Annotated in this window: 37 protein-coding genes and 1 tRNA gene (2 of these 38 cut by a window edge); 20 read left to right on the forward strand and 18 right to left on the reverse strand. The window is 37.4% G+C overall.

Annotated features, from left to right (window positions below; genetic code table 11):
* Window positions 1–252: the 5' portion of a hypothetical protein gene (locus XM47_RS19015; protein WP_149865428.1), read on the reverse strand. Its footprint begins 42 nt before the window's first position; only the first 252 of its 294 coding nucleotides appear in the window; its start codon is at window positions 250–252; the stop codon falls past the left edge of the window.
* A 420-nt stretch (window positions 253–672) separates the two neighbouring features.
* On the reverse strand, window positions 673–1,752 hold the full coding sequence (locus tag XM47_RS02285) for a glycoside hydrolase family 43 protein (RefSeq protein WP_048689222.1): 1,080 nt from the start codon (window positions 1,750–1,752) through the stop codon (window positions 673–675).
* A gap of 257 nt (window positions 1,753–2,009) precedes the next feature.
* On the opposite strand from XM47_RS02285, the gene XM47_RS02290 reads away from it, so the two are divergent.
* From XM47_RS02290 to XM47_RS02300, 3 genes are read left to right on the forward strand one after another with little or no spacing between them, the layout of a single operon-like run.
* Window positions 2,010–3,464 (forward strand): energy transducer TonB, encoded by a 1,455-nt coding sequence (locus XM47_RS02290; RefSeq protein WP_048688959.1) that lies wholly within the window; start codon window positions 2,010–2,012, stop codon window positions 3,462–3,464.
* Window positions 3,454–4,032 (forward strand): hypothetical protein, encoded by a 579-nt coding sequence (locus XM47_RS02295; protein ID WP_048688962.1) that lies wholly within the window; start codon window positions 3,454–3,456, stop codon window positions 4,030–4,032. Before XM47_RS02290 ends, XM47_RS02295 begins: the two co-directional genes overlap by 11 nt.
* Before the next feature lie 6 nt (window positions 4,033–4,038).
* Window positions 4,039–6,033: an alpha/beta hydrolase family protein gene (locus XM47_RS02300; protein ID WP_048688965.1), complete on the forward strand. Its 1,995-nt coding sequence runs from the start codon at window positions 4,039–4,041 to the stop codon at window positions 6,031–6,033.
* 88 nt (window positions 6,034–6,121) lie between these two features.
* Here the strand turns inward: XM47_RS02300 and XM47_RS02305 are convergent, their stop codons facing one another.
* Entirely contained in the window at window positions 6,122–7,297 is a 1,176-nt protein-coding gene (locus tag XM47_RS02305; RefSeq protein ID WP_048688968.1) for a sugar efflux transporter, read from the reverse strand.
* 191 nt (window positions 7,298–7,488) lie between these two features.
* On the opposite strand from XM47_RS02305, the gene XM47_RS02310 reads away from it, so the two are divergent.
* The 9 genes from XM47_RS02310 (at window position 7,489) to XM47_RS02350 (ending at window position 18,036) form a co-directional block, all read left to right on the forward strand.
* Window positions 7,489–8,787, forward strand: coding sequence for a family 16 glycosylhydrolase (locus tag XM47_RS02310; protein ID WP_149865429.1), 1,299 nt, complete (start codon window positions 7,489–7,491; stop codon window positions 8,785–8,787).
* Window positions 8,788–8,801: 14 nt separating this feature from the next.
* On the forward strand, window positions 8,802–10,499 hold the full coding sequence (locus XM47_RS02315) for a sodium:solute symporter family protein (RefSeq protein WP_048688971.1): 1,698 nt from the start codon (window positions 8,802–8,804) through the stop codon (window positions 10,497–10,499).
* Window positions 10,486–11,721: a glycoside hydrolase family 117 protein gene (locus tag XM47_RS02320; RefSeq protein ID WP_048688975.1), complete on the forward strand. Its 1,236-nt coding sequence runs from the start codon at window positions 10,486–10,488 to the stop codon at window positions 11,719–11,721. Before XM47_RS02315 ends, XM47_RS02320 begins: the two co-directional genes overlap by 14 nt.
* Window positions 11,715–14,000: an FAD-dependent oxidoreductase gene (locus tag XM47_RS02325; RefSeq protein ID WP_048688977.1), complete on the forward strand. Its 2,286-nt coding sequence runs from the start codon at window positions 11,715–11,717 to the stop codon at window positions 13,998–14,000. The genes XM47_RS02320 and XM47_RS02325 overlap by 7 nt, the downstream gene beginning before the upstream one ends.
* Window positions 14,001–14,004: 4 nt before the next feature.
* Window positions 14,005–14,559, forward strand: a complete 555-nt coding sequence (locus tag XM47_RS02330) for an RNA polymerase sigma factor (RefSeq protein ID WP_048688981.1) — start codon at window positions 14,005–14,007, stop codon at window positions 14,557–14,559.
* The gene (locus XM47_RS02335; protein ID WP_048688984.1) at window positions 14,559–16,118 is read left to right on the forward strand and encodes a LamG-like jellyroll fold domain-containing protein; all 1,560 of its coding nucleotides are present in this window, start codon (window positions 14,559–14,561) and stop codon (window positions 16,116–16,118) included. The genes XM47_RS02330 and XM47_RS02335 overlap by 1 nt, the downstream gene beginning before the upstream one ends.
* Before the next feature lie 126 nt (window positions 16,119–16,244).
* Window positions 16,245–16,838, forward strand: a complete 594-nt coding sequence (locus tag XM47_RS02340; protein WP_048688987.1) for a sulfatase-like hydrolase/transferase — start codon at window positions 16,245–16,247, stop codon at window positions 16,836–16,838.
* A 16-nt stretch (window positions 16,839–16,854) separates the two neighbouring features.
* Window positions 16,855–17,220, forward strand: a complete 366-nt coding sequence (locus XM47_RS02345) for an NAD-dependent epimerase/dehydratase family protein (protein WP_048688989.1) — start codon at window positions 16,855–16,857, stop codon at window positions 17,218–17,220.
* A gap of 243 nt (window positions 17,221–17,463) precedes the next feature.
* Window positions 17,464–18,036 carry a hypothetical protein gene (locus XM47_RS02350; RefSeq protein ID WP_048688991.1) on the forward strand — a complete coding sequence of 191 codons (573 nt, stop codon included), beginning with the start codon at window positions 17,464–17,466 and terminating at the stop codon, window positions 18,034–18,036.
* Window positions 18,037–18,198: 162 nt separating this feature from the next.
* Here the strand turns inward: XM47_RS02350 and XM47_RS02355 are convergent, their stop codons facing one another.
* The 3 genes from XM47_RS02355 to XM47_RS02365 all read right to left on the reverse strand — a co-directional run bounded on the left by XM47_RS02355 (window position 18,199) and on the right by XM47_RS02365 (window position 22,575).
* On the reverse strand, window positions 18,199–20,481 hold the full coding sequence (locus XM47_RS02355) for a beta-galactosidase (protein WP_048688993.1): 2,283 nt from the start codon (window positions 20,479–20,481) through the stop codon (window positions 18,199–18,201).
* A gap of 189 nt (window positions 20,482–20,670) precedes the next feature.
* Window positions 20,671–21,432 carry a LytR/AlgR family response regulator transcription factor gene (locus XM47_RS02360; protein WP_048688996.1) on the reverse strand — a complete coding sequence of 254 codons (762 nt, stop codon included), beginning with the start codon at window positions 21,430–21,432 and terminating at the stop codon, window positions 20,671–20,673.
* Window positions 21,433–22,575 (reverse strand): sensor histidine kinase, encoded by a 1,143-nt coding sequence (locus XM47_RS02365; RefSeq protein WP_078061811.1) that lies wholly within the window; start codon window positions 22,573–22,575, stop codon window positions 21,433–21,435.
* Window positions 22,576–22,875: 300 nt separating this feature from the next.
* On the opposite strand from XM47_RS02365, the gene XM47_RS02370 reads away from it, so the two are divergent.
* The gene (locus XM47_RS02370; protein WP_048688998.1) at window positions 22,876–26,163 is read left to right on the forward strand and encodes a di-heme oxidoredictase family protein; all 3,288 of its coding nucleotides are present in this window, start codon (window positions 22,876–22,878) and stop codon (window positions 26,161–26,163) included.
* Between the two features lie 305 nt (window positions 26,164–26,468).
* The gene (locus XM47_RS02375; protein ID WP_048689001.1) at window positions 26,469–28,433 is read left to right on the forward strand and encodes a YncE family protein; all 1,965 of its coding nucleotides are present in this window, start codon (window positions 26,469–26,471) and stop codon (window positions 28,431–28,433) included.
* Between the two features lie 121 nt (window positions 28,434–28,554).
* Here XM47_RS02375 and XM47_RS02380 read toward each other — a convergent pair whose 3' ends face one another.
* Entirely contained in the window at window positions 28,555–31,566 is a 3,012-nt protein-coding gene (locus XM47_RS02380; protein ID WP_048689005.1) for a TonB-dependent receptor, read from the reverse strand.
* Between the two features lie 229 nt (window positions 31,567–31,795).
* The gene (locus tag XM47_RS02385) at window positions 31,796–34,144 is read right to left on the reverse strand and encodes an immunoglobulin-like domain-containing protein (RefSeq protein WP_048689008.1); all 2,349 of its coding nucleotides are present in this window, start codon (window positions 34,142–34,144) and stop codon (window positions 31,796–31,798) included.
* A gap of 479 nt (window positions 34,145–34,623) precedes the next feature.
* Between XM47_RS02385 and XM47_RS02390 the strand changes: the two genes are divergently transcribed.
* Together XM47_RS02390 and XM47_RS02395 are read left to right on the forward strand one after the other, a co-directional pair.
* Complete coding sequence (locus XM47_RS02390) at window positions 34,624–35,268, forward strand: PEP-CTERM domain protein (protein WP_048689011.1); 645 nt, start codon at window positions 34,624–34,626, stop codon at window positions 35,266–35,268.
* Window positions 35,269–35,287: 19 nt separating this feature from the next.
* The gene (locus XM47_RS02395) at window positions 35,288–39,172 is read left to right on the forward strand and encodes a glycosyl hydrolase family 28-related protein (protein WP_048689014.1); all 3,885 of its coding nucleotides are present in this window, start codon (window positions 35,288–35,290) and stop codon (window positions 39,170–39,172) included.
* 232 nt (window positions 39,173–39,404) lie between these two features.
* Here the strand turns inward: XM47_RS02395 and XM47_RS02400 are convergent, their stop codons facing one another.
* Window positions 39,405–40,796 carry a sensor histidine kinase gene (locus tag XM47_RS02400; protein WP_048689017.1) on the reverse strand — a complete coding sequence of 464 codons (1,392 nt, stop codon included), beginning with the start codon at window positions 40,794–40,796 and terminating at the stop codon, window positions 39,405–39,407.
* On the reverse strand, window positions 40,793–41,473 hold the full coding sequence (locus tag XM47_RS02405) for a response regulator transcription factor (RefSeq protein WP_048689021.1): 681 nt from the start codon (window positions 41,471–41,473) through the stop codon (window positions 40,793–40,795). Before XM47_RS02405 ends, XM47_RS02400 begins: the two co-directional genes overlap by 4 nt.
* A gap of 257 nt (window positions 41,474–41,730) precedes the next feature.
* Here XM47_RS02405 and XM47_RS02410 point away from each other — a divergent pair, with 257 nt between their 5' ends.
* The gene (locus XM47_RS02410) at window positions 41,731–44,820 is read left to right on the forward strand and encodes an FG-GAP-like repeat-containing protein (RefSeq protein ID WP_048689023.1); all 3,090 of its coding nucleotides are present in this window, start codon (window positions 41,731–41,733) and stop codon (window positions 44,818–44,820) included.
* Between the two features lie 349 nt (window positions 44,821–45,169).
* Here XM47_RS02410 and XM47_RS02415 read toward each other — a convergent pair whose 3' ends face one another.
* A complete protein-coding gene (locus XM47_RS02415) occupies window positions 45,170–45,901 on the reverse strand; it encodes a mannan-binding lectin (RefSeq protein WP_048689025.1) in 732 nt (243 codons plus the stop codon).
* Window positions 45,902–46,275: 374 nt separating this feature from the next.
* On the reverse strand, window positions 46,276–46,800 hold the full coding sequence (locus XM47_RS02420; protein ID WP_048689028.1) for an EF-hand domain-containing protein: 525 nt from the start codon (window positions 46,798–46,800) through the stop codon (window positions 46,276–46,278).
* A gap of 314 nt (window positions 46,801–47,114) precedes the next feature.
* Here XM47_RS02420 and XM47_RS02425 point away from each other — a divergent pair, with 314 nt between their 5' ends.
* The gene (locus XM47_RS02425; RefSeq protein WP_245623404.1) at window positions 47,115–48,167 is read left to right on the forward strand and encodes a LamG domain-containing protein; all 1,053 of its coding nucleotides are present in this window, start codon (window positions 47,115–47,117) and stop codon (window positions 48,165–48,167) included.
* Window positions 48,168–48,501: 334 nt separating this feature from the next.
* Here the strand turns inward: XM47_RS02425 and XM47_RS02430 are convergent.
* The 3 genes from XM47_RS02430 to XM47_RS02440 form a co-directional block, all read right to left on the reverse strand.
* Window positions 48,502–48,578, reverse strand: a tRNA-Pro gene (locus tag XM47_RS02430).
* 80 nt (window positions 48,579–48,658) lie between these two features.
* On the reverse strand, window positions 48,659–50,182 hold the full coding sequence (locus tag XM47_RS02435; protein WP_048689029.1) for a DUF3413 domain-containing protein: 1,524 nt from the start codon (window positions 50,180–50,182) through the stop codon (window positions 48,659–48,661).
* 6 nt (window positions 50,183–50,188) lie between these two features.
* Complete coding sequence (locus XM47_RS02440) at window positions 50,189–50,404, reverse strand: DUF1414 domain-containing protein (RefSeq protein WP_048689032.1); 216 nt, start codon at window positions 50,402–50,404, stop codon at window positions 50,189–50,191.
* Between the two features lie 213 nt (window positions 50,405–50,617).
* On the opposite strand from XM47_RS02440, the gene XM47_RS02445 reads away from it, so the two are divergent.
* On the forward strand, window positions 50,618–51,607 hold the full coding sequence (locus XM47_RS02445) for a nucleoid-associated protein (RefSeq protein WP_048689035.1): 990 nt from the start codon (window positions 50,618–50,620) through the stop codon (window positions 51,605–51,607).
* 34 nt (window positions 51,608–51,641) lie between these two features.
* Entirely contained in the window at window positions 51,642–52,784 is a 1,143-nt protein-coding gene (rnd, locus tag XM47_RS02450) for a ribonuclease D (RefSeq protein ID WP_048689038.1), read from the forward strand.
* A gap of 386 nt (window positions 52,785–53,170) precedes the next feature.
* Here the strand turns inward: rnd and XM47_RS02455 are convergent, their stop codons facing one another.
* The 3 genes from XM47_RS02455 to XM47_RS02465 all read right to left on the reverse strand — a co-directional run.
* A complete protein-coding gene (locus XM47_RS02455; protein ID WP_048689039.1) occupies window positions 53,171–54,049 on the reverse strand; it encodes an ROK family protein in 879 nt (292 codons plus the stop codon).
* A 50-nt stretch (window positions 54,050–54,099) separates the two neighbouring features.
* The gene (locus tag XM47_RS02460) at window positions 54,100–55,320 is read right to left on the reverse strand and encodes an MFS transporter (RefSeq protein ID WP_048689042.1); all 1,221 of its coding nucleotides are present in this window, start codon (window positions 55,318–55,320) and stop codon (window positions 54,100–54,102) included.
* A 74-nt stretch (window positions 55,321–55,394) separates the two neighbouring features.
* On the reverse strand, window positions 55,395–57,671 hold the 3' portion of the coding sequence (locus tag XM47_RS02465; protein WP_048689046.1) for a TonB-dependent siderophore receptor. Its footprint extends 135 nt past the window's final position; the window shows 2,277 of its 2,412 coding nt (coding positions 136–2,412); the start codon falls outside the window, past its right edge — the gene reads right to left on this strand; the stop codon is at window positions 55,395–55,397.

The following is a 57,671-nucleotide window of genomic DNA, read 5'->3' on the forward strand; positions in this document are numbered from 1 at the left end:
TATGTTGCCAAATCTGAGCGGAAAGCTTGCAGATTTTAAACGGAAACGGTGCAGATTTCGTCCGGAATGGGTGCGGATTTGGCGCAGAATATACAATATTGAATTATTATTTGGCATTAACACGTCGCCCCAATAACCAGCCGCGCTGACTGATTTTTTGGTTAAAACCGCATGTGCGGATAAGCTTACTCCGGTTAATAACAAACAAGATGAGAATATTAGAGATTTCATTTTAGATTTTGTTAGCTTCATTGTTTCAACTCTCTTTTATTATTTTAAATTAAATAGTTAATTTGGCTTTATGTGATTAATTAATAGGGTTACTAATTAATCAGATTATTGTCATTCTGACAATAATAAAAATGTTGTAACAATTTTTAACATAAGTCAAATTTTAAGCAGTTTATTTGTTGTTTATTAAGCTCAGTTAATTTATTTTATCTTTTGGTCTCTATGAATATATGTTGGTTTTAAGGTGTTAACTGGTAAGTCGCACTGAAAATTTTGCTTCGATAGGGGGCAATTTGGTAAATTAGCAATTAATGAATTAAAGCCTTACCTTGCTATTACGATATTGGGTGTGTTGAATTCGCTACAACGTACGCGAATTCACCTTATTCTAATAAAAAATATCGCCCAATCAAGATGTCAGGCGCTATTTCAGTTGGGTGATTAATTTTCTACAAAGTCAGTAATCGCTTGTATCTTTCCTTGAGCATCGTATTTAATTTCAGCCATTTTGACCGATCTTAAATGAGTTTGTCCTTTAGATAAGCTACTGTCATGATAAAACAAATACCACTTACCTTGATATTCCATAATTGAATGATGATTAGTCCAGCCAATAACTGGCTCTAAAACAACACCTTGATAAGTAAAAGGGCCGTATGGTGAACTACCAGTTGCGTACGCTATTTTATGCGTATCGCCTGTTGAATAAGAAAAGTAATAAGTACCTTTATATTTATGAACCCATGCGGCTTCAAAAAATCTTCTATGGTTATCGCCTTGGGTAATAGGCTCACCACTTTCATCTAATAACATGACATCTCTAGGCTTTTCAGCCATTTCAAGCATATTGCCTGCAAGTTTAGCGACTTTTGGCATCAAAGCTGGCTCTTTATCTGCTGGGTAGCTAAATTCAGCTTCAAACTTTCCATTTTGCCAATTTTGTAATTGCCCACCCCAAATACCGCCAAAATATAAGTAATATGTGTTATCAGAGTCTTTATAAACGCTTGGGTCTATACTGTAGCTGCCTGGCATCGGGTTGGGCTCAGCAACAAAAGGCCCTTCAGGTTTATCACTTTTGGCAACACCTAGCCGAAAAATGTCTTGCTTATCTCTAGCAGGAAAATACAAGTAATATTGGCCGTTTTTTTCTGCGGCATCAGGTGCCCAGAGTTGACGTCCAGCCCAAGGAATATCGTTAATATCCAACGCGGTAGGATGAGTTATGACTTCACTATTAATTGAATCCATTGATAACACTTTATAATCGCGCATGGCGAAATGGTCACCATGATGATTCGGTTTTATATCTGTCTCTACATCATGCGAAGGGTAAATATAAATTTTGTTATTAAACACGTGTGCAGAAGGATCGGCAGTATAAATGTCTGTCACTAAGGCTTGTTTGAACTTAGGCTTTGTTGTTTGTTGGTTTTTATCTTCAGCTGGATTTTTACTTATTGTTTCTTGACAAGCCATTAAGGCAATACCAACTGACATGAACATTAGTAGTTTTGACATTATACCTAGCTGATTGTGGCTTTTTTGCATACCGACCTCTTATATCAATTTTCAAGTTTAGATACTTGTATTAAAGCAATTAACAGATTAATAGTCAAATGGACCATTAATCTGTTGGGTTTATCGGTTATTTTAATTTGATGCAAATGTTACATAAATGTACAATGGGATTATCTATATAAACGTTATATGTTTGTGTGGGTTCTTATCCATTTTTTTAAACTAAAATAATCATCATGAAACTTAAGGTTATCGCTATGAAAGGAATCAAATTAAGTGCTGCTGCACTTGTTTCTTTATTATATATATTTTCCAATACGGCATTAGCTAATATGTCTATAGCACATAAAGCGCTAGCAGAGAAAAACTATGCCGAAGCAGCTAAGCATCTAAAGTCATCCGCAGAAATTGGCAGAGCAGAAGCTCAATTCACCCTAGGACTACTTCATTATCAAGGTAATACTGGCAAGGTTGATAAAATATCAGCAGTTGGTTGGCTGTTTTTAGCTTCTGAATACGATCACCCAAATGCTTTAGCTTATACTCAACAAGTTTATTCTGAATTATCACCAGAAATGCAAAAAAAAGCGCAAGCTTATATGACGGAACTTGCTAATAAATATGGTAAATCTGCAGTTAAAAACAATATCTACCCTAGGTTTACTAGCCAACCCATTAAAGCGCAAAGATTTAACCGCCGCGCTAAATTATTAGTTAGGGGGCCTTTAGAATACAAAAGAGGAAGTGCTAGAGCTCGTAATGAAATGGCGATAAATTCAGCTATTCGTAATGCTCAGTTTGGCGGTTTATCAACCCTGAGCACATCTTTAGTCAATGATGACTCGGGAATGGTAATTGTAAAATACGATGTGTCAAAAGAAGGAAACCCTGTTTATCCTGAAGTATTATTTTCTTGGCCAAAAGGCCGTTTCGACAAGCCTACACTTGACGCCGTCATTAAATCAAAGTTACGCCCTGCTCAAATAAATAAACAAGACGCTTTTCAATTAGGGCTTGTTTCTACTGTTAGGTTTGGCTTCATCGACAGAGCTGACTTTAAAAATGATTATCCAAATCAATATAAGACATTCAAAAGATTACAAAGAGAATCGGATCAGGATATTAATTCAAAGTATTTGTATGCGGGTTTTTTAAACGCTTATCAGCAGTTGTTACCAAAAAAAGATGCAATTTCATATTTGTCAGTTATCACAGAGTTAGCTGAATCTGGCCATGTTTTAGCACAACTTGATTTAGGCCAGTACTTAATTTTTCAACAAAATGAATATAAAGAAGGTGTTGATTGGATACAAAAAGCAGCCAATTTTGGCTATGACAAAGCTGAATTTCGCTTAGGTGAATTATTAATGGATCCGCCAACGCCTTTGCTTCAAAAAGATATTAAAAAAGCTGAGTTTTGGTTAACACGGATTGCTGATAATTTGCCTGAAGCGCAATTGAAATTGACTAGCTTGTGGCTAGAAAATGGCGCAACAGAAGCGCAATTTAATAAAGCAAAAGTTTGGCTTGAAAACATCATTGAAGACACAGATGCTTTACCAAATGTTTATTATTTACTGGCGCAAACTGAGTTAAAACTTAATCAAGAAAAATGCTTTAAACAAAACCTTGAACAGGCTATTACTATAGGAGATGACCTGAACTGGAATACTAAAACTTGGCAGCACGAGTTAAACACTTATGAAAGCTAAAAGTATTAAGCCGATTTTATTTTTGTTGAGTTTCGTTTCAGTGATATTCCTTGCTAGTTGCAAGTCGACAATAGAGCCAAGTCCGGTTAAACAAGTCAATGATCAAAATTTACCTAAAGGTTATGGTTATTTGCTAATCGGTCTAGACACTAATGCATATATTAAAGAAATTAGTATAAAAAGCTGGATAACCTATGTGTATAAGCCGGATTCTGCAATTGATGAAGGTGAATATTTATTAGTTTCGTTACCAGCCGGAAACTATGAATTAACCCAAGTGATTAGTGGCCTTAGAGAGTACTCATTAGATTCCAAGCTTGATTGGTCGTTTAGGGTGATAGAAGACAAAATCAACTATGCTGGGCATCTAGAATTGCGTGAGTTGTTTGTTAACGAAGGCCCCAGTTGGTTTAAATTAAACTGGGTGAATAAGTTGTCGCGAGCTCAATCCCATATAGATTCACAGTATATGAATCTATCTGATAAATATTTAATGGCATACTCTGGTTTCGGTGTAGATCATTTCAATCAATTTGTGAGTTCAATACAAGCGTCTTTAAAGGAATAATTAAAAATGGTTAAGCTAATTGTGTTATTCGCCCTTATAGTGACCGGGCCGGTATTCTCTCAACAATTGATTCCAATCACTAAATTATTTGCGAAGCCACAAATTTCAAATCTAGATTTATCACCAAATGGCGATTTAATATTAATGACAGGACACTTCAAGCAGCAATTATTTGTGAGTTTGATCAACCCAACTACGGAAGAGGTCGTTGAGCTCTATCGTCAAAGTGCAGGCGATACTATTCAAATAAAGGAGTTAGCTTGGTTAGATAACCAAAATGTCATATTAAACTTAAAATCTAAATCAAACTTGTCCAGCCGTACATATAGATATATTTACCATTTTAAAAAAGATGCATTGTCTAAAACGCTAAAGAAAAAACGATTTTTAGCAAACGGTCATATTGTTAATCCGCTAGAAAACCAGACAGACAAGCTGCTATTTGCTTCATATCATGGTGTATCAAAGCGTCCCAAACTTTATGCAACTAATAATCAATCATTGATTACTAATAATTTTAAAGCGCAAAAATTACTGACATTAGGCTCAGAAAATATGCACAAGTATTCGACAGATGCCCAACTAAAGCTTAGGTTTAGCCAAACGTTTGATGTAAAAAACAGAGAGGTAACCCATTGGTTGTTAGATAGTCAGGGCGATTGGCAAAAGATGATTGCAATATCACCAATCGAGCATGATTTTAAGCCTGTCACTTATATTGATGATACAAAAGTAATTGCCTTAACTAATATTTCATCAGAGTTAATCCAACTGGTTGAATTTAATATTGAAAGCCAAACGGTTGATAAAATCATTTATCAACACTCAAGTCGAGATTTACACTCTGCTTATTATGATCTTAATAATCAACTAGAGTATGTTTCTTTTTATATTGATGGTATCTATTCAAGAGATTATATCGACTCAAGTCAGCTTTCATTCGCTAAAAAATTGGCAGCCAGCTTTCCTAATCAAATAGCATATATTGTCGATAGATCACTGGATCATAAAAAATTTCTGATTTACGTCAGTTCAAGCAGCAATCCAGGTCAGTATTTTTTATTTGATCCAACAGTAAGCAAAGCAATTAAACTCGGTAACCGACTTGCAGATCTTGATTACACTCAGTTTAGAAAAGCGGACCATATTTTGATAGAGCAAGAAAACGGTCCCAATATTGATGCATTTATCACTCAACCTTTTAGTTCACTCGACAACAAAGTACTTCTTGTTATGCCGCATGGCGGCCCAATTGGCATTGCAGATACCAGACGATTTAATCCAACAATTCAATTTTTAGTCAACCGGGGTTATTCTGTGTTACAGGTTAACTTTAGGGGCTCGGCTGGCTATGGTAAATCCTTTAAAAATGCTGGGCGAGGGGAGTTTGGGCAATTAATTGAGCATGATATTAGTTTAGCCGTTGAGCATGTGCGTCAACATTATGATTATGACAAAGCCTGCGCAATTGGTGCTAGCTATGGTGGTTACTCATCTGTTATGTTGTCCATTTCAGACCCTGAATTTTATCAATGCGTTATTGCTCGGTTTGGCATATACGATTTGCCTTTGTTGTATAATGACAGTAACCAAAGATCTCATCCACTTAGAGTGAAATCGATTGAAGCAGTAGTTGGTAAATATCATCCAGATTTAGCTGTTCGATCACCTGTCTATTTAGTTGATAAAATCTTTAGTCCAATCTTAATTACTGCTGGTGCAAAGGATGAAATTGCTCGACTAGAACATAGTCTGAGATTAGAAAAAGTGTTACAGCTTAAAAATAAACCACATAAAAGTATTTATTACACTCAGGCTAAGCATGGACATAATAAACTAAGTGCGGCTAGGCACGAAATGATAGCTATTGATCAATTTATTCGTAAAAGTTTAAAACTGCCACCTAGCGTAGGTGAAAACGCTGAGCAATTGCGTAAGTTGGAAGATAAAATATTGAATAAAGGCAATCAAAATGAAGAATTGGTAAGCCATCAATTTTAACCCGTTAGCATAATCGCTAGGGTGTGTCTTTTTTCATACCATAAGTTAAGTTCTTATCCAGAGTTGGGATTTAAAACATCATTAAACCTTAGCTCTGGTTTTTGGGTCGATACAAAATAAATAAGCAAGTTAAGCAGATGCCGATAAAAGAAGCCAAAACTGCACCTAGTAATGCGTAACGGAAGTTATAAAATTGGGCAATGACCCCCATTAAACTCGCCCCTAACATTACGCCTATTTTAAAGCCATTTGAATAAACCGCAGATGTGAAACCGATTCTTTTAGGCAGTTGCTCTTGCAATAAAGTTAATCCAACACCTGCAAACAAGCCATAAAATAAAGCATTTACCAATTGCAACAGCAGCATTTGTTGCAAACTCGTCGCATAAAACATACCGGCATAAAATATAAAACCAAAACCAAAAGCGGAAATAAACAGGTTTACTTTATTAAAGTAGCGGCAAAGGCGAGTCGTTAACAGCATTATTGCTATTTCTAAACCCGCCACTAACCCCATTAAAATCCCGGGTGTATAGCTAGGCATGGCTAATTCTTTAATCGTATAAAGTGGTAGCAATGAGGTATACATATTATTACCTAAACTTCCCATTATGATTGCAGCAGCAAGAAACCAAAAAGATATTGTTGGCTTTGCATTAGGTTCCTGACTATTTAATTGTTGATTGGGTTTGTGCTCTGGCAAAACTCGCCAAACAAACAAAATTGCGGTTAGAGCAACCAAAATGGCAATACTAAATACACCTGAAAATCCAATTATTGCGACTAAAGTAAAAGCGATTGGTGGGCCGATCATCCAAGAAAAAGAAACGCCAGCTCTAATTCGTGAATTGAATTGAGTAGCATCAAGCGATTGAGTACTTGCCCATTGTCTACCCAGCGTCAGCATTTGAGGAAAGCTTGCATTTCCAATAGACATAAAAACAATACCTGCCAATAGCACCACAGCAAAACTAGAGGTATTTATATATATGATTAACGCTAAAATAATGCCTGAATTGGCAATCATATACATTTTATTCGCACTGATCCCTTTATCTGCCAATGAGCCTAACCATTGACTTAACACTAAACCAGACAGAGTCACACTAACCATATATATACCGATATATTTGGGCTCTACGGCTAAATCTTCTATCAAAAAGAAACTGATTAAGGGATAGATAAAAGCAGTGATAAGACCCGTCAACGAACTCAACACGATATAAGTTTTCGCTGTGGCAGGTGATGAAAAAATAGAAGTCATCTGTTTTTGGTGTATGTAATTTATAAAAATAGATAGTAATCTAATTCAATCACATTTGGCACATAACAAGTCAAATTTATGCGTTTTAGCTTTAAATAAAAAACTTATAATTTAAAAGTGTCACCTTTGTTAACTGAAAACAATTATCTATAACAACCGAAAATAGAAAAACAATTAACAAAGGCGATAGTATGAAATTACCTACAAATGCCGCGCTTGCTGTGTTATTGGCAAGCTCGGGTTTAAATGCTTGTGCAAATATTCAAGAAAAACCGCAGCAGTCACATGCTTTTAAAGGCACTAAAAGCATTGATATGTCTAAGTGGGAGCTCGCTTGGCAAGACGAATTTAATTACGCGGACGAGCAATTAGATGAAAATTGGCTTTCACAAAACGGCCCAACCGAAAACCCTTGGGTGCTTAGCAGTCGTTGGCGCGAAAATGCGCAAGTAAAAGATGGTGCATTGTATCTTAAAGCGAAAAAAGAAAGTCGTGGTGGGCAAGATTGGACTACGGGTAACGTTTGGACTAAACGTACTTTTGGTTACGGCTATTTTGAAGCAAGGTTTAAATATGCTGAGGCTTACGGTACCAATAACTCATTTTGGTTTTGGCCAAAACAAGGTGTTAAAGATGGACAAAAAGCCTGCGAAATTGATATAAACGAAGGCCATTTCCCAAATATTATCAACACCAATGTGCATAATTGGACAGATACCTACACATTGCCAAATGGACGTGTTAGCCATGATGACGATCAAAAACATTGGACCTTGCTCGGCAAACCCGATCACAACATTATCTTAAAAAAGCCCGTTAAAACGAATAAAATTCGCTTAACTTCGCATAACCCAGCGTCTATTCATATTGCCGAATTTAGAGCGCTTGCGCCATCTTCAACTGGTTATTCTGCCCCAACAGCAGAGCTGACAGATAACATGCTCAATCATGCTTTGGCAGCAGACACTAAACTCACCACCAATGGTGTGTTTAATAAATTGCCGTCGAAAGAAACATTTGCGATTGATAACAAGTTAGATACTCGTTGGGTATCAGAAAAACATGGTAAAAAATGGCTGCATCTTGAGTGGAATACCGCGAAGGAAATTGGCGCGATCCAATTTGTAAATGGTTGGCTGCAAGAGTATGGCGATTCAAAAGGTTTTTACCGTAACTTAATTGGTGATTATGTCATTGAATACCACAACGGTACTGACTGGGTTGAATTAACAAGTTATAACGCAGCAGATGTCGCTAATTTTGGTGAGCAATATCACACCTATGGCCTAGAGTGGGATGAAAATTACTTCAAGTTTTATTTTGATGGCGAGCTATACCACACCATGCGCAACGATGTGTGTTTTAGCGAACAAACTTTATTGTTCAGCTTAGCTATTTTAAAAGCTGAAATTGCAGGCCCAGTAACAGATGCAATTGACGATACCGCCATGCAAATTGACTGGGTTCGTTATTATCAACGTAAACCATAAAGCGGGTGTTGGTTATGAGTTCAGTTGATATTATCGTCATTATTATATTTACCCTGCTGGTGGTTGGCTGCGGCATCAGCTTTGCTGGCTCTGGTAAAAATATGAAAAGCTATTTTTCTGCGGGCGGTGCTTTGCCGTGGTGGATGAGTGGCTTGTCACTTTTTATGAGTTTCTTTTCGGCAGGTACTTTTGTTGTTTGGGGCTCAATTGCTTATCAGCATGGTTGGGTAGCTGTGACTATTCAATGGACAATGTGTTTGGCTGGTGTGGTTATAGGCTTTTTTATTGCGCCTAAGTGGCAAAAAACACGTGTACTAACGGCTGCTGAATATATAAGTGAACGTTTAGGTGAGCGCGTTAAAAAGGTCTATACAAGCATATTTTTAACTATAGCGACGTTTTCAACTGGCACCTTTTTATATCCAGTTGCGAAAATTGTTGAAGTATCCACTGGCTTGCCTATAACCAACACCATTATTGGGTTAGGTTTATTAATTTTACTCTATACCGCGGTTGGTGGTTTGTGGGCGGTTATTGTTACTGATATTTTGCAATTTGTGGTGCTAACTGCAGCAGTGCTTGTGGTAGTGCCTTTGGCGTTACAAGAAATTGGTGGCATTAGTAACTTTATTAACAAAGCGCCAGAAAATTTTTTTAGCTTAACGGGCGGTGAATACACTTGGAGTTTTATTTTTGCATTTGCCTTGTATAACTTATTTTTTATCGCTGGCAATTGGGCATATATTCAAAGATATACCTGTGTTGCCACACCGCAAGATGCAAAAAAAGTCGGTTGGTTATTCGGTGGTTTGTATCTAATTAGCCCAGTTATTTGGATGATAGCACCTATGGTTTATCGAGTGCTAAATCCAGATATTGCAGCTGCTGATAACGAAGGTGCTTACTTACTCATGTGTAAAGAGGTGTTACCTGTTGGCATGCTGGGTTTAATGCTAGGTGGCATGATATTCGCGACTTCAAGCTCAATAAACACCGCCCTCAATATTACTGCAGGTGTAATTACCAACGACGTGATTAAGCCGTTATATCCAAAACTAGCCGAATCGAAATTAGTTAAAATTGGCCGATTAACCACAGTGTTATTGGGACTTGTCACTATAACAATAGCACTGTTAGTACCTTATATGGGCGGTGTGGTTGAAGTGGTTATGACCATGGCAGCGCTTACTGGTGGCGCATTGTTTTTGCCACCGATTTGGTTGTTGTTTTCAAAATATCAATGTGGCTTTTCAATTCTAACCACATCAATTTTAACCTTATCGATTAACGCATATTTTAAGTTTATCAGCCCTTGGTTGTTTGAACTGTCATTAAGTAGAGCAGAAGAAATGTTATTAGGCGTGACTACTCCGGTTATTTTGCTTGTGTTGTTTGAATTGTATTACCGAGCAACTAAACAAGTTGCGCCAAGGTATGCACAGTACAAACAACTTGAAAGCTTAAAACAACAAGCCGAAAAAGAAGGTGCAAACACAGATTCTGGTAGCAACAACGCTGCAAATACCAAGGGGAATCAAGTGATAGGTTTTGGCATTTTGTTTACTGGGCTCATTTTAATATGTTTGGCTATTTTAGCCGAAAAAGGCAACTTGGTTGTCGCTTTAATGGCCAGCATAGTCACGCTCATTGGTACTTGGCTGATTTTTAAAAATAAAACTGCTGATGTAGAGGGTGTATATGAACAAGCCTAAACAAACTGATTTTCCATGGGAGATTCCACAAACCAAACCAGACAGGCCGTTAAGCAAAGCTATGGCGCGTATGTACGACGAGTATCAAACGCCGCGGCCAGAAGATAATAGTTTGTTCAGTAGTTTTAAATATACTCAACTACAAGGTTTTGATTATCGTGATGGCGACGGCACAGTGTCGCGTCGCGATCCTTCAAAAATTATTCGAGTAAATGGCTTGTACTATGTGTGGTATACCAAGCGCGACACCCAAACACCACCGCAAGGGCCTGAAAGGTGTAGCGATACAATACCATCAACCGATTGGGATTTAGCCGAAATTTGGTATGCAACCAGTCAAGATGGTTTTAGTTGGCAAGAGCAAGGTTGTGCTATTAAACGCCCAGCCAAACCTCAGCTAGGTTGGCGCTCGGTTTCAACGCCCGATATTTTAGTCTGGCAAGGTAAATACTATTTGTACTATCAAGCTTTTATGCAAGCCAGTGGCATAAAAGGCGATCATTGTCCTGTTACTTTGTCGTCTGCGGACAGCCCAGATGGCCCATGGACGCCTTGCAACAAAATAGTAGTTCAAAACGGCCCTGCAGGCAGTTGGGATCAATTTTCAATTCACGATCCATACTTGTTGGTCTACCAAGGCAAAATCCACTTATATTACAAAGCTGCTTTTGGTGACAGGCCTGAATACTTGGTTGCAAACGGCCTTGCAATTGCTGACAACCCAATGGGGCCTTTTAATAAACATCCATTAAACCCAGTGCTCAACTCAGGGCACGAAACCACCTATTTTCCGTTTAAACAGGGCATAGCAGCTTTGGCTATTCGTAATGGTAACGAAAACAATACCATTCAATTTGCACCTGATGGGGTTAATTTTTCCATAGCGTCTGTTACTTCTCTCATGCCTGTTGCGGCAGGGCCATATGTAGCTGATGCCTTTAACAATACTGAAAGTGGCCAAGGGATAGAGTGGGGCTTATCGCATTTTTGTGACAAAACCGACCCAAGCACTAAACACAGCTTTTTAGGCAGGTTCGACTGCAACTTAATCCAAAACGCTAACAACACAGATATGAAAGAAACCGATGTGATTCATCATCCAAGTGTGTATTTCGCCCAAGGTTTATCTGAAAAGCAAAAAATACAGCGTCAACAAGCTGCCCAAGAGGGTAAACAAAAGAGTGAACAAAAGAGTGAACAAAAGAGTAAAAATGCATGTTAGTAGAAAGTTTTAGCCCACAAACAAGAACCAATAACAAACTACAGATTACTACAGATTTTGTGGTAGTGGGTGGTGGACTTGCCGGTGTGTGTGCTGCGATTGCTGCAGCGCGTAATGGCAGTAAAGTTGTATTAATTCAAGACAGGCCTGTATTAGGCGGCAACGCTTCTAGCGAAGTGCGAGTTTGGGCATTGGGCGCAACCTCGCATATGGGCAATAATAATAGATGGTCTCGTGAAGGTGGGATTATTGACGAAATTATGTTGGAAAACCTAAAGGTGAACAAAGACGGTAATCCAATTATATTTGACGCTGTATTGTTAGATAAGGTCGCGGCAGAGCCGAATATTCAATTACTGCTTAATACTGCGGTTTACCTAGTGAATAAATCAGCTGAGCGTAAAATTGGCAGTGTTGTTGCTTTTTGTAGTCAAAATTCAACTGAATACACAGTTTCAGCCCCGTTGTTTTGTGATGCAACGGGCGATGGTTTAGTTGCTTTTAATGCGGGGGCAAGTTTTAGAATTGGCGCTGAATCGCGTGATGAATTTGGCGAGCAACTTGCACCAGTGCAAGCAAGCGATCAACTGTTAGGGCATACGCTGTTTTTTTACAGTAAAAAGCTAGATCATCCAGTTAAATATATCGCCCCAAAATTTGCTTATACACATCAACAAATTAGCGCAATTCCACGCTCTAAAAATATTCAAGGCAGTGATTCAGGCGTTAAATTTTGGTGGGTTGAATACGGCGGTATACACAACACAATTACGCAAACAGAAGAAATTAAATGGGAATTATGGAAAATTGTTTACGGCATTTGGGACTACATTAAAAACAGCGGCAAATTTGAAGATGTTGAAAACCTAACTTTAGAATGGATAGGTACAGTACCAGGTAAACGCGAAAGTCGCCGTTTTAATGGCGAATATATGCTTAAACAGCAAGATATAGTGGAACAAACTCAGTTTGCCGATGCTGTTTCTTATGGTGGCTGGGCGATTGATATTCATCCATCAGAAGGCATTTATAGTGATAAACCAGCCTGTTCGCAATTTCACTCCAAAGGCGTTTATCAAATTCCATATCGTTGTTTTATTAGCAAAGACATAGATAATTTATTTTTTGCTGGGCGTAATATCAGTGCTAGCCATATGGCCTATGGTTCAAGCCGAGTGATGATAACTTGTGCTCATGGTGGTCAAGCTGTTGGTACTGCCGCTGCATTGTGCAAACAAAATAGTATTAGTCCTAAAAGCATGTTAAACCCAGAATATATGCATAGTTTGCAACAGCAACTGAATATGTTTGGCCATGGCATACCAAATGTGCCTTTAGCGCAGCAAACTAATTTGGCTAAACAAGCACGAATCTCAGCCAGCAGCGAACTCGAATTAAAACAATTATTGCCAAGTGGTGAATATATACCTTTAACGCAAGGTTGCGCCCAACTTATGCCGTTTAATCAAGGCATGGCACCTGTAATGAAACTTAAAGTTAAAGCACAAACTGAAACTCAGTTAAAAGTTGCTTTAAGAGTCAGTGTAAAAGCTGAAAATTACACCCCAGAAATTGACTTAAAAACCATAGAGCTAAACCTAGTTGCGGGTGAACAAACAATCACGCTTGATTTTTCTAGTGTAGAAATTGCCGCTCAGTATGGTTTTGTTACTTTTTACCCAAATGCGGCGATTGAACTGGCTATATCCGAGCAGCGAGTCACGGGTTTTATGCCTGTATTTAACAAGATGCACAAAGCGGTATCTAATACGGGTAAACAAACTATGCCTGTAGAGTCAGGAATCGAGAGTTTTGAATTTTGGACGCCAGAACGTCGACCAAAAGGGCAAAACTTAGCTTTGCAATTTGAACCTGCATTCAAGCTGCATCCGCTGTCACATATAACAAATGGTTATCTGCGCCCGTGGAAGCAAAGCAATACTTGGGCTGCAAGTTTTAATGACAAACACCCACAAGTAAAGTTTTGCTGGCCTGAACCTGTCAATATTAACCAAATAACTCTATTCTTTGATACAGATAGCGACCATGCGTTAGAAACAGTATTAATGCTGCACCCAGAAAGTGAAATGCCGTACTGTGTGCAAAATTATCGAATAAAACAGGCTGATGGCACTACATTGCTTGAAGTGGTAGGAAATTATCAAACCGTTAATAAACATACATTAGCGCAAGCAATTCAAGTAGATGAACTTGTGTTTGAATTTGACCAGCCAAGCGATTTAGTGCCAGCGAGTTTATTTCAAATAGAGATCCACTAGCTAAATGCAAGACGATAGTCATTTAATTTTACAAGCACGCAATGGCGACATGCAGGCTTATGCAACTATTGTAGAACGTTACCAAAGTAGCATTCGTGCCTGTTTGCGTATGCGTTTGCATGAGCCATCTGAGGCTGAAGATTTAACTCAAGAAACCTTTATTCTTGCGTTTAATAAATTAGATGAATTTGATGAAAGCCGCCCAGTAGATGCGTGGCTACGCGGTATTGCCATTAACTTGCTTAGAAATTACCTACGCAAACATAAACCCATAAGTGTCGGTAGCCATGCAGAGCTTGAAACATTAGTTAACCAGCAGCTTGATACCGAATATTCACAAGGGCAAGAAGTAGCCAGCGTTGCAGCACTTAAAGATTGTATGACTCAGTTAAATGAAAAAACGCATGAGCTGGTTAATCAGCATTATAAACAAGGGTTTTCAATTGCCGAGCTTACTAAAAAACATGGGGTAGGTCATTCGGCTATGACCATGCGTATGTTTCGTATACGAGAGAAATTGCGTGACTGCATAGAAAAAAATCTCAAGGAGTATTGTTAATGAATCAATCCAAAAGCTTGAGTAAAGAACAGCGCAGGTTAATCGCGGCTTATCTAGCAGGCGAAGAGGTGAGTGATGAGTTGTTAAATGAATGCCATAAACACCCTGAAGTTAAACAAGCCATAGCAAAATTAGTTGGCACAGACAGATTAATTCAGCTTTCGTTAGAAACGGAAAACCACCAAACTGTTAATTCAGTCATGCAGCGAATTAGCCAGCAGCAGTCAGTTAAACAACAAGCGGTTAAAGCAAAGGTTATTCGCCCTTGGTTTAAATCTCAAATGGCGTTTGCGGCCAGCGTGGCCGCTATAGTTATGCTGTTTTTTATCAGTAGCTTCATTTCCGTTCAAAACAATTTAGGAGTAGTAACTAAGGTAGCAGCGGTGTCACAAACAAGTGAACTTTCTTTGGGTAAACTCCTGCATAAAGGCAAAATTTCTTTAGAGCAAGGTTACAGTGAAGTTGTAATGGACAATGGGGTGATATTAGTTTTAGAAGCGCCCATTGAATTGAACATTCGATCGGAAAATTTGGTCATTTTAGAAAAGGGCAAGCTGGTTGCTAAAGTACCGCCACAAGCCATTGGCTTTAGAGTCGACACCCCAAGCTCAGAAATAATTGATTTAGGCACTGAATTTGCGGTTGATGTAAACGAGCAAGGTGAAAGCCAAGTGCACGTATTGGATGGCGAAGTTAAAGCGCGTGCATCAAAACAACAAGCTTTTAAAATGCTTAAAAAAGACCAAGCGCTTGCTTTTAGTTTGGATGAAAAAATAAAAATAATTCAAAGCAGTCCAAATTTATTTATGCGCGCTTTGCCGGGCAAATCAGCGGTTAATCCTGATTATTTACATTGGTCTTTTGACCAAAATCAGGCTGGGCAATTTGCCTCTAGCGGCAAAGGAATAGTAGGGCAACATTACCCTGCATATGACAAAACCGAAGCCGGACAGATAAGCCAAGTCGCGGGTGTTTTTGCCAATGCCATTGCATTAGATGGTCGCGCTAATTGGCTAGAAACGGAATTTCCGGGTATTTCCGGTGATGCCCCGCGCACAGTTAGTTTTTGGGTAAAAGTGCCACAAGATATCGGCAGGCATGAAGTATTTGGTATTGTCAGTTGGGGCACACAAGAGTTTTATTCTGCATGGCAAATATCGCCAAATCCATTCCCTCAAAATGGACCAATTGGTGCGCTGAGAATTGGTACTTACAATGCCCAAGTGGTTGGTACGCGTGATTTAAGAGATGGGCAATGGCATCATGTTGCAGTGGTTTTGTATGGCGGTGAAGCGTCAGACATATCAACCCATGTACTCATGTACGTAGATGGTGAATTAGAAAAAACCAATGGTAAGTCGGTGGCTAAAGTAAATACCAAAATCAGCCAAAATAACTCACGGCCATTGTCGCTAGGGCGCAATATTGGTTATACCGCAGCACATGAAAAAGATAAATTTTTTAGAGGTGCAGTGGATGAGTTATACGTGTTTGACGCTGCACTAGAGCAAAAACATATTCGACAATTGATGAAAAATAACCGATTTTTAGATAAGTAACCGGCTTTTTGGTAGAAAAAATAACTTTTAAATTTTTAGTTAAAAAATAATAAAAAAAATGTGTCATTTGCAAAGGGATTTACCAATAGGTTAAGACAATATTGGTAAACACCCACAGTAGACAAGATGACAAAATTACAATTAAAAACATTGGTATTATTTGCTTGCGTGCTGAGTTTATGCGCTTGCAGTTTAAAAAAATTAGAAGAAAAGTCAGAAATTAACCCGCTTGCGACAAGCAAATTGCCGCCAAACATACTCTGGATTGTTACAGACGATCACCGACCTGATTCTATCAATGCCTATAACCGAGCAGTTTATAAACAAAATGACAGTCCACTTGGTTATGTTGAGTCACCCAATACAGATAAATTAGCCGCCGAAGGTATTTTATTCACCAATGCCTTTACCGATTCACCCGTATGTGCACCTTCTCGTGCGGCAATGCACTCTGGTCGATACCCATTTCGGCACAGTCGCTTGGCATTGTATGACTTATCAATAGACTCGCTCGAGCGCAATAACCTAGCTTACCAAACTCAATATACAGAACTCGCACAATGGATTAGGCACAAGCTTGGCAACATAGTTTTGGGTGACGGGCGGATTGAAGCTGACTGGTCCCAAGAAAACCATTATGTAGTATCCAATATCGCCAAAGGAGCTGACGATAAAAAATTAGATATACCAGCACATTTAATCAACAACTTACCGCGATAAATACTCGGAGGCGATTATGTATTCAGAACAACCAACTGAGCATCAAACAATTTTTAACGTGTACACTGCAATGTCGTGTATTAACGCACTTGAAGAAAATGGAATAACACCTGAGTCGGGAGATATATTGGTCACTGGGGCAAGTGGATGTGTTGGTCGTCATGCTGTTCATTTACTAGCCGAGTTAGGTTACACAGTAGTCGCCGCAACAGAGCAGATTAATGATATTACTTGTTTGCTCGCCCTAGGCGCAAAAAAAATAGTTGATAATCGAATGCTTGACGAGCCGAAAAACTTATTGGTTAAATCGCGCTGGAGTGGGGTAGTTGATACCATTAGCAGCCGAATATTTGTGGGTGTTTGTGCTGATACTCAGTTATAACAAGCATAAAGTTATACTTGCTCATATTTGATTTTTCATTCAGTTTTAGATGATTTCGATTTCATTTGGCTGGCAGCTATGAGTGAGTTTAGGTAATAGATTTGCTGGCACTTTTCGTCCGGCCTTCCAAGCTCTAATGGACTTCGAGAAAAAATAAATTTTCTAGTGGATGGTGCGAATAAATATTAAAGTGTTAGCATTAATATTTATATAAAATCTTTGTATTCTATAAAAGGACAGGTAATGTACAAAATTTTTATGTGCTCGCTTTTTATTTTATTTTTGAGTAAGGCATTCGCAGGAGAAGTTAAGCGAGGGGATGATTTATCTCTAGAAAAATTTGAGTACATTTTAAGTAAGAGTATGTCTAAATTACCTAAACTGTGGAGTGTAATTGATCAAATCACGAATCAAGACGTAAATATCTATATAACACCTATTGAAAAAGGTTTGGGTAAAGCAAGAGGTAAGAACTCAATCTATATTGCCCCTCGTGCATTTATACATGATTTAAAGGCTTATCCTGAAGATAGGTTGATAGTTGTACTTTTACATGAGTACGGACATATTCTTTTTAATAGGCAATCTAATCGTAAAAGTAATAATAAAGCTGAACATGAGTACGCTGCTTTTAAATACTCAGTGCAGCATGCCCTTCGTATTGCAGAAAAAGGAGATAGTGGACCAATTAGACAATTAGTACATTATCTTCCATTAAGGGTTCAAAATGGTAAAAAATCCGATCCTCATACAATAGCTTTAAAAAAATTAACTAAAGAAAATTTTTGGTCGGACGTGCTATCAAAGTATCAATAAAATTATTACTAACACTTATAAAGTCTCTATTATTGTGGCCGTGGCAATCGCGTATAAAATGGGTGAGCCAGCCACGATTTGACTGGTGAACTATATGTCTAATGGTTTAACCAATAGATTTATTGATTATTTATCACTAAATGGTTAGCCACCCATTTGATGCTATAAACCATATCTACGTTGGTAAATATTTTCATTCAATTCTTTAGCTGCATCTACCAAAGGCTGGTATGGAATGTCCGCCACATTTACAAACCCTACGTTGTAGTTTTCACCATCGTAAGCTCGGCCTGTTAGCGGCGAGTCGATGTATTGAAACCAATGTGCGCCCACAAAATAGGGGTTGTCGATTACACTGTACATGTATTCTTGATATTTTTTACCGCGATCAGTCTGATTGGTTGCATGGATAAGCCCTGGGTTAAATAAACCTGAGTCCATTGCGCCGTTATGGAATTCGCCAATAATGCTGGGTTTGTCTAGCTCTTCTAATATTTGCCAATACGGTTGGTCGATTCCTTCACGGTAGTAGTTATAGCTCACTACATCTAACCATTTGGCTGCGGCTTTTCTTGACTCAGGTGTCATTGCCCAATGGGCGAATCTAGGCCCCATGTACATATGGTTTGGCATATATTGCTCGAGTAACTCAGCTACAACACTAAAATATTTATCGGCATAATTGTACGAAAGGGTCGATAAATCTTGTTTCATTGGCTCGGTTATTTTGTTTATTGTATATGGCGCTTCTAATGTTTGCCACGATGCAAACTGACTATTCCAAGCTTGGTTTAACGCTTCTATGTTTTGATATTTGGCTTTTAATGTTGCAACAAAGTTTTGTTTAATTGGGCTTTGCGATGCTTGTTTAGTGAAAGCATTTATTGCAATGCCGAATTGAGCAGTCGCGCCCCAATCTGCGCCCCAGCTTTTTTCGTTGTCGATAAATACACCAACGCACCAAGGATTATTTTGCACTTCATCCGCTATTTGTTTAACCGTTACTTCGGCGCGTGTTGCAAATACAGGATCAAATACATCCGGCATTGCGCCCCAATAGTCATTACCTGAGCTGACTGTTTTAAAGTCGCCAATAATCCAACCATTGGCAAAATAGGGTAGGCGATTAAGCTGGTAATAACTTGGGTCTACCCAATTACCAAATGAGGTGAAGCCCCAGGTATGCATACGTTTAATTGTAGTATCGCGCCATTTTTCCATCAGTAAAGCTTCATCATTGGTTTCGTATTTTCTGGCTAAGTTGGCGCGATAAAAACTATAGGTTTCACCATGTTTAATTGCACCTGAGTGTACTTCACGTCTGTATCCAAAGCTTGCAGCTTCGTCACTTTGGTAACTAGGTAACCAAGTAAACATATTGGCGCGAGTTTCTGAACTCACATAGCGGCTGGAAATTGCGTTATCGGGTGCTCGGTTTAAGCCAATTGAATCTTCAGGCGTATAGTCTTTTGCATCTCTTTGTTTAATTAATTTTTTATCAAAGTCGTAGCCGGTAATGGTTGAGGTGTTAGCCATGCGGATGTTGGCGATGCCATTTGAGAAAAATAAATAACCTTCAGGGTCTACAATCGACCATTTGCCTTGATATTTTTCAGTGCGATAAAAACCTGTGGCTTTTAGTTTGGGGCCGTCAGCCCAACCGTTAAATTTTGAACGAGAAGGCAGTGGATGGTCGACTAAACTTTGCTGCTCTTGTTGACTAAATTTTTGTAGCTCTGCCACAGAATGGACTTTGCGCACAAATTTTTGTTTGGCGTTTTGGCCAAATTTATCCACTATGCCAGTTAAAAAGTTCTCATCATATTGTTTAGGTTCAACAACTTTTATGTTGTCAATTTCTAACGTTTTGTCTTCGAGTACACCTGATATCAAAAATCTTATTTTACTAATCGCGCTGGTATCTGGTTGTTTTACCCCACCGCGCCAAATAGTTTGCACATAATCATGTTGCCAGCTCGGCGGGTTATTGCGAATACCTGAGTTAACTTGTAAACCTAAGCTTTTTAGTTCAATTAAATAGCTGTTGTTGCTATTGGCGGGTATCACTACGTTACGCAGCTGAAAGGCATTATTTGCATCATAAGTGTAGATATAAACATGAGTGGATGTAGCACTTGGGTTTTTAATATCAAGTGCAATCGCTGCATTTTGATATTGGCTGAAATTCCAAGGCGTTTTAGGCTGAACGGTAAAAGAGGCATCGTGATTATTTTTTGATTCTAGTTTGATCTCGAGTGCATTCCCCTGTGAACTTTGTATCATCTTAGCATCAGCGTTTTCCAGTAAAATTATATGTTTGTCAGTCTCATCTTCAAAATCTATTAATGATAAATGTGAATGCTGACTTGTGCTTGGGTTACTGCACGCGGATATCGCTAATGTGAGAATAATGGGTGCAATTGCCTTGATTGAATTTAGTTTCATATAAACTCCTATTGTTCTTTGTATACAATATTGTTTTGAGTGAGAAAAGGTGACACATTTTATTTAGGCGCCGCATGAATAAAGTAGACGGAAGAATAAGGAACATCTATTTAATGCTATGGACTAAATAAGTTTGTTAGCTCGGAGTTAAGCGTGAGGTCTTTTGTGGTGTTGGGGAGGCAGTGGTTATTATTTAGATAAAAATGCTTTAATGGTTTCTTTATAGGTTCGACTCACTTTTACTTTTTCAAACTCATTTAGATGAAGAAAATACTCCCCTTTACTCAGCGGGGTAACTTTATTTATGTAATTTAAATTAACTATGGTTGAACGATGTATTCTTTTAAAATACTGGGGGTCGAGTTCATCTAACATACTTGCTATGGTGCATCGCTTAATGTGTGTTAGCCCTTTGGAATGAATACAACAATAATCTCCAGCGGCATCTATCCATTCAATTTGACTCTGTTCTACTAAAGTGATCTCATTACCGTCTTTAATCACGACTTTTTTATCTTCAACTGCGTTTATGCTTTGAATAGCGGCCAAAATTTTAGATTTTTCATGATTTTCTTCATTTATATTTACTAGCCTAGTACTGGCTCGCTCGACCGCTCGATGAATATATTGTTCGTCGATTGGCTTAAGAATGTAGTCTACCGCGTTAACGTTAAATGCATCTAAGGCGTACTGCTCAAAAGCAGTTGTGAAAATAACTAAAGGCATAATATCTGTTTGTACTTTTTTAATGACTTCTAAGCCATTTAGCCCAGGCATTTCAATATCCAGAAATATCAGATCAGGCGATAGAGATGTAATCTGCTCTAAAGCTTGTCGACCATTACTGCATTGAGCAAGTATATTAATTTGCGGAAATTGTTTTAGTTTTGCACTGAGTAAAGTAAGCGCTAATGGTTCATCATCTACTATGATAGTGTTTATGGTTTGCATTTAGTGACCCCGCTGCTCAAATGGAATGATTATCTGACTGATCAAACCACCTTGTTTAGATTGTTCTAATTTAAATTCTGACTGGTTAGGGTAGAGGGTTGCTAGCCTAGATTGGATATTCTTAAGCCCAACCCCAGTTGGGGAATTCAATATTGTATCGCTGATTCCAGCTTGATTGGCACCGCTGTCACTTAACAGCATGATGAGTTGATTATTGGCGACTTTAGTTTGTAGCTGTATTTTGCCACCCGCTTCATTTTTAGCGATAGCATGCTTCATGGAATTCTCTATGATTGGCTGTAAAATTAGGTTAGGAATTAGCGCTAGTTTTGAATCAGGTGCTAGCGTAAAATCAAATGCTAAACGCTCGCCAAATCTGACTTTTTCAATTTCTAAATAGAGTTTTAAAGTTTCAACCTCTTGTTCTACTGTTACTTTTGTATTGGGTTCATTGTCTAAAGAGTATCTCAAGAATCGACTCAAATTAATCACCATTTTCTGGGCTAATTTATTATTATTGGTTTCAATAAGTGCATTTATTGCATTTAAACTATTAGATAAAAAGTGAGGGTTGAGTTGGTATCTCAACATTTTTAATTGAGCTTCTTTTGCAATAGTTTGTGCTTCCATTCGCTTTACATATTCTTGTTTAGATGCCTCTGTCGTTTTAAGTAAAATCGCGTGTTCAGTTTGTAATAATTGGTAGTAAATCACCCCGTAGAACATAGCTGTCCAACTCGAAAAAATGAAAATCCCAGTAAAATACCAACCGCCAAAATTCCACCAAATATCCTGCTCTTGAGTCATTTGAGTAAACGCGACCATACGACCAAGTGTCCATATGAGTGAAGAAAATAAGACTAAGCTAAGACCCGAAATCAGTTTAAAAAAATTCGATTTTTGCCAACTCGCTAAAAATAATTGCTGTAGGCCCATGGATAAAATCAGTCCCATTAGTGCTTGCACGACTACATGAGCGAAATGAGGTAAGTCATATTGTCCATACCATAAGGTTAAGGTCGCATAACTGATCAAACAACTGAATGACCAAAAACCAATTTGGCAGTAGCGAAACAAAAAAGCTGAAGAGTCACCTAAGGTATTATGAATTAATTTAGAGATTTTAAAATCTGATTCTAGCAAACCTTAGTCCTCAGAGTAGAATAAATGAAAGCGCTTTCATTTATTCTACTCTGTTAATGTTTAGATGTACATTAATTGTATTGTTTTTGTTAATTTTACGCTCGGATGCACTTGATATGGAATCGTCCATAAAGTTTAAATATTCAAAAAATAAAGATATTTAAGTCGATTTCCCACAAAATCGGTGAAGTGGTCTATTTGGCTGCTCAACAGGATTACTATGTATTTACCCAGATATCTACGCTGTTTATGATGTTTGTTTACAAATTATAAACAATAAAGCTAACAGAGTGGTTATTCATGAAGATTAAAGTCCGCAGCTATTTGGCCTGTTCAATATTTGCTGCAGTTGGTTTGTTAGGCTGCCAAGATGCAACGATTGAGCTAGAAGAGCCTAATCAGCCAACTCCGCCCGAAATAGATACGACGCCTCCCGAGATAAGATTAGTCGGCGAGCCAACAATTAATTTATTTGTTGGCGACTCATATAATGAGCAGGGCGTTATTGCAACGGATAATCTAGATGACAATCTCAGTGTGATTACGACTGGTGAGGTTAATACAAGCCAGCAGGGTAGTTATATCGTTAGTTATAGTGTTGTTGATTCATCTGGCAATTCTGCGAGTATCAGTAGAAACATATTTATACATCCAATCCTGAGTACTACTCCAAGTGAGATATTGGTCGAGGCAGAATCTTATCAAGCTTACCATGATTCAGACATAGGTAATTTAGGTGGTCAGTTCACCAATGATGATGTTGATATTGAAGCGACAACAGACACAGGGGGGGGATTTAACTTAGGCTGGACGGTGAGAGATGAATGGTTGGAATATCAAATTGAAGCTTCGTCTGCTACTTATGTGTTAGATGCTCGGGTTGCGTCTGAAGTTTCAAGTGGGAAGTTTGATATTTTTGTCGATGACCAAAAATTTGCGACCTTAAGTGTTAACAGTACAAGCGGCTGGCAAAATTTCACCACTATAGAATCAAGTGAAACAGGTTTCATCACACAAGGAACGCACACTGTTCGTTTGTCTGTGGTATCAGGGGACTTTAATTTAAATTGGTTCAAATTTCGTTCCGTCGCTGATGCTGATTTAGATGGGATTGTCGATAATAATGATGCTTGTCCTTTTACTCCGTTTGATACAGATGTGAACGAAAAAGGCTGTCCAGATTCAGATGGCGATAAAGTTTATGATGATACTGATTTATGCTCAGATACCCCAAGCGGCGACTATGTTGATGTAACTGGTTGTACTGCGGTGAAGCCGCTTAATGAAGTGAGCTTTAATAATAATATTTTAGTTGGTGGCTCGGATACTGACTTAGCTGGTTTCACCCTTTATACATTTGATTTAGATTCTATTTCAGGTAAAAGCCAATGTTATGATAATTGTGCTGAGAACTGGCCGCCAGTTATAGTGACAGATGGTAATGCTTCTGGTGTTGTTGGCTTAACGAGCATCACACGAGATGATGGAAGTCTGCAAGCGGTTTATAAAGATCAGCCTTTATATTTTTATGCAGGCGATCAAAACCCTGGTGATATGTTTGGAGACGGTGTCGCTGATGTTTGGCACACTGTTGAAGTGGGCATCGTAGGCGACTTTGCTGCGTTATACAGCGAAGCAACCCCTTTACTACCTAATCAATCTTTCATTCGTGATGACGGTGTCGCGATTACACGAATTGCCGATCGAGGTAGAGATAGGCATGCAAAAGATATTACCTCGAGTGATCATTATGATCACTTCCTTGCCCACTATTGGCAATACAGAACAGCAAGAATTCAATTAGAAGATTATACCAGTATCGGTCAAAGCTTAATAAAAGCCACTTGGATAACTGAAGCCGAATTAGGCGCTAGAGAATTCAGGGTATGGTATTCCGGTTTAACTACAACAGGACAATTTAACTTTAATCCACAAAAAGATGAGGAAAAGGCTAGTCAAGCTGAAACTGGTGTAGTGTATGAAGGCCGGGGCACTTGGAATGAAAATTTTGAAAAAGTCAGCGATGAAGGGCATCAATTTAAATACACATTAGACATAGTGGATGAGTGGGAACAAGGAAGACCGATCGGGCCTCTTACCACAGGTAGAAGAATGGAATTTGAAGTTAGTATGTTCCTTTTAGCACCACCAGCAGGCACTAGGCTTAATTATTATGGAACTACTTTCTTATACTTAACTGGGCAACCTGGTGTTCATCCATTCGAATGGGATAGAAGCGAATTCGATGACAGTTACCCAATTGGTGAGAAAGGTTTATCAGGTGGTGGTACCACACTTGGTTATAACTATAGTGATGAACCAGCAGGCCGTTTTATGGGCATGGCAACAAATATGAGTCCTGAGCATGCACAACCTTGGGTTGAAGGACGTCGTGTGCATCACACTAATTTTGAAACTGGTGAGCATGACGAAAGAGATGAAAATATTATCTGGACTGAACAAATTGGTAAAGCGGGTAATCACTACATTAATCACTCGTGTGTCTCTTGCCATGTTAGAAATGGTCGTGCACTTGTTTCTGATGTGGGAGAAGCATTAGATAAATGGGTATTTAAAATTGGAGATGAAAATGGTGCGCCAGATCCTTTTAAAGGTAGGGTGTTACAACCAGAAATAGCATTAGGGACAATAGGGACTTCAGAAGGCAAAGTCACGCTAGGGGAATGGACTCATTTAGACAATGGTCTACGTAAGCCTAATTACGAATTCACTAACGGTACGCCTGTGCAGTTTTCGGCTCGCATCGCACCTCAGTTAGTCGGTTTAGGGTTGTTAGAAGCGATTCCGGAATCTAGCATACTAGAATGGGCGGACCCGTCAGATAATAACTCAGATGGTATTTCGGGACGAACGGCTACTGTCGTTGATCCGGTTACAGGCCAAACTAGACTTGGACGCTTTGGTTATAAAGCTGGAACGGCAAGTGTAAATCATCAAGTTGCTGCAGCGCTAAATACAGATATGGGGGTGATGACATCCGTATTACCTGAGCCAGATTGTGGGAGTCAGCAAACGGATTGTGACGATGCAATTGCAGAATTGTCAGATGAAAACCTAAATAAATTAGTCGATTATATTCGCTTGTTAGGCGTGCCTGCACGCAGAGATTACACTACAACACATGGGGAGAATATTTTCTCACAAATTGGGTGTGTCGATTGCCATAGAGCTAGTTATGTAACATCGGCTTATCATCCTCTGGCTGAATTAAGAAGCCAAACAATTTATCCATATACGGATATGTTGTTACATGATCTAGGTGAAGGCTTAGCAGATAACTTGGCTGAGGGCAGTGCATCAGGAGCAGAATGGCGTACCGCACCTTTATGGGGGCTAGGTCATGCTGCAGATGTTATGGTTCGTGATGATAAAGCCAACGACTCGGTTTCACTATCTCAAAGCGCAGATGATATAAATCGTGTTGGCTATTTGCATGATGGGCGAGCGAGAACAATTGAAGAAGCGATACTCTGGCATGGTGGCGAAGCGCAAGCGAGCACTGACGCTTATAAAGCTTTAAATGATATACAAAAACAGCAGCTACTGGAGTTTTTGAATTCGTTGTAAATGAAATATTAGCTGGCGATTAAGTTCGCCAGCTAATTAAATTTCATAAAACCACGCCAAATAGCAGCAAATCCATACTAAATTAATGCCTCTTGAATAAATTTTATATCATGGCTATTTGTTGCATTTATGTATTTATTTGTTGAACTCTCAAAGAACGAAATATAACATCATTGTTAATCAACTGTTTGTGATTTGACTTACATTTATGTATGTATTCGTTTTGCTTTATTGTTGAGGTGGAAATAATCATTAATAACAAAAAAAGGTATAGGAATGTCACTGTTTACAACAATAAAAAAATTATGTATCTTACAGCTGGGGTCATTTTATTATCCAGCTGTGGAGGCGGTTCTGCCAGTTATGAAATTTCAACAGATGTAAATCTCGTTGAATTTGTTTCAAGTACAAATGATTCAACAAATCAATCTAAAGTAATTAATGTCAACTTTAAAGGCGATGGTGTTATAGTCGGCTATCCGCCAGGAGAAGTTGAGCCTCACTGGTTATCTGTTAATACGATTAATTCGACCAATAACACTGCGAGTTTTCGTTTAATTAGTCATAATGGAGCCCACCCTGGTACCTATACTACAAATTTAAGATTTTTGACGGGTAAACAAGATGGCTCTGTCATTAAATATAAACAAGTAAAGGTAACTTTAGTTGTTAAACAAGGTTTTAGTCTTGATAGGCCCCAGCAAATATACTCAGCTGAATCAGTTGGGCGGGATTTAGCTGCTATTAACCTTAACTATGATGAAATCCAGCTGATTGGTGATGATTCCAATTGGTCAATTAATAAACCTGATTGGGTAAGTTTAAGTGAGCAAACAGGCCAAGGTTCAGCAACTATTACACTTGAGATTAATCCTGAATTTGCTAACTATGGTACTAATTCGGGTAAAATAGAAATCTCAGATTCTATATCTGGAGAAACTGCTAGTTTAGATATTCATTATGAATTAAAACACGGAGGTGTGACTGTTGATAATCAGCCTCATGCATTTTCTGTCGGTTCTGATTCAAATAGCGATGCCTTAATGAGTCAGGTTAATATTCAAGATGACTTTAATGGCCTATCCGCAGAAAATGTATTTTCTTGGCAGTTTGTGTCTTCGACAGCTAATTGGCTGACATTAGCAGAAGATAGTGGCTCTACTTCTGTCGGTAGCAATTCTCCAATGCTTCTCGTTAATAAAGATGAATTAATGAAGCTTAAAGTTGGAGAGCAATACAAAGCAAGTATTACGATTTCAACTAGCAGTGATTTCGCCACCTTAAAAGAGCACGAAATAGAGGTATATGCATTTATTCAAGCCTCAGCGACAAGCGTTACCAACAGTCAAGCTAACCAATTAGATTTTAAAATATCAGATGCAGCTTTTTCAGCATCAAATCAGCTATTGGCTTTTTCTGATACTTCGGCAAAAAAAGTTTATATAGTTGATGCTGTGACTGGGATGACGGTTTCATATTATTTATTTGATAATATGCCCGAAACGCTAAGTATTTCACCAAATGGTAAATATCTGTATGTTTCCCTTTTAATACAAGAGCATGATTATTTTCAACATAATCCAGGCGGCAAAGTGGCTGTCATTGATATAGCTGAAGCCAAAATAATTAATAAGTTCGATATTAGTATAGATCCTTGGGATATAGAAGGGACCGATGCTAGATTCGTTTTTGTCTCTGCTGGTTCAGGGCAGTGGACCGAGATAAAACAATATAACGCTATTACAGGCGTATTAAATACAGAAGGGCATTCTCGTCATCGAGTTAACTTAGCATTATCTGCAGATCAAGAGTCAATCTTTAGCGTGACGACGGATAGTTCGCCAGGCGATGTTTATCATCACTTTGCGCAATCAATAGATGGTAATGACTTTTTAGTGGATACGAATTCTCCATACCATGGCGATTATAGTATTGGTGATAAGCTTTGGCTTGATACACAAAATGAATTAGTTGTTACTGAATTTACGAATAGTTTTAATACTAGTGATTTGACATTTAAACGAAAATTACCGAGTGTTTTATCTTTAATTCATAATTTAACTTTTGATTATGATAATAATAAAGTGGTGTTGATCGAAAAAGATTTTGATTCTTCAGCCCCAAGACTATCAAGTTTAAATTTACCAAACTATGATAATTACCAAGTCATTAGTACATCAATTGCCAAGCCTATGTTTGTATTTAATCATTCAGGTGAATATATAGTTATTGCCGAAACTGAGACGGGTTATGATGTAATTAGACTATAAGTTTATTATGAATCGTTGTTACTTAAATTGAAAAAATGCCGTTCAATAGAATCTATTGAACGGCATTTTGTTTTAAGTTGTGTCAGCTCAATTTTTAACAATTGAGTTTACTAACTTGGAATTAGAACTTAGCCGTAACACCAAAAGTAACACGTCGGTCAGCAATATCTTGCTCACACAATAATGCGCCTTCGTTAAAACACCAGTTACTGCTATCTTCACGCGTTAGGTTAACGCCTTCCATACCAACACTAATTGATTCATTAATGTCATAGTTTACACTTGCATTTAGCTGGCCTCTTGCACCAATGACAGGGTGTACATTAAAACGCATTACACGTGCTTGTGGTGGTTGATACGCCGAGCGCCAAGTGTAGCGTAAACGTACATTTAAGTCGTATTTATCGTAGAATAACGTAAAGTTATATGCATTTTTAGATAAATTCGCTAGCTCTGTACGCTGAGTGACGACATCATCTTCTAATGTTTCAGTTTCATTTGTGCTGTCTGTTCTACCTAATAGTACGTTAATTGGATCTGTTGCTTTAGTTTCTCTAAATGCATCCAAAGTATTACTATTTTCTTGGTAAGTATAGTTAGCTATCATACCAAAACCAGACATCCAACCGAGTTCACTTTCATAATCACCTAAGTCATATTGGAAAGCTAGTTCGATACCTTTTTGGGTTTCAGCACCTGCATTAAGTTTAGTCGTACGAGCTACACAAATACCAAATGTGTCAGTGCGACTAGATTCAACATTATAATCCGCAGGCGCAACATTAGGGTTGAATATACCGCCACCTTCACATGGTGCTACAACATCTCTTTCTAACTGGCCTGAATCAGGGTTGAGCAATTTCTCTGGTTCATCTTGTAAAGTGACATGCACAGCCTCTCTATCTTTTTGGAAAATACCAAGACTGATCAAGCTTGAATCTGTCAAATAATACTCTAATGACAAGTCATATGAGGTGACTTCTTCTGGCTCTAATTCTGGGTTACCGACAGTAACAGTTGAATATGGTGAATTACCAAAAGTAGTCGAAGGTGATAAATCATCAAAATCAGGTCGCCTAATATCTTTACCGGCACCAAATCGAGCGTATAAGCCATCAGTTAATTCGGCTGTTAAATTAAAGCGTGGTAAAATAAAGTCGTAACTACTTGATTCTGCAACATCTTCAATCTCATCATTAATGACATTACGGCCTTCTGACGTTAAATCGGTTGAAACATAACGTGCACCTATATTACCACGTAAGAAAACACTACCAATTTCTGCTTCATAATCACCTTGTAAATATAAAGCTATAGTTTCTTCTTTAATATCAAAAAATGAAGTTGTGCTGACAGTAGGAACGCCTATTAAATCGTTATTTGCATCAGAGTTTGCATTATTTGTGGTAATTGCTTGGTTCAACACATTCACGACTCTTTCAGGGTCATTAAAAGCAATTTCATTATTTATCATTAAATAATCTGAAACAAATAAGCTTCTATCGCCAGCTGCATCAAAATTATTTGGGCCAGCTGTTACTATTTCTGAAAATAAATTAGCTCTAGGACGATCCCAATTACTATAGTTTGTTTTTGTCGTGCTATTTGTTCGGCTTGAAGTACTCTCATTCCAGCGCACACCCGCACTGATATCCATGAAAATTGGATTTGTTTCAGAAATATCATATTTTATGTCTATTCTAGCTGCCGTTTCATCACCTTCATTGGTGTTTAAATTACGGCTTACGCTTTTAAGAGCATAGTTGGCTGGGTCTAGTAGGTGTTTAGTTGTAGGTGTCTCAGCCAAATTAGGAGCAATACCAAATTCAAATGTATCGCCATTAATATTGAAAATAGCCGGAGTACCATTGTCGGCACTTGTGCCTGGTCCAGGCTGCTGCGCATTTGGGTTGATAAAATCTAAAGTAGAGTTAAGTCCAGGAGACTTTGTATCTGAATCAGAATAAGAAACTTCGGCGTTTAATTTTAATCTTTCAGTACGCCATTCAGTACCGAAAGCGTAAACATTACTTTCAGTTAAACGTGAATTTGTATTGCCATCTATCCTTAAATTTGGATCTTGACCGCCGTTAGAAGCTGTACCTACTCCAATGACACCACTTTTAACCGCTTGTACTTCACCTAAATTTAACGTCCCATTTTTACCATTTACAGAGCCTAAGTTGATAGTGACAAATTCATCATAGTCATGCTCTGGGATAACGTGTCCGCCGCCTGTTCCAGAAAAGTAAGCACGTGAATCTTGACCCGCTTTTTCTTGGTCATTCATGGTTGCATCGAAATAAAATTTCAAATTTTCATTAGGTTCAAACTCAACTGAAGCCGTGAAATTTTTTGTTTCGTAATCTGTTGCTCTGATTGGTTGGTCTAAAAACTGAGTTCTTAAATAAGCGTCACCTGTACTTGGTGATATAACACGATCTCGGTCAAATCTAGGATTAATTGAAGCGACATCTTGTTCTGCGTAACTACCTGTTAAAACAACACCTAATTTACCTATATCTGTTTCCCAGTTATCACCATAGGTAATAGACATACGTGGTGTCACTGAATCCGCTAAATCACTGTGTTCACCTTGAACTCTAACTTGTGTTAAGCGTTCTCTTAAGCTGTTAGCACGTAAAGTGATTAAGTTAATTGTGCCACCAACTGAACCTTCAACCGTTTTTGCTGTTGGTGCTTTAGTTACTTCTACAGCTGCGATAAGCGCGGCTGGTAAGTCATCAAAACTTATACCCGTTCTGCCGCTGCCAGAGCCAACAGTCGATACCCCATTTATTTCGACTCTGTTTGCATCTGTACCACGAATTTGTACCCCAGTACCAACGCCAGCTGTACGAGTAATTTGTACACCTGTTACGTTTTCAAGTACTTCAGCTAAGTTATTATCTGGTAATTTACCTATATCTTCAGCTTTAATTACCTCTGTGATATTAACCGCTTCACGTTTTTGGTTGAGTGCGCTCGTTAATGCACTGCGGATACCTGTAACTTCGATTACTTCTGTTTCTTCTGAGTTAGTATCAGCTGCTTGAGCTAAACCGACATATCCATTTAATACCGCAGTAATTGCTAATGCGACACTTGTTTTTTTATTGACAAATATATTCATGCATTTGATTCCAGTTTTTATTATTAAAGTTCCCGAAATCAAATGTAATCTTTAACTCAATAAGGTCAATTATTTGTTATCAAAATAAATCATAAATAGTCGTTAAAATTCATTTTGGTTTACATTTGAACTATTGGTGTTGCGATATTGTAAATTTTGTGGGTTGGGTGGAGTTGAAATGCGGCTAGGGGATATAGACTGAGTAAAAATTACTCAGTCTATATAACTATTAATAAAAATAGATGTTATCTAGATATACAGCATCACTAGTTGTACCAAATAATTGGAGGCCTAGCTGAGTCAATTTTGCTGGGTCAAAGTTACCAGTGGAGTCAGTTAATGCTGAAAATGGTATGTCGACAGATACCCATTCACCCGTATTAAATGCAGGTAAAGTGTACAAGCCAGGCCCGTTTTCAGCCAAAATTTGGATTAGCACTTGGCTAATACCAGTAGTAGCAAACATGTCAAAGTGTAAATGGGTTGCTGTAGAAGCATCTAAACTCAGACTATTTTCTACGCCAAATTGGATTCCGGTAATACCACCTGATGTACCTTCAGGTATTATTTGAAACTTAGCTATTTTGTCGCCTGAGATATCTTCTTCACTAAAAGTTGGCGCGTTCCACCAGTTATCTGACCAATAAGATATGCCTTTATCAACTGTGAGCGCGTCGCTATATAGTACGATTGCCTCTGAATTAGAGTGAGTTGGCGTTGGCGAAATAACACTAGGTCCAGGGTTGAGTGGATTAACGCTGATTGTGACACTTGCGTCGTTACCAGCAATTGATTGTGATTGTTTAATAATGCCATAGCCGCTAGAATCGACTTGTACTTGATGATCTCCTTCGGCAAGATTTAATAAAGCGATACCATTAGCATCGGTTGTTGCTGAGTCAGGCCCAGCTGAAACATTTGCGCCAGCAATTGGATTATTTGAACTGTCAGTAACAGTTACAGAAAGCTCGTAATTACTTGCTTCACCTTGAAAGTAGATGTTGTCTATGTACACAGATTGATTTGCAGCGCCCCATAATTGGATTCCAATCGCGGTTAAACTTGAAGGTGTTAATACACTTGGTCCATCACCATCAACATCGACTAAGTCAGCATAAGGAATTGAATAGCTAACCCATTGCTCAGCAGTTGGGGTATCTAAAGTGTATTTAGCCGCACCATTTGAAGAAACAAGTTGTAATTCAACTTTAGAAATACCAGATTCAATATATAAATCAAAATTCCAATGCGTCTTAGAGGAAGCATCTAATGGACCTGCTTCGAAGCCATATTCCAACCCAGCAATACCTCCCTCAGTACCACCTGCTGTGATGGTGTATTTAGCCAGATTGTCGTCACCAATACTGATTTGTTCGTATACAGGTGCATTCCACCAGTCAGCACGCCACACGCCAATAAAACTATCTTGAGTTAAGGCGTCACTAAATAAGACAATTGCATCAGCATCTGAATAAGATGGCGGAGTAGGTGCGCTCGTTGTTAGCTCATTTTCGGACACAGCGTCACTGGTCGTAAAATAGAGGTCAGACATGAGTACCTTGGTCCCCGAATCGCCTTTAAAGTTAAGGGCTAACCAAGTGAAATCCGTAAACTTAGGCAGAGGGACTGTCATTTCTACCCATGAATTAGTTAAAACGTCACCACTGGAGATGTTATATTCGATCGCAGATTCGGGCTGAGAAGCACTTTGCACAAATACTTGAACTGATGTAAAGCTATCGGTTTTTAGCTTAAATTTGGCATGTGTGTAAGCAGATATGTCAAATGCTTGTTCAACATCATTGCCCCAAGCGACCACAGTTCCCCAAGCGCTACTTTTGTTAATTTCTAAACTTTTAGCATAATCAGTGTTTGTTGGTTGATCTGTGTATGCTGTTTCAGTACCCCAGGTATCTCCCCAATATTTAAAACTAAATGGACTGTCGTTTTGTGAATGAAATATATAGCCATTATCAATTGGCTCAGGGGTAACAATGTCATCTACAACAATCACGCTTCTATAGATCACAGATTCGTTACCAGCAGCATCTGTCGCTTTATATGAAATCATGTAAGTGCCAGCTTGACTAGTATCTAAATTTCCTTCGATAACGACAGTAAGCGGTCCATCTTGATTGTCAACTGCTGTTGCGCCTTCTTCTGAATAGATATCACCTGTTGTTAAATTAATTGTAGGAGAGCCGTTTAAACTTACAATTGGGGCAGTAACATCACTGGTACTATCTTCTACTATAACAGTTCTTGTTAAACTTGATTCGTTACCCGCTCTATCCTTTGCTATGTAATTTAAAACATAGCTACCAGGTGTGTTTGCATCTACTTCTCCACTCATCTCAACGCTGACAATGCCATCGTTTTCGTCTATTGCACTTGCGCCTTGTTCTACGTAGATTTCATTGGTGCTTATATAGATTAGATTAGAACCATTTAGATTGATGATTGGTGGGGTAGTGTCTTGGTTAGTTGATGGGTCATCATTACTAAAGTCGATATCAGTACAGCCCGTCGCTGCAAGTATCAGCAATGATGCCATGGTTAATTTAAATTTAACTTCCATTATTTATCCTTTGGGTACTCTAAGTTGTTATGTATGCGCTTACATTTAGTAAGTGTGGGTTATGATAATGTAAAAAAATTGTATTTAATTAACTTGGGCGGGGATTTGAACTTGCAGATAGTCCGCTTTATCGAATTTACTTTTAAACGGACTTTAGATGGTAAATTTTGAAGTAATACTTTATTGAATTCTTATTTCTGTATATCTGAAATAAACTTAAATTGTAAAAACCAACTCAAATCAATGACATAATTTTCCACCAAAGATAATATCCCATTAAATATTACATATGATGTTTACATAGATTTAACTTTAATGTAAGTTTAGCCACCTTTTTAGTTATGTTTATTAAATGATCCAACACAATTTATCAGTTGTTATAGCTAAACCAAGTTAAAAATGCAGTCTAAGCAGTTACATGAGGTTATTTGGACTGTTGACGTAAATTTATGAAAGTATCAATAGTTTGAGGTATAAAAATGAGACTCCCAGTCACCTGTAAAAAAGTTTTACAATCAGTTGCTTTAGTCGCTGGTTTATCTGTTAGTGCAAATGTATCTGCTGGTTTGATTAATGCAGACTTTAGTGACGGTTTAAACGGGTGGGAGGCTGAATATCATTACTATAATTACAATAGTGATGAAGAATTTTACTTCGAACCAATTGTAGATTTTAGCGATTTCACCGCTAACATATCGACTGAAACCAACAAAGCCACACTGAACACATCTTTTGATGACGACAATGATTACTTTGGCGTTTATCTATTCCAAGATTTCTTAGTTGATGCTAATTCATTTCAATTATCACTTATGCACGATATATCAGCAGATTATGCAAATATCGTCTTAGTTGATGAAAATGCAGACTTACTCCATGACTTTATCAACGACGGGCTAACTTTTGATATTAGCGGGTTTGCTGGCTCATTAGTTTCATTACAATTTGGCATCGAAGATGAAGACTTTGTATTAGAAGATACTTTATCAATTTCAAATATTTCAATTAGTCAATTATCGACTCCTGTACCAGAACCGACTAGCTTCGCGATTTTTTCACTTGCACTGTTAGGTTTGAGATACCAAGTTAACCGTCGTCAACAAAAAACACGTTTAAATCATTAAAATAAACTGGAGAATAAAAATGGTTAATTTTAGATTTAACCTGAATATTGTTAATAAAATTAAGCGTGATAATAAGTTATTTATTGCTGTTATCAGTTTTATTGGCTTAATGTCTCAACTTTTGTTTCCTGCGTATGCAGTAGAAGCGGGCAGCTGGCAAGTAGTTCAGGGTGTAGAAATTGAGCAAAGTGAGCGCTACACTCAGCGACGTGTTGGTTATTACACCTTTAATACAATTGACTTAACAAATGAAGTTGAGCTTTCTAATCAATTAAGAATGGTTGTGACACAGAGTACTCACGAGGTACTTGAAGCTGACGGTTATACTGAAAACTCGAATCCATATTTTAATTTAGAATCTGCATCGGACATGACGAAAGTTTATTTTAAATTAAAACGTGGGGCATTTTCTTACACTGCAGAGTTACAGCAATTTATTGTTGAGCCGCAAGCATTTTCATTCAGTTATGATTTCAATACTAATGAAATTCAAACAGAAAATAACAACTGGGAAGGTTGGGTATACCCAACTCTAAACCGTGGGGTTATGGCGTTTGAAGTTGAAGCCGGTGCTGATGGCAGTGCAGCCTACTCATATCAAGATACCAGTACAAACGTAAATATTACACAAAATGGTATTCGTTTTAACAACCGCACCAACAAAGATAATGTAAACCCTTGGACGGATGCATTAGCTAGTGCTCATGGCGAAACTTTAGAATCTGTTTCATTATGGGTCAAAGTTGAAAAAGCGACAGCGGGTAATGTTACTGTTCGTCATAATCTAGTTCCTTTCCCTGTGATTGATGATAGAAAAGGTCCAACAATCAATGCCGGTTTAGACCTTGGTCCAGAATACGAGATGGTGATCCCTGCAGCAGCAAATAATACTTGGGTACAAGTAGAATTTGTCGATACTAAAACCGGTTTAAAGCAATTCACCATTCCAGAAACTTGGGTACATCATGACGGTGTTTCTGCAATTCAGGTTTACCCTCAATTCCTATTTGATGGCTTAGAAGTAGGCGATAAAGTCTATCTTGATAATTACGCGATTGGCTCTCCACTTGAAAATGCATGTTGCGAACTAGTCGAGGAAGAGGTCCCTGACAATGGCGGTAACACAGGTGAAAATTCGGGTGGTAATTCTGGGGGAAATACTGGTGGAGTTGAAGAGCCTGAATACAATCTAGGTGATTTACTGACTTTTAACTATAACTTTGACAGCAATGAAATTGCAGAAAATCAAGGCAGCCAAGGTTGGATTTACTCTATCGTAAATAGAGGTGAAATGAGCTTTGAAGATTCTATAGGGCGTAGTGGTTCTGCATTATCTTATACGGATACAAGTGTAAATATTAACCCAGAGCAAAATGGTATATACCTACAAAAATGGCGTGACAGTGAGTTTACGGCTCGATTTTCAAATCATGGTCACATCATTAAAAGTGTTAAGCTTTGGGTAAAAACTGAATTAGTTAGTGCAAAAGATATCGAAGTTATTCATTACTTATTGCCATATGGTTTGGTTAGTGGCAATAAAAGTGCTAATTACCCAGCTGCAATTCAAGCTGCACCTAAATTTGTAGGTATTGTCCCGGCTGGTTCAACCGGTTGGGTTGAAATTACTTTAGAGCTGCAAGATCAAGAAACAAATGAATTCATTATTCCTTCAACTTGGTTTGGGTACAATGGTGGCGATCTACAAGTTTATCCTGAGTTTAAATTTGGAAATACTGAAGTAGGCGATAAGGTTTATATCGATGATTATCAAGTTGAAACTGAAGTAGGTGAACCCTTAGGTATTCCGACTGACTTCACGCTTGAATATAACTTTAATGATGCAACCGCAGCTCAAAATGGTGGCTGGGGATTTGTTTTGTCTGATTTTGGAACTATCAATTTAGAAGACGGCTTAGGCTATCAAAATACCAATGCTATTTCTTATACTGATACTAATGCAGCAACTAACATAGATAACCAATCTATGTTATGGCATAAATGGGGTAATACTAACCCTTGGAGTCAGGCGTTTGCAGGCGGGAAAATTGAAACCGAGATTCAATCAGTTAAGTTACGCGTTAAAGTTGAAAAAGCACAAGGTAATCTAGGTACTGAAGCTGTCACGATTAAGCATCATTTACTGCCTTGGAACGTTACATTAGATGGTGGGAAATTTGGTAAAGTAGAAGCAGCTAAAGCTATTTCACCTGACTACACAGCACAAATTAGTGCTGATAATTTTGGTCAGTGGACAGAAATTACTTTTGTCGATGCCAATACCAATTCTCAAACTTTCTCAATTCCTGAAACTTGGATTTTAACGGATGGTAATGACATAGTTGACGTCCTTCCTTCATTCTTCTTCGGTGGTTTAGAAGTTGGTGATAAAGTTATTATTGATGATTATGTATTATTAGGTGATAACGCACTGGCAAGAAGCGGCGTTATTGTTAGTGAAGAGCCAGAGCATGATTATGGTTTTCATGATGGTAGCGGGACTTACACTCATAACCCTCGTCCAACCCCTTTGCCTGTAATAGACAGTGATTTTTATACACCTCCGGTTCAATTTGGTGTTGAGAAAAATGCTGTAACTGACTTTGGCGTAAACAATACGGATACGGCCGATGATACTGCAAGCATGCAAATTGCTTTGGACCAAATTAGTGCGGAACAAAACGGTGGTAAGTTATTTATTCCTGCTGGCCACTACTACTTTAGAAGCTTACATTTACGCTCTAATGTTCATTTAGAAATTGATGAAGGTGCTGTATTCCATATGACTGCTGGTGGTGGATACAATGTCTGGATGTTCGAAATGGGTAACCAATCTAAAGCGGAAAACTTCAGTTTTGTTGGTTTAGGTAATGGTTTTACTATCGACTTACGAGATGCACCAAATATTAGAACTGCTGTGTTCAAAATGGGCGAAATTGAAAACTTTAAGTTCTCTAACTTTAAGATTGAAGATAGAAAATCAATTTTTGCTTCATTCCTAGTCGGTATTGTTGAACGTGATAATGATATTTTCTGGCCTGTGAAAGGGATTATCGAGAAAATAGACCAATCTAACTCTCTATTTGGTTATGGTTTAGTACAAATGTATGGTGCCGATAATATTTTATTCCGTGATTTACATAGTGAAGGTGGGATTACCCTCAGAATGGAAACTGATAACCTAACCATGAAAGAATATGGTAAAGGTGGTATTCGTAATATATTTGCTGAAGATATTCGTGGTACAGATTGCCTTTCACCTGTTATGTTTGGTCCTCATTTCCAAGAAAATGGAGCTGTTCAAGTCGATGGCGTAGTTTCTAACGGTTGTGGTTTTGCCGTGAGAGTTGACGACGGTTTTGTTGAGTTATTTAGCCCAGCAGGTGAAACTCATACTCGCCAAAGTTGGAAAGATGCAGTTGATGCTGAAATCGGTGCTGGATGTTCTGCACAACCATATGCACGTGGTGCAAATCAGTGGGCAGCCCGTATTAATCCAATTAATGATTGTTTAGATATTGCACACCAAAAATATGGATTAAAACCTGGTTGGTTTGAAGAATCACATGTTTATAAGGTGACTGCAATCAACGGCAATAATGCGCATTTAAAACAAAATCAATTAAACTATTTTAGTTTAACTAATCCTACTTGTGAAAATGTTTGTTTGCCGACGTCTGAGCAATGGGCTGGTACGGGTAATATTTACTTAGGTCCATCAATTGGCGGGGTATTTGATCACAATGAAGCAGGCGTTGATTATCACTTCAATATCAATATTTATAATTTGAATATGGTTGATTTTTCAACCCCATCTCATGATGTTATCAATAGTGATACATCGTCTTCTAGAGTTTGCGATTATTATGGTATGCAAGCTTGTTCTGAAGAGCGTTGGAACTAAATTGAATTAAATTTAAACCTAGTTCAAATTGAGTTATTTAAAAGGCCAGTCAGTTAACGACTGGCCTTTTTGTTTAAACTTTATTATCAATGGCTTAATGGAATTTTCTGATTTCTAATTCCGAGTCAAGGTTAAGTGTTTACGGTACTAGATCAAGTTTAGGTTTTAACTAAGGTTAAACGCTATAGCTAGTTTATACTACCAAGTTGTTATTTATTCAGCTGTTTTCTTTTCAAAACTTTATTTTGAAACATATTTGTTGGTTTTCTTGTTTATCAATCAATTCAACGGTTAATTTAATATTAAGAATATCCGCACTGCGTTTAGCTATTGAAAGCCCTAACCCAGAGTGCCCATCTAGCTGTCTTGCTTTGTCTTGTTGCCAAAAACGGTCAAACATAACGGATAAATCTGTCTGAGTTAAAGATGGCGCTAAGTTTGAAATAAGTAGAGAATTCTCATCTGTATTTAATTTTATTTCAAGATTGCTATTTACAGGCGCATGACAGATAGCGTTGCCAATTAAATTGGATAAAATCATTTGTAATAGACTAGGGTCTGAATCTATCTCATAGCTTTGTATATCAGCTAAATTAGAGGTTAGCTGTAATTGTTTATCTAAAATATTGTTATTTCTGAGGTCAATACATTTATTTAAATGTCTGATTATATCTATCGATTCAATATTTAATCTTGGCTGAGCTTCTAACCTCGATAACATTAATAAACTATCAACTAACTTTTGTAGTTGAATACTGGTTGATTCTATTTCAGAAAACTCTTCATTGATATCGTCACTCGGCCACTTTTGGGCAACTTCAGCTGTGGTTCTAATCGCTGCTAGTGGTGTTCTAATCTCATGTGCTATATCACTACTGAAACGTCTTTCACGCTCAAAACTTGATTCAAGTCTAACCATTAATTCATTTAACCTGATAATAAGAGGTTTGATTTCTTCTGGGATGCTTGCTTGGCTGAACCTGTGTTGCAAATTATCGACATTGATGGTTGAGACAGAATGTGCTAGCTCAGCGATTGGTTTTAGCGTTCTTCTTAAAATCAAAACTAGCAAGCCAGTAAAGACAATGATAGAAAGTGCACCACCTATTATTAATCGTCTTTTTAGTTTTTTTAATTTACGTTTAATAATCTTTGAATCCAAGCCAAGCACTAAGAGCTTTTTACTTGCACTGCGGCGTTCGCTTAAAAATACGGTTTGTAAAAAGAGTTTTACGTTGTCTGTTTTGTATTCGAAAATAGCAGGGGTGATTTTTGTCGGATCAATCTTCAGTTCTTGTTTTTGAAAATTTTCAGATTGAAATACAAGATTCGTCTTTCCATCAAACATCTTGTAGTACAGTGGCTGGTTTAGTCGGTTAGCTGAAAACTCAGCTAATAGCTCCTCAATTTTTTCCAGCTGTGCATTATTGTCGCCAAAATTTCTTAAAACATGGGGTCTAAATAGACGCATTTTGACATGACCAGCGATACTTTTAACCTGTTCTTTAAGGTCGTTTTGCATCGCGTTTTTTTCTGCTTGGTATAAGCTAAATGCAGCTAAGCAATATAAGGCTAAAAAACTAGGTAAAAGCCAAATTAATAATTTATTTCGTATACTGTTCAAGCTTGATTGTCCTGAATAAAGTACCCCATGCCTCTTTTAGTTTGAATTAGTTGGCTTGAAGTTTTATCTATTTGTATTGCTTTACGTAAAGCGTAAACTGCAGATTCAACCACATTACTCATTGGATTAACATACTCATCATAAATTGATTCCTCTATTTCATGCCTGCTTACGACTTGTCCTTGTCTAAGCATGAGTAACTCAAGTAATGAAAAAGACTGTGGGGTTAAATTTAATACTTGGTTATTCCGTTTAACTATTTTGGCACTTCTATCTAGCTCTAAGTCAGCAATTCTAAGCAGTGGAGAGGCTTGTTGATATCTTCTTCTGGAGAGAGCTTCAACTCTCGCGAGCAGTTCTTCAATAGCAAAAGATTTAACTAAATAATCGTCTGCGCCTATTTTGAATCCTTCAATTTTATCTTCTATTTGGTCAAGTGCTGTTAAGAATAATACTGGTGTACTTTTACCCGCATCACGTATTTGCTTAAGAATTTGTTTTCCATCTAAATTAGGCAGCATGATATCTAAAATAATGACATCGTAATCGTATTCGAGTGCATGCCATAAGCCATCCTTACCGTCACCGGTATCATCAACCGCATATTTATTTGCTTTCAGCGCTCTGACGACTGCTTTTCTAATTTGTTCAGTATCTTCAACAATTAATACTCGCATCTAGTTACTCCAAAAAGTCATATTAATTATATTATAGCTAAAGATAAATGAGCATTTGATGAGGAATTAAATATTTCTATAAATGGTTATAAACTATATGAAAGTATGACATTAGTTATTTTTGTTAGGCGACAATTTCAATTTTGACTAGATACTTAATTGTAAACAATCTACAATAACTTTAACTTAGTAATAATATGTAGACGATAATGAAACCTAGAATAATTTTGTCCGTTTGTTCGTTAATTGGATTATTAATGTTGACGTTAAGTGCTTGCAATAAAGATAGGCATTTAAACATACCTAGTTTAATTGAACCGCAAAAACCTTTGCTTTTCGAAAAGCGAGTTACAGGTAGTCTAACTAAAAAAATTACAATAAATCTGAATAACGCTGGGAATTCTGCTCGTTTGAGTTTATACGCTGACGATAACTTACTGGTCGATAACTTCAACATCCCAGTAAAAGGCCTACAGACGGTAAACACGCTAGTCAATTTTGATCAATTTACCGAGCTAGCAAAATCACAGTTAATTGAATTTAAGTTAGTGTCTAAAGGTGCAAACTTAACCATTCATGATTTCATCATTGAAGATATCGAAAATTTAACTTTTCCTAATTATAAAGATATTAGCCAAGCTATTGGCATGGACAAAGTTAGCTCAATTAAATATGGCGGACCAACAGTAGCGGATTTTGATAATGATGGCGATTATGACTTTATTGTTAATAATCATAATGCCGAGTCAAGTAAATTGTACTGGAATAATGGTGACGGCTCAGTAAGTAAACATAACAAAAATTTAGCGCGCTGGTTTATGCATGATCTACATGGCACTGCAGCTGGAGATTATGACAATGATGGTGATTTAGATATAGTCGTTACTATGGGTGGCGGTAATGGTAAAAATCCTTCTAAGGCAAATTTTTATCATAATAATCAAGGTTCTTTAGTTTTAAGCACTGGTGATGTCAATATTGACCGAGGTGGTAGAGGCCGTGGTGCAAAATGGTCTGACATGGATTTAGATGGTGATTTAGATTTAATGCTAATAAATGAAGCCAGTTTAACTCATTCTAAACCTCAACATTATTTTTATAAAAATTTGGGCAATGGTGAGTTTGAATATACCTCAATCAAAGGTATGGAAGATCAAGAACCGTCTAGAGCTCTTATTACCGATTTAAATGGTGACCAAATTGATGATCTTATCCTATACAGCCCATTATCAGTTTGGCAAGGCAATGGGGATTTTACCTTTACAGAAATCACGTCAAAATTTCCAGAAGACATTACAAAACTCCATGATGTGATGGCAGTAACAGATATAGATATAGATAACGACGGTGATTTAGATTTATATCTAGCTCGAGGTAAGGCTTTTGAGCATGGTTTTGGTGAATCTCCTTCGGTTGATCATGATCCAATTGAAAAAACATTTTCGATCAAACCTCGTGGCTATAAGGGGGTAGATGAATTTTATTTTATTGCTTCAGGCGAGGTTAAATTCCATCAATATAACTATCTGACTCAGGGTGAATTTAGAGGTAAAGATTATCCAATATTTTTGGGTAGCCATAAAATAGCCAATGTACTTAAACCTGGCGAAGAGTTGGTTATTGAACCAGAAAAATCGATTGGTTGGCCAGATGATATTACACAGAATGGTGTTTATTTTGGCTATCTAGGGAATAAAAAATGGCGCTCTGCTTTAGTTCGAAACGGCAATATATTCTGGACATTTAGATTTAGCTTAACTGGTGTCGAGCAAGTGTCATTAGGTTTTGAACCTGAAAACAGAAATATCAGTGACATCCTGTTAGAAAATAAAGGTGAATTATTTAGCGATGTAAGTCGCCAATGGAATATCCCAACCGGCGTGAACTCATTAGGTGTGACAGTTGGAGATTTTAATAATGATAGTCATCAAGATTTATTTGTTTATCGTTGGGGGCTGATTGGCCAAAGAATATCAGATTATATGTTGTTAAACACAGGGAAAGGATATTTTGAAAACATCACTATGCATGGCGCTAATGATATAGGTGGACCAGGTAATGGCGATATGGGCCAAGCGTTCGACTTTGACTTGGACGGAGACTTAGAGCTTTTAAACGGCAGTGAAGATGGAGAATGGTATTTATACAGCAATGAAATTGAGCAGTCACAGAATCAAGCAAACTATGCCTTAGTGAAAGTTGGATATTCGCCTGAAGCTAATGTCGATGCTATTTCAGCTGAAGTCGTAGTTGAAACTGAAAACAACACATATAGAAAACGTGTTGGGTCTGCGGGTGCGATATTCTCACAAAGTCTACTTAATATTGTCCATTTTGGTCTAGGTAATGCTGAGAAAATTAAGTCTATTCATGTTAAATGGCGCAATGGCGAAAGCGTTGTTTTTCAGAATAAATCAGTCAATCAAATGTTTGATACTGATAAACAAGATCCAGATAGTATTAGCTTTGCAAAACCAAAATATGAAGTAAGACAAAATTCAGCAATTAATATCACACCTTTAATTAAACCAGCTAATGCTAATACTTTAGTTTCTTGGTCATCTAGTAATGACAAAGCGATTAGTGTGAATCATAAAGGCGAAATAACTGCGGTTGGTAAAGTTGGAGAAACTGCGGTTATTTCAGCTAAAAGTCAAGCAAATGGACTAGTCGCGTCAAGTTTGGTAAGTATTATTGACTGGCATCCACACGAGCTCAAGTCTATAAAATTCGACCTAGATACTAAACTCAATTTGATTGAAGGGCAGCAGGTTAAAGCTAAGGTTTTATTAGAGCCTAGATTTGCTGATAACGCAGAATACAATTTCACATCTAGTAATGATAAGGTCGCTAGTCTTGATCTAAATGGTAATATTGTCGCCAAAGCTGCTGGTTCAGCTAATATACAAGTCACAGCTGTCGGCAATAAAAATGTCAGTGATTCGATTGAAGTTGAGGTGAAGCCATTGATTAAACCTTTTATCGAAATTACAAATCATAATGAATTTTCAGATAAAATATTAGTCATTGGCGATAATATTAATGTGAAGGTTAAATACCATGCAGGCACTGGCAATAAAGTAATTTCTTCTGATGAAGGCGGGATTCGCTTTTGGTTAAGACACTTTAAATCTAAATGGTTTCCGGTTAAAGATATTGTATTAACTGATAAAGATGTTTTATATACAGAATCGGGTACAAGCGAAATGACAATTTCTCTTGCTGGTTTAACCCCAACATCTGAATTACCAGAAGGCCACTTTTATTTACTACAAGCTACCTTTGTATCAAGTAGTGGGGCAGAGTTAAACTCTAAAATTTACCCATTAGAGCTAGTTAATCCTTAAGTTTAAAAGTCGAATTTAAGTATGGGGTGAGTATTGACAGCTGATTTGTTAATTCAGCTGTCTATTAGCTATAAGCAACCCACACGGAAATATACTATCTTTAACGAACGATTTGTTAGCCTGTTATCCAGGCTTAGCTTATTTAACTGAAAGGCTTAATAGCTAATTTTTGACAAAGAGATATAGATCTTAATTTAAAATTTTATAATAAAATCAATAGCTTTTATTATTTCACTATGCTTTCATTAAGATGCTCGGTTGATAAAAACCAATACCCTAGTGCAGGTTTCAAAACAGGGTATTGGTTCTGGTTGTGTTTATAATCTCAGTTTAATCGTATTAGGTAATGTTAATCGAATTTTATTTCACATACCGACATTTTACCTTGAACTGTTGTCCACCAACCACCAGTCCATTTGCCGCCATTTTGGCTTGCTACTCTAGGACACTTTTGTTTTGCGTCATTTTGATTCCAGATCGGCCCTGCATTAATCGCTTTTTTATTACCCGAGCATTCTTTAATGCCTTTGCTCCAGTTGTTATGTTTGTTAATTGCTGCTTTAAAGCATTGAACTGTTTTAGCTGCATTTGGACTATTTTTACATAATTTGTGCAGGTTACTAGTCTGCCAATTTTTGCTTCCGCCTCTTGACCAAGCGACTTTACCTTGCACTAAACTTTTACAAACTTGTTCTTGTGAGCGGGCTGCCGCTTGACCTTGTGCATTGCCATTGGCATTTTTGATTCGACATAACTCGTTACTCGTTGCTTGATTGAAATAACCCCATGCGACTTTTGTTGTATGTAGATCAATTTGTAGGTTCATTTTACGACTCGAATCCATCAGATAAACAGACCATTCATCTCGATTTCTTTCTTGCCAATTAATCCTTGTTCCTACTTCGTTAACTTCTAGCCATTTTTTATGGCCGACTTTAGTGAAGGTACTTTTGTAGCTTGAGCCTTGGTAACAAACGGCTTTGTTAAGCGAGTATGCATCAATACCAAATTTACCTTTTGCTTGTACCGCGGTGCAAAGTAGAAAGCTTGATAGTATCAGTAAATATTTGAAGTGCTTCATTTTAATTCCTTAATGCTTTGTTAATTTAATTTCCAATGCTTTTTATTCTAGAGTAGGTTTACATTTATATTCTATTTATACAAGCCAATGAAGGTATTACTGGCGTTTTTATAACCTTTTTATATCTTTAGATTCTTAGATAAATAAGCAAAGCTAGCCACCGACAATACATGTGGTAATCAAATATAATTAGCTGTTTATTCATATATTTGTTAACGCTAAGCCTAATTAGGGGGGGATTATGACAATATAATCGTTAAAACATGAATGAAAGTTATCTGACCCTAACTCGCTAGAGTCAGATAATTAGATGATGGAAGCTGTGTTATCACATTTTAAAAAGATTTAACGCATTTAGTTGTTTGAGCTACTAATTACTCAGCTTTTCGGCTCTCCAATTTTGCTTTAATCGTTTGTTTAATTTCGCTTTTACTTACTAAACCATCTTGGTCAGTATCAAAACGCTCGATGAATTTTTCATCGACTTCTGAACTGTCAAGCATGCCATCTTTGTTAACGTCTTTACTATCAAATTTTGCGTGTTTGCCTGCAAATTTACCATGCTTACCACCTTTACAATGCTTTGTAGCAAATCTGTGTTTACCTGGTTTGTTTGTTTCACCATTTTCAGCACGTTCTGCTTTTTTCTCTTCTTTTATTAATTTGAAGTCTTCTTTATCGATTTGACCATCTTGGTTTTTGTCTAATTTATCTAATGAAGTGCCTGCATTTTGGATTTCGCTCGAATCAATTACGCCGTCTTGATTAGTATCAAATAAATGATGAAGTGGGTTTTTGTGTTGTCGTTTTTTAGGTTCGATGTCATTAGCTGCATTTGCAAATGTGTTAGCGCCCATGGCTAGTAAAGAAACTAAGATAGCTGAGTGTAATGTTTTCATTTGAGTCACCTTTAAACTTAATTGACATATTTTGTTTTGGTTAAGTTATGGTTTGTTATCCATTTTCTCTTAACCTTGAAGCTATATTAGCTATGTCAATATGAGCGTAAGATGAGTAATTAAAAATAATTTAAGCTATCCAGGCGTAAGTCTAACTTGATACATATATCTACAAACAGGGTTACAGATTAAACTCTTATTTTTAAGTTAACACTAAATTAAATTATCTATTGTTAACATTTTTTTAGTTTGTGGACTTCAAATTTAGAACAAACTATTGTATTGTTGTTAACAATTAACTTTAGGTGGTACTTATGTTTAACAACAAAAAATTTGAATATACAATCTTAGCTTCTTGTTTGGCAGTATTATTGGGTTGCGGTAGCGGAGCAAGCGTTAACACGGATACAGAATTACCGACAAATAATGACGAAATCACAAAGCCGGTTGAGAATGAAGATCCCAATGATGATTCGAGCGGAGATGATGGCAGCCAAACGCCTATTGACACCCCTGATGATAGTGAACAGAATGACGAAAACCAAATTCAGGTAATTAATGTTGATACTGCAGATTCTACATTGCCTAGTTTTGTTTCTTTTAATGACACAACACCAGATGACATGATTTGGGAGAAGGTTGATTCATTATCAGATGAGTTTAATGAATGGGATTCTACTAAATGGATTAAAACCAATTGGAATTATGGTGACACTCCAGTCAATATGCTGAATAAAAATTCGGGTGTGTCAGAAGGTCATTTGTGGATCAAAGCAACGTTAAACGATGACGGTACTGAACAATGGTTTGAGACTTCACGTGTACGTTCAATTGGTAAAATAAAATTTCCTATGTATACCGAGAGTAGAATTAAAACAGCTCATATATCAGCTTATAATACTTTTTGGCTAAACAACGGTGATATTAATAACCGTGATGAGATTGATATTATTGAGAATAACTCTAACCCATCTACAGACTATTCTAACCCAAATTACCCTTGGCAAATGAGTTCTCAATATTTTGTGGTTAAAGATGGTGTAACAGAGAGAGCAAAAGGTAATTTCGATAACCGAAATTTATCCGAAGGGAATACATTAAAAGGCGTTAAATGGAACGAAGCTTACCATGTTGTCGGTGCTTGGTGGAAAGATGAGCATAATGTACAGTTTTATCTGAATGGTGAACCAGCTGGAAGCATTAAAACTACACAACCATTTACTTTAGAACAGCATTTAATTTGGGACTTATGGACTCAAGATTCTTCATGGGTAGGTGGTTTACCCAATAAGTCAGATTTACTAGATGATTCAATTAATACGATGCGAATTGACTGGGTTAGAACTTGGCGTTTAAAATCGATTTAAGATACTAGTCCTAGCTAGCCTTATTCTGGGGTTAGCTAACTCAACTTATTATCTATATGTTTGTTGCAAGTTACGTATAGGTATGAAGATAATAATGGCCCTAAATCACATCATAATTTTCATTTCGTAGTTGTAACTTATCATCCAGCTTGTTTTACCTAATGTTGTATTACTCTGAATCTTTTTTAAAATTATATTCTTAAGCGGTATTTTCTAGTACTGCTCTATAAATTTCATGTGGCAGCCTGTTTGATAGATTACACTGTTTTATTAGAGATCCAATCTAAATTGTTTTATAAGAGGTGTATTTTTGTAGGAGATTAAAGAGATTAATTGGTCGGATTGAGAGGATTCGAACCTCCGACCCCTGACACCCCATGACAGTGCGCTACCAGGCTGCGCTACAATCCGACCGCGCTTGCAATATTAATCAATTGAAAATCGATTGCAAGCGCTAAATCGGTTGTTGTTCTAGATATCTAATCGTTTGATTACTTATCCAACAAAAAATGTTTTAAATGATTGATTGCACGTACTAAAATGGGGTTTTTAGGCGGCTCAACAACTTCATTAGAGTTAAGGTTTATACTGGTCATTTGTGCATTACCCTGAATCGTTGTAGTTGATTGATTATGCCATACATAAATCGCATCTTGATTCGCTGTCACAAACCAGCTTTGGTTGTTCGGAACAGAATATAAATTATGACCAAATTTACCATAAGCACTTTGGAAAGAGCAGGTTAGCCAGCCTTCTAAAATACTTGGGAGGATATCAAAGTTAGTGGTAATTTTAGGTAAGCTGATTAACTCACCATGCATCATCAATCGACCATAACCTTGTTTTTCCTTTGCTAAAACGATAGTAATAGCATGTTCAAGCTTAGGCTTAAGGTATTCTAAAGCTGAATGATAATCCTCAAATTGCGCTATGTTGAAAATAAGCTGATTTGAACTAACTCTTTGAATTGATTGCGTCAAAGGTAATTCTATATCTGTCTGATTATGAATGTTGAGGCCGATATGAGCAGTTAGCAGGGCATTATCTAAAACACTTTGAGATTTCTCAATTTGCTGCTGATAAATAGAAGGTAAACCAGACATAATTTCGAACAGAGATTCTTTTACATCAAGTGGAGACCAGTGCTTACTGACTTCTATTGAATGATTAAAGCGTTTGGTTTCAAGTTCAAGACTTGAAATTTGATTAAGTGGCAAACTAATGACATTAATGGATAAGTTACGATTAGCAGGCAGACAACTAAATTGGTATTGAGTTGATTGCATTTGGTAATTAGATAAATCAAAACTAAATACTTTCTTTTGGTTGTATGCTTCTAAATCGACTAATCCAGAATCACTTAAAATGGTTTTTGCCGTCATAGGATATGAAAAAGGTAACAACTTATCTTGCTTTACGATTGGTTTGTATAAGCTTAAATCCGCCCAAATATGTGCAAGATGCCCAAGCACAAAACAGCTAATGGCAATTGGAATAATTCTAGACTTTATAAACCAGCGTCTGTATTTTTCTAGGTTACGCCAAAGTGCGTTCGCTAAGATCAACTGAAGAAACAAAATAGCTAAGAAAACGACAAATAGCGCCGCTTTAAATCCAGTTGGTAAACTTGCAGTTAAAACTTGGAAGTCAGTTTGTATGTAATCTAATGAGAGTAAATTTATATGGTAACCGTTAGCCGAAAAAACTAACGCATCTATAAATAAAATGGTTAAGCCAAGTGCGCTGATAAAAGCGGCCCATGGGCGTGCTATATTAGGTTTATTGGTTAACGTAATGGGAAAAACTAGAATTAAATAACCAATAAAAAATAAAAATGGAATATGTCCAGCGGTATAAATCAGCATATAAATCAAGCCTAAAAAAGTATCAGGCAGGGGTTGTGAAAACCAATATACAACTGCGATTAATAAACCGACTAAAGCATTGGTTAAACTAAACCAATGCCCCCATGAATACAGTTTGGATTTTGTTTGATTTACGCTATTGAGTAGCATGATATCCTAATCTTTTAATGAGTCCGTTAAAGCTCGACCAAATTGCTCTGCAACTTTTACTTGTTGAGCTGGTGTTATTGTTTGTTGAATTAACTCAGAAACAGTCATACCTAACGCCATTAAGGCTAAATCTGTTTTAACTTCTTGAGCGCTAAGCGCAACTTTTATCGCAGATACAACAGTATCTATATCTTGTATTTGGTATTTACTATTTTGAGCCATATATCCAGTTTCTAAAGTTTGACTATGTAAAAATTGGTATGAAGTTTACATATATATTAAATTTTTCAGGATTATATCATTGTTAATTGAAAAAGGCGTAATTCAATCAAATTTTAGATTTAAGATTAGGCTCATACAATTGTGAGTTATTGAGGTATAATCCGAATTCATCCTTATTAAAATTTATTTTTGTATCTAAGAGTCTATCTAAATATGTCTGTTTCAACTGCTACTTTATATTTTAACCGTTATCAAATTAAAGATGATGAAGTTGTTTTACAACTAGATAATTGCTGTGCGGTCGGCGGAGATAATGCCATTTTCTTAGCGGAAAGCTTACATCAGTCCTTTACTAAAAAAGGTCAAAAGCAATATTGTGCTTTCGCCGATGATTCAAAAGTGGCGAGTGCAATTAAAGAATCGGGTGAAGTTGGCCAGCTAGCAGAGTTAATTTCAAACGAAATTAAGCAGTTTATTACTCTAGAAACCATGCCAGCTGAAACTATATTAGTGGTTGCTCATTATCGTTATTTAGCGACTGAGTATTTGTTATGTGGCATGTTAGGCGTTAAAGAATCAGTTCAATTAAGTGAGTCGGTTATTCCGACGCGAGCACATCACCTTGATATTACGAACATTCAACTTGCTGTCGAAATTGACCTAACTGAAATCGGTCTTAATCCAGATTCAGATAGAAGTATTGCTTATATCAAAGGCAGAGTAGGGCGAAAAGTCGGTGACTTTATGTCAGAGGCTTTACAAATTGAAGAAAAATTTGATGCTAAAGCTGCGACACAAAAACTGGTTGAAAACGTTGAGAGCTTTATTGAAAGCCATAATGATAACCCTGACAATGTTAAGATTATGCGTGATGTCTCATTAGAAGTTATGAAATCAGCGGCGGATAGCGGCGAATTTATGCAAATAAAGGCGTTATCTGATGAGTTAGAAGAAAAAGCAGGCATAGCTGGTTTCTATGAACATGCTGCCAAAGAAGAAGATTTTAGTGAAGAGTGTCCAATCTATATTTCAGCTTCAAAACCGCTTCAAAAATTCTTTGGACAGGGTGGTGGTATGAGCCTGTCATTTGATCGCGAACTATTAGGTGAGCATATAGAGTTTAATCCAGAAACTCAGCAGCTTATTTTTAACAAGATTCCACCAAATTTATTGAATTCACTCAACAAAGCATTAAAGCCTTAAAGAATAGGAGTGGTAATTTAATTACCAAAACAATATGCAAGAAGCGATTATCATTACCACGAATGCTGAACTTAGTGAACTATCAGCTAACATAGCGAGCAAAGTAGAACTGCTCGCAATTGACACTGAATTTGTTCGCGAACGTAGTTATTACCCTGCGTTAGGCTTAATCCAAATTTTTGATGGCGAGTCAGTCTATTTGATTGATCCGCTAAATATTACCGAGTGGCAAAGTTTTGTTGATGTGTTAGAAAACGACAAAATTATAAAAATAATACATTCTTGCAGTGAAGACATTGAAGTATTCAAAACTGCATTAAAAACTAGGCCCAAAGCAATGTACGACACACAAGTAGCAGAGTCTTTTTGTGGTGGTCAAAATGCAGCAGGCCTAGCCGTACTAGTTGAAAAATATACAGGGGTTAAATTAGAAAAAGGCCAAGCTAGAACCAATTGGCTAAAAAGACCATTGACCAGTGAACAGCTTACCTATGCGGCTTCAGATGTTTTGTATCTAATCAAGGTATACAAAGCACAAATGCAAGTCTTGGCTGATACTCAATTTATGGATTATGCCAAGCAAGATGTTGAGCAAATTATTGATAAAAAATTCCAAGTTATCAACTTAGATACTGCTTGGCGTGATATTAAGAGTGCTTGGCAATTAACACCTCGTGGTTTAGCTGTATTAAAAGAATTGGTTAAATGGCGTTTAGAAGTTGCGATCAAAAAAGACCTAGCGGTTAACTTTGTGGTTAAAGAGCGTACTTTAGTTTTACTGGCAGAAAGAAGGCCAAGTAGTTTGTCAAGCTTAAGCAATGTGCCTGATATTCACCCGATGGAAGTGAAAAGACATGGCCGAGCTATGTTGGAATGCATTCAGCGTGGCAAGCAAGTCGAAGAAGAAGCTTGTCCTGCCAGTATCAAGCGAGTTGCAGAAGTCAGCGGTTATAAAAAATATTATTCAAGTTTAAAGAAGCAAGTTACGGTTGGTGCTGACAGAGCAGGCGTTTCAATTGAACTATTCGCTTCTAAACGCATGATCAATCAAGTACTCGCATATCATTGGCAAGTTGCACCTTGGAGCCGTGAAACCTTACCCGAATTATATTCTGGTTGGCGTGGTGAGTTTGCTAAAGAGTTATTATTAAAGCGTTTATCTGAATTAGATGAATAATTTTTGTTTCTTTGTTGAAGTTTTGTCATTTAATTAGAAAACTTTAGGGCTGTTGATCTTTCTGATCAGCAGCACGCTAATGCGAATCCAATTACTAACACTCCTCTATCTTTGGTTCGCATTTTTTATACCTTGTAGGCTTTCTGGAGGCTGCATGGTTATAAGAAAATCGGTTATATAATTGCGCATAAATAAATTATTATTTTTAATTTGTTATTTAAACTTTATCAAATAAGTTTCATGTTAAAACGAGTTTATGTAGATACGGATGATCTAAGTGTAAAAATAATATAAACAAAAATATCGTGAATGAGTAGGGCAAAAAGAATCACTAGGCGATACAAATTAGCTCGCCTATATTTTAGTCTCAACAGAATTATGAGTTCTTAGATAATAGAGTGATTACCTTTGCCAATGGCTAATGCGTAAGCGCCATATAAGCCTGAAATATCACCTAACCCCGGTTCTACTATTATTGCATCTAACGGTGAACTTAGTGGCAAGTAATTCGCTAGTTTATTTTCTGTTTCTTTAATAATTAAATTAAACAAATGAGTTTTTTGCATTACGCCTCCCCCTAAAATAATTTTTTCAGGACCAAGCGTGACTATTAAGTTATGACAGACACTCGCAATATACTCAGCTTCTTGCTGCCAAGCAATATGCGTATCTTCTAGTTTGTCAGCGGACATGTTCCAGGTTTTTGCCATTGATGTACCTGATGCCAGCCCCTCAGCACAGGATCCATGATAAGGGCAATGACCAACTTTATCAGAAGGAATTAGCATATGTCCAATTTCTGGGTGGTGTATGCCATTTAATATTTGCCCGTTAACTAAAACGCCTCCACCAAAACCTGTTCCTATTGTGATATAAACAGCCACATTACATTTTGCTGCCGCTCCCCAAATTGATTCAGCTAAAATGGCACCATTTACATCTGTATCAAAATGGATAGGCAGATTAAGTTTTTCATGTAAATGTCGGCTGAGTGGAAAGTGTTCCCAATGAGGTTTTGGTGTCGTTGTAATATTGCCATAATTTTTTGAATTTAAGTTTAAATCCATAGGACCAAAACTGGCTAACCCTATAGACTCTATTGTAAAATTAGCTTGTTTTTGATGAAAGAAATCGACAACTTGTTTAAGGGTGTGTTCAGGTGCGGTAGTTGAAACTCTAATTTTATCTATTATTTCTTTATTCTGGTTCATTAAGGCGCAGTTAAATTTAGTACCACCCGCTTCAATTGCTGCATAGTATTTCATGATTAGTATCCCCCTAGTATGTTTTAAGTTGATTCAAAGGCTATTGAACTTTACTGATAATCAGCTTGATTCTGCAATTTGAGCTGTTGGCTTGCTGGTCGTTTTAGCCAGTTGTACCACATGGCTATTGAGAGTAAGCCAGCAAAGACACTCGCCATATAAAAACCATATTTGGCATGGCCACCCATTAGGTCGCTAAAAACACCCATTAACAATGGGCCAAATGATGCAGCAGCAGCGGTGAAAAATAAGATAACACCGGCAATTGCACCATGCTGTTTTTTATCGAAACAACTGATCCCTTTCGAATTAAGGGTAGGATAAATCATAGACATAAATAGCCCAGATAAAGGAAGTAAAATAACGGCTACATCTAAACCTAACGTCATACTGGCTAAGTAACAGGCGAAAATAGCGCTAGATAAAATCAACATAGCTAATTCCCATGCAATTAGATTGAGTAGCCAAACTGCTAAAAAGCGTCCTAATGCTCTTAGCACAAAGAATATGGTGAGTGACCAAGTCGCTAGAAAAGTAAATGAACCATCATAGTTTGCAAGTAAAGTAGGCATCCAAACATAAATAGCTGCTTCAGCTGCTACATATAAAGCAATAACAGATGAGAAACCTAAAGCAAAAGGATTTTTTAACATAGAGAAAGTTTGCTTTAAATTGACAGGTTCGGATGGTTTTTTGTAAGTGCTCGGGTACTGAACTAACGCAGCTGTTATGCATAAAACAATACAGATAACGCCTGCTGTAATGTATAAATATTTCCAGCTAAAACCAGAAGTTAAAAAATACGTGACGATAAATGGTCCAATGATGGCACCGATGCCAAAAAAGCCTTCAACTAAATTCATAGTTTTAGTGTGACTCGTTGTAGACTCAGAAATATCACCTACTAATGCTAAAGCTCCAGTCTTGAATATGCCGATCGCTAAGCCAGAAAGTATCAACAAAAACAAGAAGAAACTAAAACTATTACCTAAAGCGAATAAACAACAAGCAGTGGCAAAAATACATAAACCTATGATAATAGTCTTCTTTCTGCCTAGGCGATCAGCTAAAAAGCCAAGTAAGATACCACTTACGGCTATCGCAGCCATGGGACCATAATGAAAGGCACCAGCCGCTGTCATAGACAAGTCAAATTCCTTGATTATTTCTGGGATAATTACGCCTACTGCATCTGTTGTCATGGCAAACATCATAAACATTAAATAGGTAAGCCAGCGTATAGTCGATAAATTGGCATTATTAGGATTCATATTATTTCACTTATAAATTTAATGAAATGTCGCCACGACCTAGGTCGTGGCACTTATTTGAGCGTTAACAAGACTTAGAAAGTATATCTAAGTGATACAGAAGAGGTACGTCCATTTATGGTTCTTGCTCTAATTATATCACTTGCATTAGCACTGCCTTCTTCAGCTTCTGTTATCCCAACAGCATCAAATAGATTATTTACATTTAATGAAACTGAGAAATCATCTGTAATTAAATATTGTGCAAAGGCATTAACTTGGGTGTAACCATCAAACTTCAGGTCATTATTATCCTGTGCGTACGCATCAGTTGTTCCTTGTAAATTTATGCCGAATGTTGCGCTATCTAAAATATAAGACGTTGTTAACGAGTAAATTAAATCAGCTTGTCTTCTTGGTGTATTTCCTACCACATCTGGATTGATCTGGTCGCGAGTAATTTCAGCATCAGTCCAAGTAAGACCGCCTTTAACGCTTAGTTCACCAATATTATAAGCTGCCTCTAGCTCTATACCTTTAGCTTCATAAACTCGATCAAAGAATTTTTGTGTTGTAGCTTCAAAGTTTTGCTCTTCAGTTTCCGCCATAAAGCCTGTTATAAAGACACCTATACCTTTACCTTTGAACTTGTAGCCAAGTTCTATTTGATCTACTAGGTCGATCGAATCTTCTGAATTTACACTACCGTCTGGATTTATTTTGCCAAAAGCTAATCTATCAGCATTTGCCCGACCACCTCGGCTCACACGAGCAAAAAGGGAGTTGTTTTTATTCAAACTATAGTTTGAACCTACAGAATAAGAAGTATAAGCCCATTCATAATTTGCAATTTGTGGATTGGCATTGTCAATAGAAGAAACACTTTGCTCTGGGATAGATAAGTTACCATCACCATTCATATCTATGGTTTGTTGCACTGCACCAGCATATGTACCATTTGCTTCACCTTCGTCTCGTCTGATACTTGCGTCAATAGTAAAGTCGCCTATCTCTGTCGAAAGTGCTAAATAAGGTGCGCGTATACTGTAACTTAAATCATAATTTCGTTGACAGCAATTTCCCCAAGCTGGTACGCCATAAGCGTATAGTCCATTATCAGAAAGTAGATTCCCATTACTGTCTTCTACGTCTAATAATGCGGCATTATCCCCTTTAACTTCCATTAAGTAAGAATTCCATAACCAAGACATGCTAATTTCTTGGCGAGCAACATAATAACCAGCAGTTAAAGAAAGCTCATCAAAAGTTCTAGTTAATTTTAAGTCATTAACGATAGAGCCAAAATCATTAATATCCACATCAAAGGTATGAATTCGCATTGCTAACCCATTACCGTTAGCGTTATCACTGAAGCTTTGACCTGCTTGTGGGCCGTTTGCATAAACAAGAGAAGATCCATCTACAAATGAAGCTGCCATTGTGTCTGCATCTGTAACTTCAGCAGGGAATAAAGAAACAAATGAACCTGAAATGTTAGAAATTCTAAAACGATTTTCAAATTTCCAGTCATCATTAAGGTCTAAAGACACTTCAGCCCCAATTGCATTAACAACTGGATTCATGCCATCACGTAAATCTGAACGACTAATATTATTATCACCATCTAAACGTGTCATAGATAATAGATAGGCGGAGTGTGGCGTATCTGTTTGAGCATTAAACCCTGGAATAGAGTCACCATTTGCATACATAGGCATAGGTAAATAACTGGTGCTTTTATCGTTTAAGTGCTTGAAGTAAACTCTGATGTAACCATTATCTAGCTCTCTAGTTATGTTTGCTTTGATTTGGCCACCTGATAAGCCGCTGTATCCTGTATCACGAGCCCCTTCACCTTCGCGGACAAAGCCACCAATGTGAAATCTAACGTCGTCGGATAGATACCCACCAAACTCGAAATCTGAACGAATACTATCGTAGTCAACTCCCATAGTTACGCCAACACTGCCAGCTTCGCTTTCACCTGTTTTACTTAAAAAGTTGATAATACCGCCAGGTGCATTACTGGTCGTAGTTGAAGCAGAACCACCTCTAATTGCTTGAATGCTTTCTATTGTGCTATCGGCTCGTAAAAAAATGTCTGCATTACCAAAAGCAACATCGCCAAATTGTATAATGGGTAAGCCATCTTCTTGTAATTGTAAAAATTTAGCGCCGCCAGCTGCAACAGGCAAGCCGCGGACCGCAATATTTGCATTTCCGTCTCCGCCTGTTGATTCCGATCTTATACCTGGGATCGAACGTAATATCTCAGCAGCAGTTCTAGGTGAGGCTACTTCAACATCTGTAGTTTCAATTGTACTAACAGAAACACTAGATTTCATTTTAGTGGCAGGGCGTGCAGTACCAGT

This window comes from Catenovulum maritimum, from assembly GCF_001050375.1.
Taxonomy (GTDB): domain Bacteria; phylum Pseudomonadota; class Gammaproteobacteria; order Enterobacterales; family Alteromonadaceae; genus Catenovulum; species Catenovulum maritimum.

What these genes read in the sequence shown, in the direction of transcription:
- XM47_RS02435 (WP_048689029.1), bottom strand. Translation starts at nt 50,182, where the DNA reads ATGCTACTCAATAGCGTAAATCAAACAAAATCCAAACTGTATTCATGG.
- XM47_RS02415 (WP_048689025.1), bottom strand. Translation starts at nt 45,901, where the DNA reads ATGAAGCACTTCAAATATTTACTGATACTATCAAGCTTTCTACTTTGC.
- XM47_RS02335 (WP_048688984.1), top strand. Translation starts at nt 14,559, where the DNA reads ATGAATCAATCCAAAAGCTTGAGTAAAGAACAGCGCAGGTTAATCGCG.
- XM47_RS02325 (WP_048688977.1), top strand. Translation starts at nt 11,715, where the DNA reads ATGTTAGTAGAAAGTTTTAGCCCACAAACAAGAACCAATAACAAACTA.
- XM47_RS02445 (WP_048689035.1), top strand. Translation starts at nt 50,618, where the DNA reads ATGTCTGTTTCAACTGCTACTTTATATTTTAACCGTTATCAAATTAAA.
- XM47_RS02375 (WP_048689001.1), top strand. Translation starts at nt 26,469, where the DNA reads ATGTATCTTACAGCTGGGGTCATTTTATTATCCAGCTGTGGAGGCGGT.
- XM47_RS02380 (WP_048689005.1), bottom strand. Translation starts at nt 31,566, where the DNA reads ATGAATATATTTGTCAATAAAAAAACAAGTGTCGCATTAGCAATTACT.
- XM47_RS02460 (WP_048689042.1), bottom strand. Translation starts at nt 55,320, where the DNA reads ATGAATCCTAATAATGCCAATTTATCGACTATACGCTGGCTTACCTAT.
- XM47_RS02455 (WP_048689039.1), bottom strand. Translation starts at nt 54,049, where the DNA reads ATGAAATACTATGCAGCAATTGAAGCGGGTGGTACTAAATTTAACTGC.
- XM47_RS02390 (WP_048689011.1), top strand. Translation starts at nt 34,624, where the DNA reads ATGAGACTCCCAGTCACCTGTAAAAAAGTTTTACAATCAGTTGCTTTA.
- XM47_RS02350 (WP_048688991.1), top strand. Translation starts at nt 17,464, where the DNA reads ATGTACAAAATTTTTATGTGCTCGCTTTTTATTTTATTTTTGAGTAAG.
- XM47_RS02410 (WP_048689023.1), top strand. Translation starts at nt 41,731, where the DNA reads ATGTTGACGTTAAGTGCTTGCAATAAAGATAGGCATTTAAACATACCT.
- XM47_RS02295 (WP_048688962.1), top strand. Translation starts at nt 3,454, where the DNA reads ATGAAAGCTAAAAGTATTAAGCCGATTTTATTTTTGTTGAGTTTCGTT.
- XM47_RS02340 (WP_048688987.1), top strand. Translation starts at nt 16,245, where the DNA reads ATGACAAAATTACAATTAAAAACATTGGTATTATTTGCTTGCGTGCTG.
- XM47_RS02395 (WP_048689014.1), top strand. Translation starts at nt 35,288, where the DNA reads ATGGTTAATTTTAGATTTAACCTGAATATTGTTAATAAAATTAAGCGT.
- XM47_RS02345 (WP_048688989.1), top strand. Translation starts at nt 16,855, where the DNA reads ATGTATTCAGAACAACCAACTGAGCATCAAACAATTTTTAACGTGTAC.
- XM47_RS02420 (WP_048689028.1), bottom strand. Translation starts at nt 46,800, where the DNA reads ATGAAAACATTACACTCAGCTATCTTAGTTTCTTTACTAGCCATGGGC.
- XM47_RS02370 (WP_048688998.1), top strand. Translation starts at nt 22,876, where the DNA reads ATGAAGATTAAAGTCCGCAGCTATTTGGCCTGTTCAATATTTGCTGCA.
- XM47_RS02290 (WP_048688959.1), top strand. Translation starts at nt 2,010, where the DNA reads ATGAAAGGAATCAAATTAAGTGCTGCTGCACTTGTTTCTTTATTATAT.
- XM47_RS02310 (WP_149865429.1), top strand. Translation starts at nt 7,489, where the DNA reads ATGAAATTACCTACAAATGCCGCGCTTGCTGTGTTATTGGCAAGCTCG.
- XM47_RS02285 (WP_048689222.1), bottom strand. Translation starts at nt 1,752, where the DNA reads ATGTCAAAACTACTAATGTTCATGTCAGTTGGTATTGCCTTAATGGCT.
- XM47_RS02440 (WP_048689032.1), bottom strand. Translation starts at nt 50,404, where the DNA reads ATGGCTCAAAATAGTAAATACCAAATACAAGATATAGATACTGTTGTA.
- XM47_RS02385 (WP_048689008.1), bottom strand. Translation starts at nt 34,144, where the DNA reads ATGGAAGTTAAATTTAAATTAACCATGGCATCATTGCTGATACTTGCA.
- rnd (WP_048689038.1), top strand. Translation starts at nt 51,642, where the DNA reads ATGCAAGAAGCGATTATCATTACCACGAATGCTGAACTTAGTGAACTA.
- XM47_RS02315 (WP_048688971.1), top strand. Translation starts at nt 8,802, where the DNA reads ATGAGTTCAGTTGATATTATCGTCATTATTATATTTACCCTGCTGGTG.
- XM47_RS02355 (WP_048688993.1), bottom strand. Translation starts at nt 20,481, where the DNA reads ATGAAACTAAATTCAATCAAGGCAATTGCACCCATTATTCTCACATTA.
- XM47_RS02300 (WP_048688965.1), top strand. Translation starts at nt 4,039, where the DNA reads ATGGTTAAGCTAATTGTGTTATTCGCCCTTATAGTGACCGGGCCGGTA.
- XM47_RS02320 (WP_048688975.1), top strand. Translation starts at nt 10,486, where the DNA reads ATGAACAAGCCTAAACAAACTGATTTTCCATGGGAGATTCCACAAACC.
- XM47_RS02425 (WP_245623404.1), top strand. Translation starts at nt 47,115, where the DNA reads ATGTTTAACAACAAAAAATTTGAATATACAATCTTAGCTTCTTGTTTG.
- XM47_RS02360 (WP_048688996.1), bottom strand. Translation starts at nt 21,432, where the DNA reads ATGCAAACCATAAACACTATCATAGTAGATGATGAACCATTAGCGCTT.
- XM47_RS02305 (WP_048688968.1), bottom strand. Translation starts at nt 7,297, where the DNA reads ATGACTTCTATTTTTTCATCACCTGCCACAGCGAAAACTTATATCGTG.
- XM47_RS02330 (WP_048688981.1), top strand. Translation starts at nt 14,005, where the DNA reads ATGCAAGACGATAGTCATTTAATTTTACAAGCACGCAATGGCGACATG.
- XM47_RS02405 (WP_048689021.1), bottom strand. Translation starts at nt 41,473, where the DNA reads ATGCGAGTATTAATTGTTGAAGATACTGAACAAATTAGAAAAGCAGTC.